The 56,508-nt window shown below is 63.5% G+C and carries 54 protein-coding genes and 1 pseudogene (1 of these 55 only partly in view); 21 read left to right on the top strand and 34 right to left on the bottom strand.

Annotation, left to right across the window (positions count from 1 at the left end; all coding sequences use genetic code 11):
• The 4 genes in view from KYK29_RS06840 to thiD are tightly spaced (each overlapping or abutting the next) and all read left to right on the top strand, a layout consistent with a single transcriptional unit that may run on beyond the window.
• Window positions 1–244, top strand: partial view of an ABC transporter substrate-binding protein gene (locus tag KYK29_RS06840; RefSeq protein WP_254690150.1) — the 3' end only. It extends 707 nt beyond the left edge of the window; only the last 244 of its 951 coding nucleotides appear in the window; its start codon lies beyond the left edge, outside the window; the stop codon is at window positions 242–244.
• Window positions 241–993, top strand: a complete 753-nt coding sequence (locus KYK29_RS06835) for a hydroxyethylthiazole kinase (protein WP_254690149.1) — start codon at window positions 241–243, stop codon at window positions 991–993. The genes KYK29_RS06840 and KYK29_RS06835 overlap by 4 nt, the downstream gene beginning before the upstream one ends.
• Entirely contained in the window at window positions 980–1,642 is a 663-nt protein-coding gene (gene thiE, locus KYK29_RS06830) for a thiamine phosphate synthase (protein WP_254690148.1), read from the top strand. The genes KYK29_RS06835 and thiE overlap by 14 nt, the downstream gene beginning before the upstream one ends.
• Complete coding sequence (gene thiD / locus KYK29_RS06825) at window positions 1,639–2,433, top strand: bifunctional hydroxymethylpyrimidine kinase/phosphomethylpyrimidine kinase (protein ID WP_254690147.1); 795 nt, start codon at window positions 1,639–1,641, stop codon at window positions 2,431–2,433. The genes thiE and thiD overlap by 4 nt, the downstream gene beginning before the upstream one ends.
• Window positions 2,434–2,447: 14 nt before the next feature.
• Here the strand turns inward: thiD and KYK29_RS06820 are convergent, their stop codons facing one another.
• Together KYK29_RS06820 and KYK29_RS06815 are read right to left on the bottom strand one after the other, a co-directional pair.
• Window positions 2,448–3,050: a dimethylsulfonioproprionate lyase family protein gene (locus KYK29_RS06820; protein ID WP_254690146.1), complete on the bottom strand. Its 603-nt coding sequence runs from the start codon at window positions 3,048–3,050 to the stop codon at window positions 2,448–2,450.
• 2 nt (window positions 3,051–3,052) lie between these two features.
• Window positions 3,053–5,089 carry an NADH:flavin oxidoreductase gene (locus KYK29_RS06815; RefSeq protein ID WP_254690145.1) on the bottom strand — a complete coding sequence of 679 codons (2,037 nt, stop codon included), beginning with the start codon at window positions 5,087–5,089 and terminating at the stop codon, window positions 3,053–3,055.
• Between the two features lie 146 nt (window positions 5,090–5,235).
• On the opposite strand from KYK29_RS06815, the gene KYK29_RS06810 reads away from it, so the two are divergent.
• From KYK29_RS06810 to KYK29_RS06800, 3 genes are all read left to right on the top strand, one after another.
• The gene (locus KYK29_RS06810; RefSeq protein ID WP_254690144.1) at window positions 5,236–5,865 is read left to right on the top strand and encodes a TetR/AcrR family transcriptional regulator; all 630 of its coding nucleotides are present in this window, start codon (window positions 5,236–5,238) and stop codon (window positions 5,863–5,865) included.
• Window positions 5,866–5,878: 13 nt separating this feature from the next.
• Window positions 5,879–6,673: a pyrroline-5-carboxylate reductase family protein gene (locus tag KYK29_RS06805; protein ID WP_254690143.1), complete on the top strand. Its 795-nt coding sequence runs from the start codon at window positions 5,879–5,881 to the stop codon at window positions 6,671–6,673.
• Between the two features lie 67 nt (window positions 6,674–6,740).
• Window positions 6,741–7,742, top strand: coding sequence for an ABC transporter substrate-binding protein (locus KYK29_RS06800; RefSeq protein ID WP_254690142.1), 1,002 nt, complete (start codon window positions 6,741–6,743; stop codon window positions 7,740–7,742).
• A 149-nt stretch (window positions 7,743–7,891) separates the two neighbouring features.
• On the opposite strand, the gene KYK29_RS06795 is transcribed toward KYK29_RS06800, so the two are convergent.
• The 4 genes from KYK29_RS06795 to KYK29_RS06780 form a co-directional block, all read right to left on the bottom strand.
• Window positions 7,892–9,109 (bottom strand): Gfo/Idh/MocA family protein, encoded by a 1,218-nt coding sequence (locus KYK29_RS06795; RefSeq protein ID WP_254690141.1) that lies wholly within the window; start codon window positions 9,107–9,109, stop codon window positions 7,892–7,894.
• A 27-nt stretch (window positions 9,110–9,136) separates the two neighbouring features.
• The gene (locus tag KYK29_RS06790; protein ID WP_254690140.1) at window positions 9,137–10,141 is read right to left on the bottom strand and encodes an ABC transporter permease; all 1,005 of its coding nucleotides are present in this window, start codon (window positions 10,139–10,141) and stop codon (window positions 9,137–9,139) included.
• Window positions 10,138–10,965: an ATP-binding cassette domain-containing protein gene (locus tag KYK29_RS06785; RefSeq protein ID WP_254690139.1), complete on the bottom strand. Its 828-nt coding sequence runs from the start codon at window positions 10,963–10,965 to the stop codon at window positions 10,138–10,140. The genes KYK29_RS06790 and KYK29_RS06785 overlap by 4 nt, the downstream gene beginning before the upstream one ends.
• Window positions 10,966–11,036: 71 nt before the next feature.
• Window positions 11,037–12,038 (bottom strand): sugar ABC transporter substrate-binding protein, encoded by a 1,002-nt coding sequence (locus KYK29_RS06780; RefSeq protein ID WP_254690138.1) that lies wholly within the window; start codon window positions 12,036–12,038, stop codon window positions 11,037–11,039.
• A 198-nt stretch (window positions 12,039–12,236) separates the two neighbouring features.
• Here KYK29_RS06780 and KYK29_RS06775 point away from each other — a divergent pair, with 198 nt between their 5' ends.
• The gene (locus KYK29_RS06775; protein ID WP_254690848.1) at window positions 12,237–13,217 is read left to right on the top strand and encodes a LacI family DNA-binding transcriptional regulator; all 981 of its coding nucleotides are present in this window, start codon (window positions 12,237–12,239) and stop codon (window positions 13,215–13,217) included.
• A 9-nt stretch (window positions 13,218–13,226) separates the two neighbouring features.
• Here KYK29_RS06775 and KYK29_RS06770 read toward each other — a convergent pair whose 3' ends face one another.
• The 5 genes from KYK29_RS06770 to KYK29_RS06750 form a co-directional block, all read right to left on the bottom strand.
• Window positions 13,227–14,360, bottom strand: coding sequence for a Gfo/Idh/MocA family protein (locus tag KYK29_RS06770; protein ID WP_254690847.1), 1,134 nt, complete (start codon window positions 14,358–14,360; stop codon window positions 13,227–13,229).
• A 52-nt stretch (window positions 14,361–14,412) separates the two neighbouring features.
• Window positions 14,413–15,465: a sugar phosphate isomerase/epimerase family protein gene (locus tag KYK29_RS06765; RefSeq protein ID WP_254690137.1), complete on the bottom strand. Its 1,053-nt coding sequence runs from the start codon at window positions 15,463–15,465 to the stop codon at window positions 14,413–14,415.
• Between the two features lie 16 nt (window positions 15,466–15,481).
• Window positions 15,482–16,291 (bottom strand): SDR family oxidoreductase, encoded by an 810-nt coding sequence (locus KYK29_RS06760; protein ID WP_254690136.1) that lies wholly within the window; start codon window positions 16,289–16,291, stop codon window positions 15,482–15,484.
• Between the two features lie 45 nt (window positions 16,292–16,336).
• The gene (iolD, locus tag KYK29_RS06755; protein WP_254690135.1) at window positions 16,337–18,178 is read right to left on the bottom strand and encodes a 3D-(3,5/4)-trihydroxycyclohexane-1,2-dione acylhydrolase (decyclizing); all 1,842 of its coding nucleotides are present in this window, start codon (window positions 18,176–18,178) and stop codon (window positions 16,337–16,339) included.
• A 94-nt stretch (window positions 18,179–18,272) separates the two neighbouring features.
• Window positions 18,273–19,463 carry a Gfo/Idh/MocA family protein gene (locus KYK29_RS06750; RefSeq protein WP_254690134.1) on the bottom strand — a complete coding sequence of 397 codons (1,191 nt, stop codon included), beginning with the start codon at window positions 19,461–19,463 and terminating at the stop codon, window positions 18,273–18,275.
• 128 nt (window positions 19,464–19,591) lie between these two features.
• On the opposite strand from KYK29_RS06750, the gene iolG reads away from it, so the two are divergent.
• A complete protein-coding gene (gene iolG / locus KYK29_RS06745; protein ID WP_254690133.1) occupies window positions 19,592–20,593 on the top strand; it encodes an inositol 2-dehydrogenase in 1,002 nt (333 codons plus the stop codon).
• Between the two features lie 149 nt (window positions 20,594–20,742).
• On the opposite strand, the gene KYK29_RS06740 is transcribed toward iolG, so the two are convergent.
• From KYK29_RS06740 to KYK29_RS06700, 9 genes are all read right to left on the bottom strand, one after another.
• Window positions 20,743–21,645, bottom strand: a complete 903-nt coding sequence (locus KYK29_RS06740) for a MurR/RpiR family transcriptional regulator (RefSeq protein WP_254690846.1) — start codon at window positions 21,643–21,645, stop codon at window positions 20,743–20,745.
• Between the two features lie 220 nt (window positions 21,646–21,865).
• Entirely contained in the window at window positions 21,866–22,813 is a 948-nt protein-coding gene (locus KYK29_RS06735) for a substrate-binding domain-containing protein (protein ID WP_254690132.1), read from the bottom strand.
• A 47-nt stretch (window positions 22,814–22,860) separates the two neighbouring features.
• Complete coding sequence (locus KYK29_RS06730; RefSeq protein WP_254690131.1) at window positions 22,861–23,877, bottom strand: ABC transporter permease; 1,017 nt, start codon at window positions 23,875–23,877, stop codon at window positions 22,861–22,863.
• Entirely contained in the window at window positions 23,877–25,367 is a 1,491-nt protein-coding gene (locus KYK29_RS06725; protein WP_254690130.1) for a sugar ABC transporter ATP-binding protein, read from the bottom strand. Before KYK29_RS06725 ends, KYK29_RS06730 begins: the two co-directional genes overlap by 1 nt.
• 4 nt (window positions 25,368–25,371) lie before the next feature.
• Entirely contained in the window at window positions 25,372–26,361 is a 990-nt protein-coding gene (locus KYK29_RS06720; RefSeq protein WP_254690129.1) for a hydroxyacid dehydrogenase, read from the bottom strand.
• Window positions 26,362–27,177: an HpcH/HpaI aldolase family protein gene (locus KYK29_RS06715; protein ID WP_254690128.1), complete on the bottom strand. Its 816-nt coding sequence runs from the start codon at window positions 27,175–27,177 to the stop codon at window positions 26,362–26,364.
• Window positions 27,178–27,187: 10 nt separating this feature from the next.
• On the bottom strand, window positions 27,188–28,624 hold the full coding sequence (locus KYK29_RS06710; protein WP_254690127.1) for an NAD-dependent succinate-semialdehyde dehydrogenase: 1,437 nt from the start codon (window positions 28,622–28,624) through the stop codon (window positions 27,188–27,190).
• 132 nt (window positions 28,625–28,756) lie between these two features.
• On the bottom strand, window positions 28,757–29,746 hold the full coding sequence (locus KYK29_RS06705; protein WP_254690126.1) for a Gfo/Idh/MocA family protein: 990 nt from the start codon (window positions 29,744–29,746) through the stop codon (window positions 28,757–28,759).
• A 48-nt stretch (window positions 29,747–29,794) separates the two neighbouring features.
• Complete coding sequence (locus KYK29_RS06700) at window positions 29,795–30,916, bottom strand: Gfo/Idh/MocA family protein (protein WP_254690125.1); 1,122 nt, start codon at window positions 30,914–30,916, stop codon at window positions 29,795–29,797.
• A 211-nt stretch (window positions 30,917–31,127) separates the two neighbouring features.
• On the opposite strand from KYK29_RS06700, the gene iolE reads away from it, so the two are divergent.
• On the top strand, window positions 31,128–32,024 hold the full coding sequence (gene iolE, locus KYK29_RS06695) for a myo-inosose-2 dehydratase (RefSeq protein WP_254690124.1): 897 nt from the start codon (window positions 31,128–31,130) through the stop codon (window positions 32,022–32,024).
• Between the two features lie 290 nt (window positions 32,025–32,314).
• Window positions 32,315–33,250 (top strand): sugar ABC transporter substrate-binding protein, encoded by a 936-nt coding sequence (locus tag KYK29_RS06690; protein ID WP_254690123.1) that lies wholly within the window; start codon window positions 32,315–32,317, stop codon window positions 33,248–33,250.
• Between the two features lie 264 nt (window positions 33,251–33,514).
• On the opposite strand, the gene KYK29_RS06685 is transcribed toward KYK29_RS06690, so the two are convergent.
• Both KYK29_RS06685 and KYK29_RS06680 read right to left on the bottom strand, forming a co-directional pair.
• Window positions 33,515–34,516, bottom strand: a complete 1,002-nt coding sequence (locus KYK29_RS06685) for a carbon-nitrogen hydrolase family protein (protein WP_254690122.1) — start codon at window positions 34,514–34,516, stop codon at window positions 33,515–33,517.
• Window positions 34,517–34,531: 15 nt separating this feature from the next.
• On the bottom strand, window positions 34,532–35,908 hold the full coding sequence (locus KYK29_RS06680) for an aminotransferase-like domain-containing protein (protein WP_254690121.1): 1,377 nt from the start codon (window positions 35,906–35,908) through the stop codon (window positions 34,532–34,534).
• Window positions 35,909–36,052: 144 nt separating this feature from the next.
• On the opposite strand from KYK29_RS06680, the gene KYK29_RS06675 reads away from it, so the two are divergent.
• Entirely contained in the window at window positions 36,053–36,937 is an 885-nt protein-coding gene (locus KYK29_RS06675; RefSeq protein WP_254690120.1) for a methylenetetrahydrofolate reductase, read from the top strand.
• Window positions 36,938–37,019: 82 nt separating this feature from the next.
• On the opposite strand, the gene KYK29_RS06670 is transcribed toward KYK29_RS06675, so the two are convergent.
• From KYK29_RS06670 to ccoN, 7 genes are all read right to left on the bottom strand, one after another.
• Entirely contained in the window at window positions 37,020–39,287 is a 2,268-nt protein-coding gene (locus KYK29_RS06670; RefSeq protein WP_254690119.1) for a cation-translocating P-type ATPase, read from the bottom strand.
• On the bottom strand, window positions 39,284–39,778 hold the full coding sequence (locus KYK29_RS06665; RefSeq protein ID WP_254690118.1) for a FixH family protein: 495 nt from the start codon (window positions 39,776–39,778) through the stop codon (window positions 39,284–39,286). Before KYK29_RS06665 ends, KYK29_RS06670 begins: the two co-directional genes overlap by 4 nt.
• Complete coding sequence (gene ccoG / locus KYK29_RS06660) at window positions 39,775–41,334, bottom strand: cytochrome c oxidase accessory protein CcoG (protein WP_254690117.1); 1,560 nt, start codon at window positions 41,332–41,334, stop codon at window positions 39,775–39,777. Before ccoG ends, KYK29_RS06665 begins: the two co-directional genes overlap by 4 nt.
• A 100-nt stretch (window positions 41,335–41,434) precedes the next feature.
• Window positions 41,435–42,304 (bottom strand): cytochrome-c oxidase, cbb3-type subunit III, encoded by an 870-nt coding sequence (gene ccoP / locus KYK29_RS06655; protein ID WP_254690116.1) that lies wholly within the window; start codon window positions 42,302–42,304, stop codon window positions 41,435–41,437.
• 1 nt (window position 42,305) lies between these two features.
• Window positions 42,306–42,458, bottom strand: coding sequence for a cbb3-type cytochrome c oxidase subunit 3 (locus KYK29_RS06650; protein WP_254690115.1), 153 nt, complete (start codon window positions 42,456–42,458; stop codon window positions 42,306–42,308).
• An 11-nt stretch (window positions 42,459–42,469) separates the two neighbouring features.
• Window positions 42,470–43,201: a cytochrome-c oxidase, cbb3-type subunit II gene (gene ccoO / locus KYK29_RS06645; protein ID WP_254690114.1), complete on the bottom strand. Its 732-nt coding sequence runs from the start codon at window positions 43,199–43,201 to the stop codon at window positions 42,470–42,472.
• An 11-nt stretch (window positions 43,202–43,212) separates the two neighbouring features.
• Window positions 43,213–44,835: a cytochrome-c oxidase, cbb3-type subunit I gene (gene ccoN / locus KYK29_RS06640; RefSeq protein ID WP_254690113.1), complete on the bottom strand. Its 1,623-nt coding sequence runs from the start codon at window positions 44,833–44,835 to the stop codon at window positions 43,213–43,215.
• 824 nt (window positions 44,836–45,659) lie between these two features.
• On the opposite strand from ccoN, the gene KYK29_RS06635 reads away from it, so the two are divergent.
• The 3 genes from KYK29_RS06635 (at window position 45,660) to KYK29_RS06625 (ending at window position 47,529) form a co-directional block, all read left to right on the top strand.
• On the top strand, window positions 45,660–46,037 hold the full coding sequence (locus tag KYK29_RS06635) for a DUF983 domain-containing protein (protein ID WP_254690112.1): 378 nt from the start codon (window positions 45,660–45,662) through the stop codon (window positions 46,035–46,037).
• A gap of 119 nt (window positions 46,038–46,156) precedes the next feature.
• The gene (locus KYK29_RS06630; protein WP_254690111.1) at window positions 46,157–46,537 is read left to right on the top strand and encodes a carboxymuconolactone decarboxylase family protein; all 381 of its coding nucleotides are present in this window, start codon (window positions 46,157–46,159) and stop codon (window positions 46,535–46,537) included.
• A 56-nt stretch (window positions 46,538–46,593) separates the two neighbouring features.
• On the top strand, window positions 46,594–47,529 hold the full coding sequence (locus KYK29_RS06625; protein ID WP_254690110.1) for a TIGR03571 family LLM class oxidoreductase: 936 nt from the start codon (window positions 46,594–46,596) through the stop codon (window positions 47,527–47,529).
• 6 nt (window positions 47,530–47,535) lie between these two features.
• Here KYK29_RS06625 and KYK29_RS06620 read toward each other — a convergent pair whose 3' ends face one another.
• From KYK29_RS06620 to KYK29_RS06610, 3 genes are all read right to left on the bottom strand, one after another.
• The gene (locus tag KYK29_RS06620) at window positions 47,536–48,504 is read right to left on the bottom strand and encodes a TIGR03571 family LLM class oxidoreductase (protein WP_254690109.1); all 969 of its coding nucleotides are present in this window, start codon (window positions 48,502–48,504) and stop codon (window positions 47,536–47,538) included.
• A gap of 140 nt (window positions 48,505–48,644) precedes the next feature.
• Window positions 48,645–49,523: an arginase family protein gene (locus KYK29_RS06615; protein WP_254690108.1), complete on the bottom strand. Its 879-nt coding sequence runs from the start codon at window positions 49,521–49,523 to the stop codon at window positions 48,645–48,647.
• Between the two features lie 23 nt (window positions 49,524–49,546).
• Window positions 49,547–50,653 carry an NADH:flavin oxidoreductase gene (locus tag KYK29_RS06610; protein WP_254690107.1) on the bottom strand — a complete coding sequence of 369 codons (1,107 nt, stop codon included), beginning with the start codon at window positions 50,651–50,653 and terminating at the stop codon, window positions 49,547–49,549.
• A 145-nt stretch (window positions 50,654–50,798) separates the two neighbouring features.
• On the opposite strand from KYK29_RS06610, the gene KYK29_RS06605 reads away from it, so the two are divergent.
• The 6 genes from KYK29_RS06605 (at window position 50,799) to KYK29_RS06580 (ending at window position 54,222) form a co-directional block, all read left to right on the top strand.
• Entirely contained in the window at window positions 50,799–51,686 is an 888-nt protein-coding gene (locus KYK29_RS06605; protein WP_254690106.1) for a LysR family transcriptional regulator, read from the top strand.
• Window positions 51,687–51,866: 180 nt separating this feature from the next.
• A complete protein-coding gene (locus KYK29_RS06600) occupies window positions 51,867–52,595 on the top strand; it encodes a L,D-transpeptidase (protein ID WP_254690105.1) in 729 nt (242 codons plus the stop codon).
• A gap of 116 nt (window positions 52,596–52,711) precedes the next feature.
• On the top strand, window positions 52,712–53,125 hold the full coding sequence (locus KYK29_RS06595) for a PBECR2 nuclease fold domain-containing protein (protein WP_254690104.1): 414 nt from the start codon (window positions 52,712–52,714) through the stop codon (window positions 53,123–53,125).
• 102 nt (window positions 53,126–53,227) lie between these two features.
• The gene (locus tag KYK29_RS06590; RefSeq protein ID WP_254690103.1) at window positions 53,228–53,515 is read left to right on the top strand and encodes a phage virion morphogenesis family protein; all 288 of its coding nucleotides are present in this window, start codon (window positions 53,228–53,230) and stop codon (window positions 53,513–53,515) included.
• Window positions 53,481–53,795: a phage virion morphogenesis family protein gene (locus KYK29_RS06585; protein ID WP_367880986.1), complete on the top strand. Its 315-nt coding sequence runs from the start codon at window positions 53,481–53,483 to the stop codon at window positions 53,793–53,795. The genes KYK29_RS06590 and KYK29_RS06585 overlap by 35 nt, the downstream gene beginning before the upstream one ends.
• Window positions 53,796–54,072: 277 nt before the next feature.
• Window positions 54,073–54,222, top strand: a complete 150-nt coding sequence (locus KYK29_RS06580; RefSeq protein ID WP_254690102.1) for a hypothetical protein — start codon at window positions 54,073–54,075, stop codon at window positions 54,220–54,222.
• Between the two features lie 493 nt (window positions 54,223–54,715).
• Here the strand turns inward: KYK29_RS06580 and KYK29_RS06575 are convergent, their stop codons facing one another.
• Complete coding sequence (locus KYK29_RS06575) at window positions 54,716–56,116, bottom strand: TniQ family protein (RefSeq protein WP_254690101.1); 1,401 nt, start codon at window positions 56,114–56,116, stop codon at window positions 54,716–54,718.
• Window positions 56,113–56,508: pseudogene (locus KYK29_RS06570) on the bottom strand (hypothetical protein); the annotation flags it as partial. The pseudogene KYK29_RS06570 and the gene KYK29_RS06575, both read right to left, overlap by 4 nt.

The raw sequence follows: 56,508 nt of genomic DNA, 5'->3' as shown, positions 1-56,508 counted from the left end.
CGAACAGGGAGCGATCCATCTGACCAATCATCCCGATGAAAGCTGGAAACTGTTCGTGGAAGCCTACCCCGATCTCGACAACGAACTGAACCGGCAGGCCTGGAGCGACACCCTGCCCCGTTTCGCAAAACGGCCGGCGGCGCTTGATCATGCCCGTTACGCCCGTTTTGCCGCCTTCATGGCCGAAAGCGGCCTGATCGAAACGGCCCCGCAGGTCGAAGATATCGCGGTGGAACTGCCATGACCGCTCTTCATGCCGATCCAGCCACGCTCCCCGCACTCGCCGCCGGCCTGCTCGACGATCTGCGCGCGCGCCGGCCGCGCGTGCATTGCCTGATGAACACCGTCGTCCAGAAGTTCGTGGCCGACGGGCTGACGGCGCTCGGCGCGGTCCCCTCCATGACAAGCGCTGCCGAAGAGGTCGCCGCCTTCGTGCACAAGGCCGATGCGCTCGTTGTCAATCTCGGCACGCTCGACGCCGGCCGCCGTCAGGCGATCGGGGTGGCGCTCGACGCCGCGGCGCGGGAGGGGCGGCGATGGTCGCTCGATCCCGCGCATTGCGACTATTCCCCCTCCCGTGCCGGCTTCGCCCGCGCACTGCTGGCGCGGGAACCGGCGGTTCTTCGCGTCAACAGGGACGAGCATGAACTGCTCGCCGCCCCCGCACGGATCGCCACCGTCACCACCGGATCGGTCGACCGGATCACCTGGAACGGAACCGCCCTGCGCGTGGAAAACGGCCATCCCCTGATGGCCCAGGTCACGGGAACGGGTTGCCTTTCGGGGGCGCTCATCGCGGCCTTTCTGGCGATCGAAGGCAATGCCTTCACCGCAGCGGCGGCGGCCGCCGCCGTGCTGGGCGTCGCCGGCGAGATCGCCGCCCGCTCCGCCACGGGACCCGGCAGCTTCCAGCCGGCCCTTCTTGACGCGCTGGCGAACCTTTCGCCCGCCGACCTTATCGCTCATGCAAGGATCAGCAATGAACAGGATTGACTACCGGTTGAACGCCATCGTCGACGGCAGCCTGCGGGATATCGGCGCGCTGCCGGCGCTGGCTTCGCTTGCCGCCCGCAATGGCGCGACCATCATACAATATCGCGACAAGAACGCGCCGACCCGCCTGATGATCGAAACGGCACAGGCGATCCGCGAGGCGCTTGCCGGCAGCGGCGTGCCATTCGTCGTCAACGACCGGGTGGACGTGGCGCTGGCGAGCGGTGCGGACGGCGTTCATCTCGGGCGGGAGGATATGGCGGCGGAAACCGCCCGCAGCCTGCTCGGCCCGCAGGCGATCATCGGACTGACCGTGAAGAATACGGCGGACGCCGAGCGCGCCATCGCCGCACCGATCGACTATGCCTGCATAGGCGGCGTCTACGAAACACTGTCCAAGAACAATCCGGACGCGCCGCTCGGCATCGACGGCTTCATCAGCCTTCGCGCGCGCATCCGCGCAGCCCGCCCCGACCTGCCGGTCGGCGCCATCGCCGGTATCGACGCGGCGCGGGCCGGGACGATCGCGCAGGCCGGCGCCGACGGCGTCGCCGTCATTGCCGGTATTTTCCGGTCGCAGGACATGGAAAGCGCCACGAGGAACCTGCGCGTTGCCGTTGACCGCGCGCTGGGCGGAGACAGGCCATGACAGCCATCGCCCTCACCATCGCCGGTTCCGACAGCGGCGGCGGAGCCGGCATCCAGGCGGACCTGAAGACCTTCTCGGCGCTCGGCGTCTTCGGAACCAGCGCAATCACCGCGCTGACCGCGCAGAACACGCAAGGGGTCTGCGCTGTGGAGGACGTTTCGCCCGCCATGGTTGCCGGCCAGATCGATGCGATCTACGCCGATATGGCGGTCGGCGGCGTCAAGATCGGCATGGTCTCGCGTATCGACACGATCCAGATCATCGCGGAGCGGCTGCGCCGCTACGGGGTGCATCCGGTCCTCGATCCGGTGATGGTGGCGACCACCGGCGCGCGGCTGCTGCAATCCGACGCGGTGGAGACCCTGAAAGCGGAGCTTCTTCCGCTCGCCGCCATCGTCACGCCGAACATGCCCGAGGCGGCCCTGCTCACCGGGACGCCGATTGCCGCCGATGAGGCGGAAATGGCGCGGCAGGGCGAGTTGCTCCTTGCTGCGGGGGCCGCGTCGGTGCTGCTCAAGGGCGGCCATGGAAGCGGCTCCGAAAGCGTCGATCTGTTCTTCGACGGACAGGGCATGGCGCGGCTTGCCGCGCCCCGTATCGCGACGCCGCATACCCATGGCACGGGCTGTACGCTTTCGGCCGCCATAGCGGCCGGGCTTGCATGCGGCCTCGAACTCGGCGACGCCGTCAGACAGGCCAAGGATTACGTTCACGCCGCCCTGCGCGCGGGCGTAACCCTCGCCATTGGAAAGGGGAGCGGCCCGGTCCACCACTTCCATCGCTGGTGGTGAACCGCTGTTTTTGCCTATTGGCTCGGCCGGTCGGGGAGCAAGGCCCAGAAGGCGAAAAGCGGCGTGTCTGCGGACCGCATGGCATGCCGGATGCCCGGCGGATTGTAGAACGATCCGCCGACGCCGGGCGAGAACCATCCGGAATCGCCATGCATGAATTGGCTGTCCGACAAAACGAGATAGGTCTCTTCCGGCGCATGATCGTGATCGGGATAGCGCACATTCGGCGCCATCAGGGTGACGCCGAGCCAAGCGTCCCTGCGATTTTCCAGACCGCCCGGCCCGACGATCATCGCATTGGCGTGGCCCGTGGAAAAGTTTTCGCTCGCCGTCCCGGTGTCATCCGGCCGCGGCTTCCATTCGAGCTGCGGCTCCAGCTGTGCGAACCGCTCGACGAGGCCGTCGAGCAGCGGCCGTCCCGTCCGTCCGGCAAAGACGCCGGCGAGATGCTCGCAGACCGGCGCGCGTCGGCCGATCTCCGGCCGCTCCGGTTGCGGCGTCTCGAGAAGAGCGAAGATCCGCTGCACGGACCGGCGTCCCTCGGGGTCCGTGACGGCATCGTCATAAGCGGCGAAGGCCGCGTCGAGGAAATCTTGCAAAGCGCCGTTGCGAACCATCGTCAGATATCCTTGGCAAGACGCAGGGCGTCGTAGATCGCGGCATGCGTGTTGCGGGCGGCGACCGCATCGCCGATCCGGTAGAGCTGATAGGCGCCTTGCGGATTTCGCTCGACGGTCTGGGTTTTACCGGCGATCAGTTCCTCGTAATCCACCGCACCGAGATTTGTCGATCCCGGCTTCAGTTCAAAATATAAGTCATCCAGCGGAATGGTTCCGTGATTGACGACAATCTGATCGACCGTGCGCTGCCTTGCAACGCCGCCGTAATCGCTGCCGACATGGGCGATGAGCTGGTTGCCGCTCCTTTCCGCCGCCTCCAGCCGCCAGGTGACGGTAAAGGTCGTATCGAGCTTCTGTAGCGACCGCATGTAGGGGACGAGGTTCATCGCCATGACCTCCGGTGCGAAGGAGCGGTCCGGCGTCATGATCTCGACCTTGCCGCCCGCCTTGGCGATGAACTCGGCGGCCTGGAGACCGGAATGGTCGCCGGCATCGTCATAGACCAGCACATTGGTTCCCGGCTTCACGTCGCCGGAGATGATGTCCCAGGCAGAGACGACCAGATCGTTACCCTTCGTCAGCACCTCGGTATGCGGCAGGCCGCCGGTCGCGACGATGATGACATCCGGCTTTTCGGCCAGAACCGTGCCGGCTTCGGCCCAGGTATTGAAACGGAAGGTCACACCGAGCTTCTCGCACTGGTTCATGCGCCAGTCGATGATGCCGATCATCTCCCGCCGGCGCTCGCTCTGGGCCGTCAGCCTGATCTGCCCGCCGGGATTGTTCGCAGCCTCGAAGACGACGACCTCATGACCGCGCTCGGCCGAAACGCGAGCCGCCTCGAGGCCCGCCGGACCGGCGCCGACGATCACCACCTTCCGGCGCACATCCGCTTTCGGAATATCGTGCGGCATCGTCTCCTCGCGGCCGGTCGCCGCGTTATGGATGCAGAAGGCGAGCCCGCCCTGGTAGATGCGGTCGAGACAGTAATTCGCACCGACGCAGGGCCGGATGTCATCTTCCCGCTTCTCGATGATCTTGCGCAGGATATGCGGGTCGGTCATATGGGCCCGCGTCATGCCGATCATATCGACCTTGCCGGAGACAATGGCATGGCGGGCGGTGGCGACGTCCTGGATCTTCGCCGCATGGAAGGTGGGAAAATCCGTCGCGGCGCGGATTTCTCCGGCGAAATCCAGATGCGGCGCGCTTGCCATGCCCTGGATGGGAATGACGTCGGTCAGGCCCGGATCCGTATCGATATGGCCGCGGATGACGTTCAGATAGTCGATAAGACCGCTTTCCTTCAGGCGACGCGAGATTTCAAGGCCCTCCGCCTTGCCCGTACCGCCGGGAAGACATTCGTCGGCGGTGTAGCGGACACCGAGGATGAACTCCTCGCCCACGCGCTCGCGGATCGCCGTGAACACATCGAGACAGAAGCGCATGCGGTTTTCGAGCGAGCCGCCATAGGGGCCATCGAGTTCGTTCGTCAGCGGCGAGGAGAACTGGTCGATAAGATGGCCGTAGGCTTCCAGTTCCACGCCGTCCATGCCGCCCGCCTTCATGCGCTCGGCGGCATCGGCGAAATCCTTGATGATCCGCTCGATATCCCAGTCTTCCATCTTCTTCGGAAAGGCGCGATGAGCGGCTTCGCGGTGATGGGACGGCGCGACGACGGGGAGCCAGTCACCCTTGTCCCAGCGCGTGCGCCGGCCGAGATGGGTGAGCTGGATCATGATCGCAGCCCCCTCTTCATGCACGGCATCCGTCATCTGGCGGATCCACGGCACGATCTCGTCCTTATAGGCGAGCAGGTTGTTGAAGACCGGCGGACTATCCTTCGAAACGGCGGCCGAGCCGGCCGTCATCGTCAGCGCCACGCCGCCCCTCGCCCGCTCCACCGTATAGGCCCGGTAGCGCTCCTTGGGCATGCCGTCCTCCGGATAGGCCGGTTCGTGCGAGGTCACGATGATACGGTTGCGCAGCGTCAGATGCTTCAGTCGGTAGGGCTGAAGAAGAGGATCGCTCGACATGCGAAAGACTCCGGTTAATTGGCTCCAGGGTAACGCTAAAAGAGAATGTACATATATGTCAACGGCCAAAAACAACGTCGTCCGGCATTTGGACATTAATGTACATTTTGCTTGCGGGAAGGCGTGGAACTTGCTAGAAGCGCACCATGGAGCACGCTATCGCTGATACTGGCTGGCGAGGATCTCACGAGGGATGGCTCGGGGCCGCCTATGAATCCCTGCTCGAATCCGGCGTGGATTCGGTAAAGATCCTGCCGCTTTCCAAACGGCTCAATCTTTCCCGAACCAGCTTCTACTGGTTCTTCAAGGACCGGGAAGAGCTTCTGGATACCCTGATAGCGCGCTGGCGCGACAAGAACACCGGCGGCATCATCCGGCAATCCGAGGCCTATGCGGAATCCGTCGCCGAGGCCATGCTCAACGTTTTCGACTGCTGGATAAGCAAGGACCTGTTCGACTCCCCGTTCGAATTCGCAGTCCGGAGCTGGGCGCTGCAATCGACGGACATCCTGGCCGAAGTGCAGCGGGCCGATCAGGCAAGGATAGACGCGCTTTGCCGCATGTTCATGCGCTTCGGCTACGACGAGGGTCCGGCCGATGTCCGTGCGCGCACGACCTACCTTGTCCAGATCGGGTATATTTCCATGCAATCCAGGGAAGACCTCGCTCTCCGCATGAAGCGGATCCCCGAATATATCGCGATCTACACCGGCCAGACGCCGCAGCAGCGGGAGCTTGACCGCTTCTTCTCGCGGCATGGCTACAGGCCCGATTGAGAGAAGCCCGGATATGAATGCTCCATTGCGAATTGGTATAATCGGTGGAGCAGGATGGCTCGGCGGCGCCATTGCCGCCGCGCTGCTCGATGCAGCGATCGTACGGCCGCAGGACCTGTCGCTTTCCTTTCGAAACAAACAGCCGGACCGGTTTCCTGCATCGTTCTGGACATCGGACAATCAGGCGCTTGCCGACCGTTCCGACGTGATCGTGCTATCCGTCCGGCCCGCCGACTGGCCCGGTCTGAAGGTCGATGCCCGGGGCAAGCTCGTCGTCTCCGTGATGGCCGGCATCCGCCTCGATGCGCTTTGCACGCAGCATGGAACGACGCGCGTGGTCCGCACCCTGCCGAACGCCGCCGCCGAGGTCCGCAAATCCTATACCCCCTGGATCGCCACCGGGGCCGTCGGCAAGCAGGACCGAGCCCTCATACGCACGATCTTCGATACCTGCGGATTTCAGGATGAAGTCCGCACGGAGGCCGAAATCGACTACCTCACCGGCCTCACCGGCTCGGGACCGGCGTTTCCCGCCCTGCTCGCCGAGGCGATGATGGCCGACGCCATGACCCATGGCCTTGATCCCGACACGGCCCGGCGCGCCGTCAACGCGCTGATCGTTGGCGCCGGCCGCCTGCTGGAAAAACGGGACGACTGCCCCGCCGAAACGGTCCGGACCTTCCTCGACTATCAGGGCACGACCGCGGCCGCGCTCACGGAGATGAAGGCTGCGGGCTTTGAGGCCGCCGTTTCACGCGGACTGGCGATGGCATTCCGGAAATCGGTGCGTATGGGAGGTGACTCCTGACCCCGTGAGGCGGGCTTCTGCGGCATCCCGCCCGAAAAACAACAGCCGCACAACAGAGGGAACGACAATGAAAAGCCTGCTTGCATCGACATGCCTCATCTTCGGCATTCTGGCCGCATCGTCTTTCGCCCACGCCGCCGACTGTGGTGACGTCACCATCGCCAGCATGAACTGGCAGAGCGCGGAAGTGATCTCCAACCTCGACAAATTCATCCTCAACGAGGGTTATGGCTGCAACGCCGAGATCACCATCGGCGATACGGTGCCGACGATCACGTCGATGGCCGAAAAAGGCCAGCCGGACATCGCACCCGAGGCCTGGATCGATCTGCTGCCCGACGTCGTCAAGAAGGGAACCGAAGAAGGCCGGATCATTCAGGTCGGCTCGCCGCTTCCCGACGGCGGCATTCAGGGCTGGTGGATTCCAAAATACTTTGCAGAGGCACATCCGGACATCAAGACCATTCCGGACCTTCTGAAACATCCCGAGCTCTTCCCCGATCAGGAGGACCCGAGCAAGGGCGCGATCTTCAACGGTCCGCAAGGTTGGGGCGGCACGGTGGTGACGACGCAGCTCTTCAAGGCGTTCGAAGGCGAAAAGGCCGGCTGGACGCTGGTCGATACCGGCTCCGCCGCCGGCCTCGACGGGTCGATCGCGAAAGCCTATGCACGAGAGGAAGCCTGGGCCGGCTATTACTGGGCGCCGACCGCACTCCTCGGCAAATACGACATGGTGCAGCTCGAAGCCGGCGTGCCCTATGACGAAGCGGAATGGAAGCGCTGCAATACCGTGGCGGATTGCCCGGATCCGAAGCCGAGCGCATGGCCGGTCGACACGATCGTGACGCTCGTCGCCAAGCCGTTCTCCGAGAAGGCGGGCCCCGAGGTGATGGATTATCTGACGAAGCGCTCCTGGAGCAACGAGACGATCAACAAGCTGATGGCCTGGATGACCGACAATCAGGCGACGGGTGAACTGGGGGCGAAGCAGTTCCTCAAGGAAAACCCCGACATCTGGAAGGCCTGGGTCTCCCCGGAAGCCGCCTCCAGGGTCGAATCGGCGCTTTAACGCCGGCCCGGTACATGCGGAAACCGGACTTTCGTCCGGATCTGCGTCGTAACAATGGGACAGGACATCTCCGGTGGCTCGATCGTCACCGGAGATGTTTTGAAAGCCCGCCGGAAGCAGCGTGATGTCGCGGCGCGGTGGAATCCGGGCTACGGTTTCGAACCGTCCACGGACGGCAGCCTTGGATCGACCCATTCTCCCCGTTGCCGGCTGGAGCGCAGCGCCGCCTCGATGAAGGCGATGCCGATCGCGCCGTCCTCCACCGTGGCGCAGGCGACGGGATGCGGTACGGCCGTTCCCGAAATCTTTCCCCAGAGCGCTGCGGCGATCTCGGAATAGATATTGGCGAAAGCCTCCAGATATCCTTCCGGATGGCCGCGCGGCACGCGGGTCATGCGCTGTGCGTCGGCGGAAAGGCCGGCTTCGCCGCGCCCGATGATCTGCACCGGCTTGCCCTGTTCGCTGAACCGCAGGTGGTCGGCGTCGTCCTGACGCCATTCGAGCCCGGCCTTGTCGCCATAGACCCGGATACGCAGGCCGCATTCGTTGCCGGGCGCCACCTGCGTCACGATCATCGTCCCCTTGGCGCCGTTTTCGAATTCGAGCAGAAGGTGTCCGTTGTCATCGAGACGACGGCCGGGCACCATGGTGTGCAGCGCGGCGGAAAGCCCCGTCACTTCCTGGCCCGAGACGAAACGGGCCAGATGATAGGCGTGCGTTCCGATGTCGGCGATGGCGCCGCCCGCCCCCGATGTCGCCGGATCGGTCCGCCAGGCGGCATGGCGGTCGCCCATCAGGTCGATCGGATCGGTGAGCCAGTCCATGACGAATTCGACATGGACCAGCCGGACGGTTCCAAGCCGACCGTCCGCCACGCGCGCTCGCGCCTCGCGGATCATCGGATAGGCCGCAAAGCCGTGAGTGACGAAGAAGCACAGGCCGGTGCGGCGCGCCTGTTCCACGAGAAGAAGGGCGTCATCGAGTGTCGTCGTCAGCGGTTTGTCGCAAATCACATGGATGCCGGCGTCGAGAAAGGCCTTCGCCGCATCGTAGTGAAGATGGTTCGGCGTGGTGATGGCGACCGCCTCGATGCCGTCGGGACGCCCGGCCTCCGCGCGCGCCATCTCGCGATAGTCGCCATAGACCCGGTCGGGGGGCAGGAACCAGGCTTTGCCTGCCTCCTTGGAAACATCGGGCCTGGAGGAAAGTGCGCCGGCGACAAGTTCGTAACGGTTGTCCATACGGGCGGCCAGTGCATGCACCGGACCGATGAAACCGCCCGCTCCGCCGACGATGCCAAGGCGAATACGACGCGGCGGGGCCGAAAGCTTCTCCGCCATTGTATAGGCCGTTGCCTGTGCAGACATGGTTTGTCGCCTTTCGTTATCGCTTGCTCAGCGGGTGGTGTGCCGCAGACGCGCTGCCCGGAGGGTATCGAGATAGACCGCGGCGATCAGGATGACGCCGACGACGATCTGCTGGATGAAGGGCGACATGCCCATGACGTTGAGGCCGAAGCGGATTGCCGACATGATCAGCGCCCCCATCACCGCGCCGAACACCGTGCCGCGACCGCCCATGAGACTGCCGCCGCCGATGACCACCGCGGCGATGGCATCCAGTTCGTAGCCGAAGCCGATACCGGGATGGGCCGAATTGATACGCGCCGCCAGCACGATGGAACCCAGACCCGCCGTTCCGCCGACGACGGCATAGAAGGCGAGCTTGTAGGCCCGGACGTTCACACCGGCCCGGCGTGTTGCCTCCTCGTTGCCGCCGATGGTGAAGGCGTAGCGGCCGAGGCGTGTCTGATAGAAGACAAAGGTCATGATCAGCGCGAAGCCCATCAGGATGAGAACCGGAACCGGGATCGACAGCACCGTGCCGCCACCGAAGAATTCGAAGGTTTCCGGGAAGCCGTAAAGCGAGCGGCCGTTGCTGATCGTCAGCGCAAGGCCCTGGGCGATCCCGAGCATGCCGAGCGTGACGATGAAGGGCGGCAGACGCGCATAGGAGATGAGGAAGCCGTTGACCGAACCGACGAGAACGCCGGCCCCGATGGCAGCGACGAATCCCAGATAGAGCGGCAGGCCCCCGTCGATGACGGCGATCCCCATGACCACCATGCACAGCGACATGACGGTTCCGACGGAAATATCGATGCCGCCGCTGATAATCACCATCATCATGCCGATGGCCAGAATGGCGCGCGTTGCTGCCTGAAGGACGATAAGGCTCAGGTTGTCGAGCGAGATGAAGCCGGAGGTGAGGACTTCCATCAGCAGGATGATCCCGAGGAAGACGAGAACCGTCGATCCCTGTTCCATCAGCTTCGACAGCCGCGCCTTCAGCGAGACCGGCCCACGCGCGCCATATGCCTTTTTGGTGAGAACGCTCATTGGCCGGCCCTTTCGGTAGCGGATTGGCGATCGGTCAGAAGCGGCTCCTCGGTGCCGCTGACGATCATGCGCACGAGTTGATCGCGATCGGTCGCCGCCTTCGGCCGGTTGGTGACGAGGCGGCCGGTCTTGAGAATGACCACACGATCGGCGACCCTCATGACATCGCTCATATTATGGCTGATGAGAACGATGGCTTCGCCGCGTTCGCGCAGGTTCTCGATGAGACGCAGCACCTGTTCCTGCTGGGTGACACCGAGGGCTGCCGTCGGTTCGTCCATGATGATAAGCTTCGCCGCGCCGTAAACCGTCTTGGCGATGGCGATGGTCTGGCGCTGGCCACCGGAAAAATCGCGGACCTTCGCCTCGATATCGGGAATGTTGATTTTCAGATCCGCAAGCAACGCGCGGGTTTCCTCACCCATGCGCCGGCGATCGAAAATCCGGACAAGGCCGCCGAGGCAGGGCTTCTTGAGTTCACGGCCGAGAAACACATTGGCGGCCACGTCGATATTGTCGCAGAGCGCCAGATCCTGATAGACGGTCTCGATGCCAAGCGCCTTGGAGCGGGCCGGCGAATTGATATGGACCGGCGCGCCGTCGACGCGGATTTCCCCGGCATCGGCGATGACCGCGCCGGCAAGGATCTTGATCAGGGTGGATTTGCCTGCACCGTTGTCGCCGAGCAGGGCGACGACCTCTCCGGCTCCGACCGAAAAATCGACATCTTCAAGCGCTGCGATGCCGCCGTAATATTTCGAGATGCCCCGCATTTCCACGATAGGCGCGGACGTATCCGCGGCGGCCGCATTCTGCTGAACCATGCTGCTACTCCGCAAGAGATTCACCTCCGGTGACGGCGGCCGGCAACGCGGCCGCCGTCACGCATCGCCCGTCAGTCGGCGAGACCGAGAACGTCCTTGCGATATTCCTTCACGTTCCAGCTGTGCAGCAGCTTCATGCCGGAATCGATTTCCTTCGGCATATCGGCCGCAGCTTTGCCGCCGCTGATGATATCGTTCAGGATCGTCACGGCCTGCTCGCCCATGCCGCGCGCGCTCTGCGAGACATCGCCGGCAGCGCGGCCCGAAAGAATGAGGTCGGTGCCTTCGGGGATACCGTCGAAGCCGATGACGATGACGTCATCGCGCTTGCGGCGGCGCAGGACTTCCGCCGCGCCGACCGCCATGAGATCGGAGGAGGCGAAGATCAGGCCGACATCCGGATTGGCGGACAGGATCGCCTCGGTAGCCTCGACGCCGCCCGGCGTCGTCCAGTGGCCGGTAATCGAGGAGACAAGCTCGATATCCGGATATTTGGCGATCCCTTCATGGAAGCCTTTCACGCGGTTGATGGCCGCTTCCGACCCCGGCTCGCCTTCAAGCTGGGCAACCTTGCCGGAATAGCTCAGGAGCGCCGCGGCATAGTCAGCGGCAAGGCCCGCCGCCCGGACGTTGTCGGTCCGCACGAGAGAGACATAATTGGCCGGATCGGTTTCCACGCCGCTATCGACGAGAACCACGGGAATGCCGGCTTCCGCAGCCCGTTTGACCACCGGCGCGAGCCCTTTGGAATCGAGTGCGGCCAGCACGATGCCGTCCACCTTGCGCGAGATCAGGGCCTCCATGGCGGACACCTGCTCCTCGATCGCCCCATGGCCGGAGACACTGTGGATTTCCATCGACAGGCCAAGCTCCTCGCCCTTGGCGACGGCGAAATTGGCGAGGTTGTTCATGAAGGTGTCGTTGATGACGGTTTTCGGCAGAACGCCGATCACCTTGCCTTCCTGGGCGAAAGCGGCAGGCATGGCGGCTGCCAGAAGCACGGCCGCGGAACCGGCCATCAGGGTACGGCGTTTGATGTCCATTTCGATCTCCTCCCGAGTGATCCTGAACATGGCGGATTTCCCAAGCGGGGCTTCCTCTTCGGATCGTGCCGCCGAAGGATCCTCCATCCTTTCGCGGCGCCGCCATTGTGCCGCTACCGGTAGCAGTTGAAAATTTGCACGTCAACATGTATTCGCAATTTTTGTTGCGAACCTTCCAAAGGCGGCCCGCGTCAGGCATAAGTCGCCGGAATCCGCGAGGAGGAAACCCTGAGCAAGACCCCCACCTCGGCCGATGTCGCCCGCCGCGCCGGCGTGTCCAAATGGACCGTGATCCGCGCCTTCACGCCGGGCGCGCAGATTGCTCCCGACACGCGCGAGCGGGTGCTCGAAGCGGCCGCCGCGCTAAGCTACCAGCCGAATCTTCTCGCGCGCAGCCTTGCGACCAAGCGCACCAACCTCATCGGCATCCTCGTCGACGACTTCGCCAATCCGTATAAGTTGCCGACGCTCGAACGGCTGACCGGCGCACTCCAGAGCAACGGCATGCTCGGCGTCCTGATCAACATCAACCGCGACTACGATCATGTGGCGGCGATCGCCAACGCCCGGCAACGGCAACTGGACGCGATCGTGCTGTTCGGCACGGCCTTCCATGACGACACGATCACCTCCGCCGACATCCCGATCTACGTTCTGGCGCGCGACAGCACCATTTCCTCCATTCCATCGGTGACCTGCAATGCGGAGCGGGCGATGGAGGAAATCTGCGCCCACCTGGAGAAGCGCGGCTACCGTCGTCCGGGCTTCATGGCCGGGCCCCGCACGGTTTCCACGGCGCTCGGCCGGCGCCGGCGTTTTGCGGACTTCTGGAAGAAACGGGGACTGCCCCTGGCGGCAGAACTCGACGCGGCCCGCTATGACCGTCACACCGCCGCCGCGGCGTTGCGCGCCTATCTTGAGGATACGCCGCCAACGGAGCGGGCCGACGTTCTGATGTGCGAAAACGACATTCTCGCCCTCGGCGCGCTCGACGTGGCGCGCAACGAATTCGGCTTGGCCGTACCGGACGATCTCGCGATCATCGGCTATGACGATATCGATTTTTCCGGCATGGCCGGTTTCAATCTGACGACCTACCGCCAGCCCTACGAGCAGATGGTCGACACGCTCGTCGACATGCTGATGGGCCGGCGGCCATCGCAGACCGTCCGGCTTCCCGGCAGGCTCGTCGCGCGCGCCACCGGCTGAGTTCACCATTCAGGCAAAACGTGGCGCGCACCAGCCTCCCCCGTGTTTTTCATGGCTATCCACGACGGCTTCGACAAATGCCACGCCCTTCAGCCCGTCATAGGACATCGGCACGTCCCGGCCCTTCGGCTCCGCCTCGCGGCCTTCCGCGCGCGCCCGGATGGCCTCGGCAAAACCCTGATAGAGATTGGAAAAGGCCTCGATATAGCCTTCGGGATGACCGGGAGGGGTCCGTGTGCGGGCGCGGGTCTCCGCCGCAAGATCGTCACGCCCCCGCTTGATGACGCGCGGCGAACCGAACAGTTCCGTGTGAAACAGCTCGTTCGGCTGCTCCTGATGCCAGACGAGACTGCCCGTCTCCCCGAAGACCCGCAGACGCAGGCCATTCGACTGGCCGATCGCCACCTGCGAGGACCAGAGAAGCCCGCGCGCGCCGCCCTCGTAGCGGATCATCACATGGGCGTTGTCGTCAAGCGCGCGGCCATCGACGAAAGTGGCAAGGTCGGCGCTGACGGCGTCCGCCTTGAGGCCCGTGACGAAGCCTGCAAGATGATAGGCATGGGTGCCGATATCGCCGATCGAGCCGCCGCGGCCGTTCTTTTTCGGATCGGTCCGCCACGCCGCCTGCTGGTTGCCCTGAAGCTCGATTCCCGTCGCCATCCATTCGAGCGGATATTCGACCTGGACGACACGGATCTTGCCGATATCGCCGCGCGCCACCATGGCGCGCGCCTCATGCACCATCGGATAACCGCTATAGGTATAGGTGACGCCGAGAAAACGGCCGCTGCTCCTTGCCAGCTCGTGCAGCGCGACGGCATCCTCGAGCGTCGTCGTCATCGGCTTTTCGCAGATCACGTCGATCCCCGCCTCGATGAACGCCCTGGCGATGGGATAATGCGTATGGTTCGGCGTGCAGATCGCCACCACGTCGATGCGGTCCTCACGTCCGCGCTCGCCTTCGACCATGGCCGCATAGTCGTCGTAGGAACGCTCCGGCGCGATGAAGTTTTCGGCCGCGAAGGCATGACCACGCGCGGCGTCGACGTCGAAAGCGCCGGCGACGAGATCGAACTGGTTGTCGAGACGGGCCGCAAAGCGGTGGATGCCGCCGATATAGGCACCGGCGCCGCCGCCGACCATGCCGAGCCGCAGACGCCTGCCGGCGAGCGAAACAGTGCTCAATGGAGCCTCCTCAAATGCCGAGAATTTGCTTGTTGACCGCCCGGTCGGCGCCCGACTTGACGAAATCGTCGAAGGCGCGCTCCGATACCCGGATGATATGATCGCGAATGAAACGCGCCCCTTCGGCCGCACCGTCCTCCGGGTTCTTCAGGCAGCACTCCCATTCCAGAACCGCCCAGCCGTCGAAATCGTAGCCGGTGAGCTTCGCGAAAATCGCGCCGAAATCGACCTGGCCGTCGCCCGGCGAGCGGAAGCGGCCGGCACGGCTGACCCAGGGCTGATAGCCGCCGTAAGCGCCGGTCTTTCCTGTCGGCCGGAATTCGGCGTCCTTGACATGGAAGGTTTTGATCCGCTCGTGATAGTGATCGATATACGTCAGGTAATCGATCGATTGCAGCACGAGATGGCTCGGATCGTACATGATGTTGCAACGCGGATGGTGGTCCACCCGCTCCAGGAACATCTCGAAGGTCAGGCCGTCGTGGAGATCCTCGGTCGGATGGATCTCGTAGCAGACGTCCACCCCTTCCGCGTCGAAAGCGTCGAGGATCGGCCGCCAGCGGCGGGCGAGTTCGTCGAAACCATCGGAAATCAGACCGTCCGGCCATTGCGGATAGGGATAGAGATACGGCCAGAGCAGCGTGCCGCTGAAGGTCGTATGGCGATCGAGACCGAAACGGCGCGAGGCTTTCGCAGCCGCGAGAAGCTGGTTGACCGCCCATTCCTGCCGCGCGGCGGGATTGCGATGGACAACCGCCGGCGCAAAGGAATCGGCCGGCAGGTCGAAGGACGGATGCAAGGCGACAAGCTGACCCTGCAAGTGGCTGGCGAGATCCGTCACTACCAGTCCGTGCCGGGCGAGAATCCCCTTGAACTCATCGACGTAATCCTGGCTTTCGGCTGCCTTTTCGATATCGATGACGCGCCTGTCCCAGGTCGGGATCTGCACGCCTTCGAACCCCTTGCCGGCGGCCCAGCCGGCCAGCCCCTCAAGCGTGTTGAACGGCGCTTCGTCGCCCGCGAACTGGGCGAGGAAGACCGCCGGCCCCTTGATCGTGCGCATGGTTTCCTCCGGACGTTCAGAGCGGGTTGCGCGGGTGCGGCACGCTGTCGTAAGCGCCCCAGATGCCCTGGTCGAAATTGATGATCGCCCCGGTCATCAGCCCGGATTCGGAAGACGCGAGGAAGGCGATGGCGCGCGCCACCTCATCGGGATCGATCAGCCGGCCCTGAGGCTGCTTGGCGGCCGCCTTTTCCAGCCAGTCGTCCGGCTGTCCGTCCTGCGTACGCTGCGTGCGATCCTCGCCTTCCGATGCCATCCAGCCGATATTGAGGCTGTTGACGCGAATGCGATTGCGCAGGACCGCATAGGCCGTGTTGCGCGTGAGCGTATCGAGCGCACCCTTGGAGGCGCAATAGGCCGACAGGAACGGCTGCCCGCCCATCGACGACATCGAGGACACATTGACGATCGCGCCCTCGACGTCGTCGCGCCGGAAGAGCCGGATCGCCTCCTGCATGAGGAAGAAGGGCGCGCGCGTATTGACCGCAAACAGCATGTCGAACAGTTCCGGCGACGTGTCGAGGATATTGCCCCGGTTTGTCGCGCCGGCGACATTGGCGAGAATATCGAGCCGGCCGAACGCCTTGTCGGCCGCGGCGATGACCGCGCGGCAATCCTCCACCTTGCCGAGATCGGCGGCGACGAACACCGCTTTCGTCCCGAGCTTTTCCAGGGCGGCGGCCTGCGCCGCCCCCTTCTCCGCCGACCGGCCGCAGATGACGAGCCCGCCGGCGCCGCGCTCGGCGAAAAGTCGCGCGGTCGCCGCGCCCAGTCCCTGGGTGCCGCCCGTGATGACCGCGATCTTGCCTTCGAATTGTCTGGACATGATTTTCCGCCCGTTTGCCTGATTGGTTCGTGGAGAATGGCCGGCTTAAACGCCGACCCGCTGTTTCGTCCGGCCGCTCTGCTGGTCGGCGGCAGCCGTGTTCACCTCGGCGCGCGCGCTGACCTGCGGGACGCCGACATCCCACCAGGCGTCGCCCGGCGTCCAGGTGAAGGCGTCCGAAACGATGGTGATGACGGTGGTGCGGTCCGTCGTCTGCGCCCATTCGACGGCGTCGCCCAGATCGGCGAGGCTTTCCACATGGCGCGTCAGCGCGCCCATGGCCTCGGCGTGCTTGGCGAAATCGACCGCGAAGGGTTCCTTGACCCGGCAATCCTTGATCAGATTGTTGAAGGATGCGCCGCCCTTGGCGTTCTGAAGCCGGTTGATCACCGCATAGCCGCCATTGTCGCAGACGATGAGGATCATCTTGTGGCCGGAAAGCACGGTCGAGTAGATATCCGAGTTCATCATCATATAGGTGCCGTCGCCGATCATGACGATCGGCGTGCGGGTGGGATCGGCCATGGCCGCGCCCCAGCCGGCCGCGATCTCGTAGCCCATGCAGGAAAAGCCGAATTCGCAGTCGAAGGTGTTCGGCGCCTTGACGCGCCAGTTCTTCATCACCTCGCCCGGCAGGCCGCCGGCGGCGGTGATCAGCAGGTCGCGTTCCCCGGCCCGGGAATTGACGACGCCGACAACCTGGGCATAGGTCGGCACAGGGGCGTTGGTCGGCTTCTGGAAACCGTCGAGCGCCGCATTCCATTTGGCGAATTCCTGCCGGCCCTTCTCGGTCCAGCCGGCATCCGCCTTGTAGTCGCCAAGAGCGGCTTCCAGTTCTTCCACCGTCTCCAGCGCATCGCCGACGACGGCGACGGCGCGGTGCTTGTTGGCGTCCCAGCGCGCCGCATTGATGGCCACGAAGCGGGCGTCAGGCGAAAACGCCGTCCAGGAACCGGTGGTGAAGTCCATCAGCCGCGTGCCGACGGCAAGCACGACATCGGCTTCGGCCGCCAGCGCATTGGCGGACGTCGAACCGACGATGCCGATCGGCCCGACATGGGCGGGATGATCATGCGTGACCGTGCCCTTGCCGGCGATGGTCTCGCAAAGCGGGATGCCATGCTTCTCGGCGAAATCGGCAAGCACGCTTTCCGCGCCGGAATAGCGCACGCCGCCGCCGGAAATGATCAGCGGCCGCTTCGCGCTCTTGAGGACGCTTGCCGCCTCGGCGAGCCGATCCCGGTCGGCGCGCGGACGCGGGACCTTGTGCACGGTCGGCGCAAAGAAGCTCTCGGGATAATCCCAGGCGATTTCCTGCACATCCTGCGGCAGGGCGAGGAAGGCCGGCCCGCAATCGGCCGGATCCAGCATGACGGCGACCGCCTGGGGCAGCGAGCCGATGATCTGCTCGGGATGGGTGATACGGTCCCAGTAGCGCGTGACGGCCTTGAAGGCGTCATTGACGGTCACCGTCGGATTGCCGAAATGCTCGACCTGCTGCATCACCGGATCCGGCCGGCGATTGACGAAACTGTCGCCGGCAAGGAGCAGCACCGGCAAACGGTTGCTATGCGCAACGCCCGCCGCGGTGACCATGTTGAGCGCGCCCGGGCCGATCGAGGAGGTCGCGACCATGATCTGGCGGCGGCGCGTCGCTTTCGCAAACCCGATCGCCGCCAGCGCCATCGACTGTTCGTTCTGCCCGCGCCAGGTCGGCAGCGTGTCCTTCACCGCCTCCAGGGCTTCGGCAAGGCAGGTGACGTTGCCATGGCCGAAAATGGCGAAGACACCGGGAAACAGCGGCTCGCGGCAGCCGTCGATTTCGGTGAACTGGTTGCAGAGATAACGCACCAGGGCCTGAGCCATGGTCAGACGGACAGTGGACATCGATAACCTCCCGTGAGCCGCGCTCCTGTGCCGGCCGATGATAGAAACGATTATTGCGCAATATAGAATACTGCAAGACTTCTTGTAAATACGCTCAGTCCAGCGAGCAGCCCATCCACGCCCCGCCCGCATCGTTGGAGGCGGCGGCCGCTTCGATGAAGCTCACGCCGAGCGCACCATCGAGAACGGTCGGATATTCAAGCAGCCCTTCGGGCAACGTGCGGCCGGCACGGCGCGCCTCGATGGCGATGGCGAATTCCTCATAGAGGTTGCCCCAGGCGTCGCTCAACGCCTCGGGATGGCCGCGCGGCATGTGGACGAAGCGCGCCGCATGCGCGCCTATCCCCGCTCCCTCGCCGCGCGTGAGGATACGCGCGGGCTCGCCGAAGGGACGGAAGTGCAATATCTCCGGTTCCTCCTGATACCACTCCAGCCCCGCTTTTTCCCCAAAGACGCGAAGCCGGATGCCGCAATGGGTGCCGGCTGCGGCTTGCGAGATCATGATCGTTCCCGGAATATCGCCCTCATAACGGACATGCATGAAGGCGGTGTCCTCCAGCGGCTTCGGGGGACCGAGCGTATGGAATTCCGCGCGAACCTGCGTCAGGGGCCGGCCGCAGACGAAGGCGCCCAGATGATGGCAATGCGTGCCGATGTCCCCCGTCGTGAAGGTCGGCCCGACGATGGCGGGATCCACCCGCCATTGCGCCCCCGCGCCGGCCGCCGCCGGCGGCGTCAGCGCCCACTCCTGGAAATATTCGACATGGATCTGCCGGAGTTTGCCGAGCAGGCCCTTGCGGACCATCTCCCGCGCCTGGCGCACCATGGCATAGGCGGCATAGGCATAGGTCACGCCGAAAACAAGACCGGTCTCCTTTTGCCGGCGTACGAGATCGAGCGCATCGGCAAGCGTGGTGGTCAGCGGCTTGTCGCTGATCACGTCGATACCCTTGTCCATGAAGGCGCAGGCGATCGCATGATGGGAATTGTTGGGTGTCGTGATGGCGACCGCGTCGATCCCGTCCGGGCGCGCGGCTTCCCGCTCGGCCATCTCGCGGTAATCGGTATAGGTGCGGTCCTCGGCCAGAAGCCATTCCCGCCCGGAAGCCCGCGCCACGTCGGGGCGGGACGACAGCGCCCCGGCGACCACGTCCCAGCGGTTGGAAAGCCGCGCCCCGCGGGCATGGACCTTGCCGATGAAACTGCCGCGCCCGCCGCCCACGATACCGAGCCGCAAACGGCGCTCCGGCAACGGAAAGACCGCCTTGTCGTCCGATGTCGTCATGTTTTCCCTCCCGATGGCCCGTCAGGAAATTCGGGCTTGCAGAAATCCCATTTCCAGAATTAATATTGAGGAAAAATAAAATTAGCAACTTTTTTTGCATACACGCGATCATATCCCGGAGGACAAGGATGATCAGGATTGCCTTGCTCGGTTGCGGGCGCATTGGAAAAATGCACGCCGCGACCATCGTTCGAGCCGAAAACGCCGAACTTGCCGCCGTCTACGATCCCGTCGGCGCCGCCGCCGACGAGATCGGCCGCCTCTACGACTGCAAGGTCGCGGCCAGCGCCGAGGAGGCCATCGCGCTTGCCGACGCGGTGCTCATCGCCACTTCGACGCCCACCCATGCGGACCTGATCGAAGCGTCGGCCAGCGCCGGAAAGGCGATCTTCTGCGAAAAGCCCATCGATCTTTCGCTGGCCAGAGTGGCAGCCTGCCGCGAGGCGATCAAGGGGTTCGACCGTCCGATCCAGATCGGCTTCAACCGGCGCTTCGATCCCGGTCATCGCGCCGCCCGTGACGCGGCCCGCGCCGGCGAAATCGGCGACTTGCAGCAGGTGGTCATCACCTCCCGCGATCCCGGACTTGCCTCCCGCGATTACCTCAAGGTCTCCGGCGGCATCTTCAAGGACATGACCATTCACGATTTCGATCTCGCCCGCTTCATGCTGGGAGAAGAGCCGATCGAGGTCTTCGCCACCGGAGCCGCGCTTGTCGATCCGACGCTCGCCGAACTCGGCGATATCGATTCCGCGATGGTCGTCCTGCGCACCGAAAGCGGCAAACTCTGCCACATCAACAATTCCCGCGCCGCCGCCTACGGCTATGACCAGCGCGTCGAGCTCTTCGGCTCGAAGGGCATGGTGATCTCCGGCAACCGGCGAGCCCATCACCTCGAGCGCTTCGACGCGACCACGACCGGAGCCGGCGAACCCTATCTCAACTTCTTCGTCGAGCGTTACGCCGAGGCTTTCACCCTCGGGCTCCAATCCTTCCTGCGTTGCGTCGCGGAAAACCGCACGCCGGACGCCACCTTTGAAGACGGCGAGAAATCGCTGGCGCTTGCCGAAGCGGCCAATCGCTCGCTTGCCGAGGGCCGTTTCGTGAAGGTCGCCGAAATCCTCGGTTGAAACGACCGATACCCGCCGCATGGAGAAGTCCGGCGGGTATTTTTCCAGAGCGGTTCCGTTTTTCACAGAATCGGCAGAACCGCTCAATTTCTTTGTTTCAGCCGCATTTCCGGACGCAAAGCCGCTGCACACTTTTGCTGGAAATGCTCTTAGGGTTTTCGCCGTTGCTTGCCGGTTACGGTCGGAATCTGCGGGGCCCCCTTCTTGTCGTCCTGCAACAGGGCGGCAAGCGCCACCGCGATCGCCTGGGTCAGGCACATCGGCGCGGCAAGCGAGCGCGAGAACGAATATTCGTCTTCCGGGATCGTGAAGAGAACGCTGGCGTTCTTGGCAAGCGGCGACAACTGGCTGTCGGTGATCGCCACCAGCGGCGTACCGTTCTGGGCGGCCACGTCGGCGATCGTCACCACTTCCTTGGCATAATGGCGGAAGGCGATGGCGACCAGAACGTCCTTCTTGTTCATCACCTGCGCCATTTCCGAGGCCAGCCCGCCGGCCGGATCGAGGAGAATGACGCGGCATTGCAGCATCGAAAGCACGTAGCGCAGGAATTTCGCGATCGGCTCTGAACGCAACTGGCCGGTGATGAAGATCGTATTGGCGTTCTTGAGCGCGCGTGCGGCCTGCGCGAGGCTTTCCTCGGTCGTCGAATTCAGCAGTTCCTGCAAGGTGGCGATATCGCGCACCACCAGATCATGAAGAAAGCCGAGGTTGCCCTTGCGTTTGGTCTTTTCCAGATCGACATCGAGCGCGCTGATGCGCTCGCGATAACCGGGCGCTGCGGTCGACAGCCGGCTCTGGAAGACGGACTGGAGCTGCTTGAAGCCGGAATAGCCGAAATGCTGCGCGAAGCGCACGAGGATCGAGGGATGCGCGCCGCATTGCTCGGCAATCGCATTGATCGACTGCATCGCCACCACGTTCGGATTCTGCGTGATGAAACGTGCGACCTGCTGGAAGCGATCACTGAGGTTCGGATAGGCTTCCGTGACGAGATTGACGAAAGTCTCGTAATTGGCCGTCCGCGGCGGCGGCTGCTCGGATTGTTTCACCCTGGGCAATATGGTCTCCACTTCCGGATTTCGTTCCCCTTGAAGCCGCTTCGACAGCTCTTACCATCGGCGGCCCAGCATCGGTTCCCCAGTGCAGTATTGCAGAAAGGCAAAAGCTGCAACGGTGAAGCCGAGGAAGCGGAGGAGCCGCGCAGGCGACTGGCGGGGAACTTCCACGAAAGGGTGCGCCCCCAAGGAGGGCGCACCGGTCCGGCACCCCTTAGTAGGGAGCGTCGGGGAAGTAGTATTCAGCGGCGTTGTCCTTGGTGATCAGCGGGCTGCCGAGCACGTAACGGCCGTTGATCGGCGCCTGGGTGGCGTATTTCATCGTCACCAGTTCGATCGCCGGGATGATCAGGGTCGGCGGATAGAAGATATCGGCATCGACCATGTCATGGCCGTCCATCACCAGCTTGATGACCTTGTTCATGCCGGAACCGCCGAGCACCGCCACGTTCTTGCGGTCCGCCTGCTTGATCGCCTCGATCGCGCCGAGCGCCGCATCGTCATCGCCGGCCCATACGCCGTCGATCTCGGGAAAGCGTTGCAGATAGTCCTGCATCACCTCGAAACCCTTGTCCGGGTTCCAGTTGGCATATTGCATGTCGAGCACTTCGATCTTCGTATCCTTCAGCGCCTCGTTGAAGGCCTCGATGCGGATATTGTCGATGGCTGTCGGAATGCCACGCATCACGACGATCTTGCCGCCGTCGGGGAATTTCCCCTTGAAGTATTCGGCGGCGGCCGTGCCATATTGCGGATTGTCGCCGCCGACATAGAGATCCTCGATCCCTTCCTCGGCAAGCCCGCGGTCGACGGTGGCGATAAAGACGCCCTTGGCCTTGGCGGCCTTGACCGGCTCCGTCAGCGGATCCGATTCGAAGGGCAGGACGACGAGCGCGTTGATGTTGCGGGCGAGCAGGTCCTCGATGTCATTGACCTGCTGCGTGGCGCTCGACGACGTCGCCAGGACGAAATCGACATTCGGGAAAGCTTCCTTCATGCGGTCGATCGTCCGCTTGGTGTGATAGTTGAGGCCGCCCGTCCATCCGTGCGTGGCCGCAGGGATCGAAACGCCGATAAGGGCGTCGGCTGCAAGAGAGGGCGTCGCCCAGCCGCCGATGGCGAGCGCCCCCGCGGCTACGATTGCTTTCATTTTGTCAAACACTGCACTTCCTCCGGTTGAACATGCAAAAAGGGAAATCGGCATCCCGCTCAATCCTGCAAACGGTCCCGTTGCAGAAGAACGGCGATGATGATGATCGCGCCCTGGAACGCGCCGTTGAGATAGGGGCTGACGAAGCCCGTCAGGTTGAGAATGTTGCCGATGAAGCCGAGGATCAGAACCCCGACGATGGTGCCCCAGATCCGGCCGAAGCCGCCGCTCAGCGCCGTTCCGCCGATGATGACGGCCGCGATGGCCTCCAGTTCCCACATCAGCCCGGTGGAAGGCGTGGCCGCGCCGAGGCGAGGCACATAGATGACCGTGGCGATGGCGACGCAGACACCCTGGATCACATAGGTCAGGATGCGGACGCGGTTGACGGGAATGGCCGAATAGCGCGCGACGTGGCGACTGGAGCCGATGGCGGCGACATGGCGGCCGAAACGCATGCGGCGCAACGCCAGTTCGCCGATGACGGCGATCGCCAGAAGCACCAGGATCGGCACGGCGATACCGAAGACCTGTCCGTAATAGATCGGCCGCGCGGCATCGCGCAACGAGAAGTCGAGCGAGATGGAACCGCCATCGGCAAGCCAGGTGAGGAGAGAGCGGAAAATACCCATCGCGCCCAGGGTGACGATGAAGGCCTCGACCCGCCCTTTCACGATCATCACCCCGTTCAGCAGACCGGCGGCCGCGCCGAGGAGCAGGGAAAAGGCGATGCCGACCGCAATCAGCATCCAGTTGGCGCCGAGCGCCTGTGCTGCGGCATTGAGGAAGAGGATCGTCACGCCGGCGACGAGCGCCGAAAGCGACCCGACCGACAGGTCCAGTCCGCCCGCCGTGATGACGAAGGTGGCGCCAACCGCGATGATCCCGATAATTGCGCTGCGGGTGAAAACGTTCGAGAGATTTTCCGCGCCGAGAAAACTATCGCTCATCAGCGAACCGATGACCATCAGCAGGATAAGCGCAATCAGCGGGCCGGTCGATTCCAGAAACCCGACGAGATTGCGGGCCGGGGCGGCGGCTCCGCCTTCGGCGGGCCTTGCGGTGACGTCGGACATTAGCTTGCCTCCTCGTGCAGGCCCATCGCAAAGCGGATGATTTCATTTTCGCTGATGGCGTTTCCGGTCAGTTCGCCCGTTATGCGCCCGCGGCGCATGACGAGAACGCGATCCGAAAGGCCGACGATTTCCTGCATTTCCGACGAGATCACCACCACCGCCTTGCCGGCGGCGGCCAGCGAGGCGACGATCTCGTAAATCTGCTGTTTTGCGCCGATGTCGACGCCGCGCGTCGGCTCGTCGAAGACGACGAGATCCGGCTCGATGGCCAGCGTCTTGGCGATCAGCACCTTCTGCTGGTTGCCGCCGCTCAGCGCGCCGACGGATGTGTCGAGACGGCCGGCGCGAATATCGTAGCGCTCCACCGCAGCCTCGAGATCGCGGCGTTCCCCCGGAAAATCGATCCAGGCCGCGCCGGAAATCGCACCGCGCGTCAGCGCCACATTCTCGGCCAGGGACTTGCCGAGCAGCAGCCCCTTGCCCTTGCGATCCTCGGTCAGATAGGCGAGCCGCAGGCCCCATGCCTCGCGGGCCGACGGCAGGCGCCTTGCCTGTCCGCGAAGGGCGAAGCTGCGGCAGCGGGCCGGCCGCAGGCCGAGCAGCGCCTCGAAGAGTTCCGTTCGCCCCGAGCCGACGAGGCCGGAAATCCCGAGCACCTCACCGCCGCGGATCGTCAGGGTCGCATCGGTGACCGTCCCGGGCGAGGTCAGCCCCTCGACGACGACGATCGGCACACCCTCCCCCGCGCCCCGGCGGGGCGGATAGATTTCCGACAGCGGCCGGCCGACCATCGATTCCGCCATCTCGTGCTCGGAAATATCCGCCGCCTTCTCCACACGCACGATCTGCCCGTCCCGCAGCACGGCGATCCGGTCGGCGATCGCCTTCACCTCATCGAGACGATGGGAGGTGAAGATGACCGCCCCGCCCGCCTGCCGGAAGGCGCGAACCCGCGCAAAAAGCTGATCGGCCTCCCGGGCCGACAGGACCGCGGTGGGCTCATCCATGAGAATGAGCTTCGGCCGGCGGGCAAAAGCCTTGGCCAGTTCGATCATCTGCCAGTCCGAGACCGGAAGGTCGCGCAGTCGCGCGCGCACCGGCGCGGACGAGCCGAGTTCGCCGAGGAGCCGGCGTGCATCCGCTTCCATCGCCTTGCGGTCGATGAAAAGACCGCGCACCGGCTCCCGCCCGAGAAACACGTTCTCCGCGACGGTCAGATGCGGGGCGAGGCAGAACTCCTGATGCACCATGACGATGCCCGCCTCTTCCGCCGCCTCCAGCGTGACGGGCGCGGGCTTGCCTTCGAGGAGGACGTGGCCGGCGGTCGGCGCGGCAAGGCCTGCGGCGATCCGCATCAGGGTGGATTTCCCGGCGCCGTTTTCACCGACCAGCGCCAGGACCTCGCCGGGCTCGACGACAAGGTCTATCCCTTTCAGAACGGGCACCTTGCCGTAGGATTTGGCGATCGCGTGGAAGGCCAGCAGGCTCATGGCGTCAGCCCTCTCCCACCGGCAGCGGGCGCGGCGCGATCTCCGCGCGGTTGACGATCAGCGCCGGATCCAGCGTTCCCTTGAAATGATCGAGGATATTGCTGGCGGCGGCGATCGCCATGCGTCGCGCGCAGGCTTCCGTCAGGCCGGCATTGTGCGGCGAAAGCACAACCCTTTCGCAACCGAGCAGCGGATCGTCAGGGCGTGGCGGCTCATCCGCCAGCACATCGAGACCGGCAGCCGCAAGACGCCCGCCGTCGAGCGCGGCGACAAGCGCCGTCTCGTCGATCAGCCCGCCCCGTGCGGTATTCACCAGAATGGCCGAGGGCTTCATGACGGCAAGTTCCGCCGCACCGATCAGAGGCCCCGCCCCGAGTTTCGGCGCGTGCAGCGAAACCACATCGGCCTGGCGCAGGCCATCGAGCAGATTTTCGACCGGGAAGACGCCCGCCGCACGGATGACCTGCGGATCGAGGAACTTGTCGTAGGCGATGACCGTCATGCCGAGGGCGGTCGCGATTTCCGCCAGCCGGCGGCCGATCCGGCCGAAACCCACCACCAGCAGCGTGCTTCCGTCGATCTCGTCGGCATCGAGGCTGTTGCGATAATTCCAGTCGCCGGCGCGCATCTTCCTGTCGAAGAGCAGCGTCCGCCGCGCGGCCGCCAGCATCAGCATCACCGCATGTTCCGCGACGGCGCGCGAATTGACGTCACCAACCACGGCAAGCGGGATCTTGCGTTCGTTCAATGCGGCGATATCGACCGAATCGTACCCCACCCCATGGCGCGAGACGATCCGGAGGCGGGGCGCTCCCGCGATATGCGAGGACGTCAGCGGCTGGGTGCGGATGAGCAGCGCATCGGCGTTGGCCAGATAGGGACGATAGCTTTCGGAGGAAACCTCCTCGACATAATCAAGCTCGACGCCTGGCGCATTCCTGAGGACGGCGAGGCCATCGGCGTGGATCTTTCCCGCGACAAGGATCCTCGGCATTCAGTATCCTCCCGAATCCATCCTGTCGGCGGGCTCCACGTCCTCGACGAGCCGGCGGAACTCCCGCACGCTCGCATCGGCCGCCCCCGCAAGCAGGCGAACGTCGTTCGAAACCGTGACGAGATCGAAGCCCCAGCCGACCGCTTCCGCGGCATAGGCGGCCGTTCCGTTATGAAGCGCCGCGCGCTTGCCGGCCTTGTGGGCCTCCGTGAGGATCCGCTTGATGGCGTCGAGCAGTTCCGGCTCCTTGCGATCGAAACCGGGCGCATAACGCCTGCCCTGAAGACCGAGCGTCAGGTCGGCCGGCCCGATATAGACGCCGTCCAGTCCCGGCGTGGCGAGAATGTCCTCGAGGTTCTCGAACGCCTGCGCCGTCTCGATCATCGCCAGGCAGATGATTTCGTCGTCGGCTTCGGCGGCATATCCCGCTCCGGCGGAAAACAGCGCCCGGCTCGGGCCGAAGCTGCGAACGCCGGTCGGCGGATAACGGACATAGGAGACAAGCCGCTCCGCCTCGGCGCGGGTGTTGATCATCGGGCAGATCACGCCATAGGCGCCGGCGTCGAGCGCCTTCATGATATCGGCCGGATCGAGCCATGGCACGCGCACCAGCGGCGTCACGCCGCTTACCCGCATCGCCTGAAGCATCGGAACTGCGCCGTCATAGCCGACGATGCCGTGCTGCATGTCGATGGTGACGGAATCATAGCCCTGGGCGGCCATGATCTCGGCGCTGAAGGAATTGGCGATGGACAGCCAGCCGTTGAGCACCGGCTTGCCCTCGGCCCAGCGGAGCTTGACACCGTTCTTGATCATGAAAGCCTCCTCAGACGGTCATTTGCGCAAGTTTGACGTTGGAATAGTCGAGGATGCCTTCCGTACCGCCCTCACGGCCCATTCCGCTCGCCTTGATACCGCCGAAGGGCGCTTCCGCAGCGGCAAGCGCAAAACTGTTGACGCCGACCATTCCCGCTTCCAGCCGTTCCGCCGCCTCGCGGGCGCGACCGGCATCCCGGGTGAAGACATAGGCGGAAAGGCCCATTTCGGAGGCATTGGCGCGCTCGAAGACATCATCGGCGTGCGAGAACCGCGTGATGGCCGCGATGGGACCGAAATTCTCCTCGGCAAGCGCCTTTGCATCGTCCGGCAGGCCGGAAATAACCGTCGGCTCGAAGAAGAAGCCGGCGTTCATTTCCGCCGGCCGCCGGCCGCCGGCAAGAATCCGGCCGCCCCGATCGTCCGCATCGGCGATGATGTCCTCGATGGCGGCAATGCGTCGCTCGTTGATCAACGGCCCCATCTGCGTCGCCGCGTCGAGGCCGTGGCCGAGTTTCAGGGCGCGGGCGCGGGCGGCAAAGCCCTCGGCGAAGCGGTCGTGCAGCGCTTCATGCACATAGAAGCGATCCGGCGTGACGCAGACCTGCCCGGCATTGGCGTATTTGGTGGGAACGGCAAGATCGAGCGCCCGATCGAGATCGGCGTCCTCGAACACGATCATCGGCGCGTTGCCGCCAAGCTCCATGCTGACGCGCTTCACCGTTTCGGCGCTGTCGCGGATCATCTGCTGGCCGACGCGGGTGGAGCCCGTCAGCGAGACCTTGCGCACCACCGGCGAAGCCATGATCGGCTGGTAGGTATTGGCAGTGGGGCCGATGAGAAGATTGGCGACGCCCGCCGGCACGCCGGCCTCCCGCAGGCAGTCGAACAGGATCATTGCGACGCCGGGAACCTCGACGGAGGGCCGGACGATCACCGCGCAGCCGGCGGCAAGTGCCGGCGCGACCTTCCGCGCGATGAGCGCGGCCGGAAAATTCCACGCGGTGAAGGCGGCCACGACGCCCACCGGCTCATGGGAAACCTCAAGCCGGCCGCCGGGAGCCCGGCTTTCGACGATGCGCCCGTAGATGCGGCGCGCCTCCTCGCCATACCAGCGGAACTGGTCGACGGCGAGGCTCCATTCGCGGCCGGACTGGGCGAGGGGCTTGCCGGTCTCCAGCGTGATCCGCCGGGCGGCTTCGTCGCTGCGGGCGGTCATCACGTCGGCGATCCTGTGCAGCGTGTCGGCGCGCGTCCAGGCGGCAGTCTTCCTCCAGTCGCCAAACGCCCGTTCGGCCGCGGCGATGGCGCGCTGCGTATCCGCGACGGTGGCAACCGGGACGGTTCCCAGAACCTCGCCGCTGGCCGGATCGACGACGTCCGTCGACGTGGCTCCGGCCGGCCCCGACCACGCACCCTCGATGAACAAACCGTATGAGCCGTACATATCGTCTCCTCCGCGCAGGCACGGATCGCCGCGTCCCGCAAGAATATTTTCCGAAGTAAATTGAAAGCAATTTTTATTGCAAGTCAAGGGTATTCCGCAACGCTTTCACGGGATATCCGCTCCCCGCCTGCCTCAGACCGGCCGCGCCGGCAGTTCGAGCCGGGTCCGTTGCCGGGTCGCCAGCGCCTCGACGATCTGTTCGGCAAGGCAGGTCGCCACCAGCCCGTCCCAGGCTGTGGACCGGTCGGCAGGAAGGACCCCCGAGCGGATGCCATCGATCCAGGCCTGGTTCTGGATGCGATAGGCGTCGCGGAAGCGCGGAATCCAGTTGAGCGGAAAATATCCCGCCTCCGCGCCATTAAGGCGGGTGCGGGTCAATCCCTGATGCGCCATCGATACGGTTCCATTCGCACAGGCCGCCTCGGCATGGACGTGATAGCCGTAGGCCGCGTTCATGAAGACCTCGACGGAGACGAGGCTGCCGGTCTCCGTTTCGAAAACGAACAAGGCCGGATCGCTCATCCCGCCCTCTTCCGAGGGGCAGGGGATGACGGTCACGGCGCTATATTCCGTCGACAGCAGCCAACGGCAGATATCGATCTCGTGGACCAGCGAATTGGTGACGGCCATCGCCCCGGTGAACCACGCCGGCGCCGCCGCATTGCGATGCTGGCAATGCAGGATGCGAACGCGGCCGAGTTCACCACCATCCAGCGCGGCCTTCATCTCGCGATAGGCCGGATCGAAGCGACGCATGAACCCCGTCTGGACGAGTTCACGACCGGCCCGGGCCTCGGCGGCGACAATCTCCAGGCATTCGGCGGTATTGGATGCGAGGGGCTTTTCGCAGAGCACCGGTTTTCCGGCGGCAATGGCCGCCAGCACCAGCCGGTGGTGGGTGGCATCCGGCGAGGCGATCAGCACCGCCTCGACATCGGCGGCGGCAATCAGCGCCTCGGCATCCGTTGTCGCCATCGCGCCGCCGGCCGCCGCCCGCGCCCGCGACAGGTCCGCATCCGCAACCGCGACCAGCCGTGCCCCGGAAACCTCCGAAGCCAGAAGGCGCGCATGTTCCGCCCCCATCACACCGGCGCCGATGACGCCCACTCCAACCGTTGTCATGCCCTGCTCCTTCCTGACCCTTGCATCTGCCTGCGTCACCTGCGCCCGTCAGGCGTCTGCCACATCCAGCCATGCGCCTTGCCGCGACGACGCCTGGATTGTTTCCACCAGCGTCTGGATACGCAAGCCCGCGCGGAAGTTGAACGGCTCCGGCCGGAGACCGGCGATCGCCTCCAGATAGCCGGCAACCTCGATCGCCTTGAGATCATTGAAACCGAGCTGGTGACCGGGTGCGACGCAGAACCGGCCATAAGGCGCATGATCCGGACCGGCCTCGATACGGCGGAAGCCCTGCCGGCCTTTCGCGTCGGCGGCCGAATAGAAATGCAGTTCGTTGAAGCGCTCCTGCGAGAAAGCCAGCGCTCCCTTAGTCCCATAGACCTCGAAGTCGTGCTGCATTTTGCGGCCTGTGGCGATCCAGTTGCCCTCGATCGATCCTGTCGCACCATTCGCAAAGCGCAGAAAGGCGCGGCCGACATCGTCCGTCATCACCGGCCGCGCCCCGCCTTTTCCGTCCGGCCGGCTGGCGATCATCGTGACGCAATCACCCATGACCCGGGTGATCGGCCCCAACAGGAATTCCGCAGTCGCAAGCGCATGACTGCCGATATCGGCAAGCGCCCCGCCGCCGGCCGGGTCGTGCCGGAACGTGAAGGGCGCATCCGCGTCGGCCATGTAATCCTCCGCATGGAGACCGCGATAGCCGCGGATCTCGCCAAGCTCGCCGCCGGCGATCATCTCTTTTGCAAGGGTCAGCATCGGGTTGCAGAGATAGTTGAAGCCGACCTGGGTCCTGATCCCTGCCCTTTCCGCGGCCTCGGCCATCTCGCGCGCGTCCACGGCAAGCGGCGCAAGCGGCTTTTCGCAATAGACATGCTTTCCGGCGGCGATGGCGGCAAGCGCCATTTCCTTGTGCAGCGCGTTGGGCGCGGTGATATCGACGACGTCGATGGATGGATCCGCCACCATCTGCCGCCAGTCATCGGTGGCGCGCGCGAAGCCGAAAGCAGCGCGGGCCGCCTCCGCATGGGCCATCGTCACATCGGCGATACAGGCCAGTTCAACCTCGTAAGGCAGATCGAAGACACGCTGCGCGGCCGCGAAGCCGAAGATATGCGTCTTGCCCATGAAGCCGGAGCCGATGAGGCCAAGGCGGAGCGTCTTTTTCATGTGTTGTCCCCGGATAGGATGCGGATGTTCGGATCGGTATTGTGGCCCCTTGCGAGGAGTCGCAACACCCTCTTCCGCAATTATCTTTGCGGATAGATTGAAATGTCAATATTTGTTTTGTATGAGGCGATATGCGGGGAGGACGCATTGTCGGGCCGTCGCCAACGATCCGCACTCCGCGCGAGCGACAACACCCTAGCGGAGCCCGAGGATGAAAGCCAAACTTGGCATTGCCCCCATTGCATGGTGGAACGACGATCTGCCTGAAATCAGCAGCGACATCTCCCTCGAAGGATGCCTGGCCGAAGCCCGCGACGCCGGCTTCACCGGAATGGAGACCGGTCGCCGCTTCCCGATGGAGGCGGACGTCCTGCGACCGGTGCTGGATGCGCACGGCATGCAGGTTTGCGGCGGCTGGTTCTCGGGCCTGCTGCTGGACGGCGAGATCGAAGCGGAGAAGGATCGCATCGCGCAGCAGATGGCGCTGTTCAAGGCCGTCGGCGCCCCCTGCATCGTCTATGGCGAAACGGCGGGGACCATCCAGGGCGACCGCAACGCACCGCTGGCGACGAAACGGAGGCTGAGCGAGGAGGAGATCAGGGTCTACGGCCGCAAGATGACGGCCTTCGGCGAATGGTGCGCCGATGAGGGCATGCCGATCGCCTATCATCACCATATGGCCGCGCCGATCGAGACGGAGGAAGAGCTCGACCTGCTGATGAAGCATTCCGGCGAAGGCCTCCCCCTGCTTTTCGACGCCGGCCATATGGCCTTTGCCGGCGGCGACGTCCTGCGCGTCATCGACAAACATCACAAGCGCATCACCCACGTCCACACCAAGGACGTCCGCATGCCGGTCATCGAGGCGCTGGACCGCACGCGCGAAAGCTTCCTCGACGCCGTCATCAAGGGCGCCTTCACGGTTCCCGGCGACGGCAGCCTCGATTTCGAGGCCATCGTAAAGCGCCTCGCCGCCTATGGATACGAGGGCTGGTTCGTCATCGAGGCGGAACAGGATCCGGTGAAGAACCCGCCGCTGCAAATGGCCCGGATCGGCCACAAGGAACTGATGCGCGTCATGGCTGCCGCCGGCTACGTCGTCGTTTGATCGCCGCAAAATTGGAATGATGGGCTTGCAACAATCGTTGCAAGCCCCTCTCTTCCATGAAAGGCAGATGGTCGTTTTCGCTGCAGAGGAATATTTATCCACTTGTAAACAAATGATTTTCTGAATTGAAAGCCTGCCTTTCGCTTTCTCTTCGGACATGAAATAAATATTGTTATTTTAATTTTATCGCACTAAACTTTGCATTGCGCCGTTGATCGCCACCTGTCGGCAGCGAGTCGCCCACCCGGCCATATCGGCCGGCGTCTCATTCATTCCCGGAGGAGAACAATATGAAAAAACACGCAGCGGCAATCGCCCTGTCCCTGACGATGCTTTCATCGGCTCATGCCGAGACGATCGGCGTTTCGATGGCCCTTTTCGACGACAACTTCCTGACGGTCATCCGTAACGGGATGCAGAAACACGTTGCCGGGCTGGAAGGAATGACCCTTCAGATCGAAGACGCCCAGAACGACGTGTCGAAACAGCAAAGCCAGGTTCAGAATTTCGTCGCCTCCGGGGTCGACGCGATCATCGTCAATCCCGTCGACACCGATGCGACGATCGCCATCTCGAAGATTGCGGAAGAAGCCGGCATTCCGCTGGTCTACGTCAACCGCCAGCCGATCAACGTCGACGAGTTGCCGGCCAATCAGGCTTTTGTCGCCTCGAACGAAGTCGAATCCGGCACGCTCCAGACACAGGAAGTCTGCCGGCTGCTCGGCGGAAAGGGCGACGTCGTGGTCATCATGGGTGAGCTTTCCAACCAGGCGGCACGGCAGCGCACCCAGGATATCAAGGACGTGATCGCAACCGAAGAATGCAAGGGTCTGAACATCGTGGAGGAGCAGACCGCCAACTGGCAGCGCACCCAGGCGCAGGACCTGATGTCGAACTGGATAACCGCCGGCATTGAGTTCGATGCCGTCATCGCCAACGCCGACGAAATGGCGATGGGCGCGCTCCAGGCGCTTAAAGCCGCCGGCCGCGATCTCGATACGGTGGTCATTGCCGGGATCGACGGCTCCCAGGACGTTCTGGCGGCAATGAAGGCCGGCGAGATCGAGGTCACGGTTTTCCAGGATGCGTTCGGACAGGGTGCCGGCGCTGTCGACACCGCCTTGAAGATCATCCAGAATCAGCCCTTCGAGCAGAAAACCTATATCCCCTTCCAACTCATCACGCCGGCGAACATGCAGGATTTCATGAGCCGCAACGCCGACTAAGCGCAATTCCCGCAAAAACCGGAGCCGGTTTTTCGACCGGGTCGAACAAAAAAGATAGGGTATTTCCGCCGATCCCGTTGTCGCCGGAAATGCTCTATCGTGCGTTTCGCGTCGTCAGATCCCCCCGGCGCCTTCGTTTCTCCATGGAACAGCCAGAAGATTGGATACGATGATTTCGCTTGCCGCCGATGGCATGACGACGGTGTGTGTCACGCACGAGATAGCCGTCCGGCTGCATCATGGGCCGCCGCCGTGCGAAAGCTTTCAATCCAGGCCCTGTCCGACCACCTGCGAAACGGCCCCGTCAGGCATCTCGGACGCGGAACCCGTCTGTCTTGCCGCCTCGAATTCCACCGCCATTTTCGGCCGCGTGTCGACCGAAAGACGGAACACATCCGGCCGGGCATAGTGGCCTGCGACATCGAGATCGTATTTGCCGCGCACGATCATGCGGCGATCGATCTCGGCCAGCCTGATGGTCTCGCCGGTGAAGTCCGGCTCGACAAGGACATTGCCGAGCGGATCGACGATGCAGGAGCCGCCGCGGATCAGAACCGTCGAGGGATCGTCGCCCTGGACAGGAGCGTAGTCGGCGGGTCCGTCCGCGCGCGTCAGATACTGGCAGGCGGAGATGACGAAGCAGCGGCCTTCGAGCGCGATCGTACGCATCGTCGGCAACCATGTATCGCGATCATCGACCGTCGGCGCGCAATAGAGTTCGACCCCTTGCGCATACATGGCGGCCCGCAAGAGCGGCATGTAGTTTTCCCAACAGATGACGCTGCCGATCCTGCCGATCGGCGTATCGACAACACCGATGGTCGAGCCATCGCCGAACCCCCAGACCAGACGCTCCAGCGCCGTGGGCATCAGCTTGCGGTGCTTGTAGAGAAGCTTGCCGGAAGGCGCATAGGTCAGGGTCGAGCAATAGAGCGTGCCGCCGTCCCGCTCGATGGCACCCACCACGAGGTGGACACCCGCATCCCGCGCGATTTCACCGATGCGCGCGGCTTCGGGGCCCGGCAGATCGATGGCGCTCTCGAAATACCGACGGAACTCCTCGCGGCCCTCGGGCGTGCGGCTGCCCAGCCGCGCCCCGAAGTCGAGACCCTTCGGATAACCGCCGACGAAGGCTTCGGGAAACACGACCAGATCTGCTCCCTGGGCGGCGGCGTCGCGGGTAAGAACCGACAGTTTTTCAACCGTTCCGGGCGTATCGAAGAGAACGGGGGCGGCCTGAACGACAGCGGCTTTGATGGGGGTCATCGGATGCTCCTGAAATCAAACAACGGCCCGGATGCCGATCGAGGGCTGGGCGATGAGGTTGGCGAGTTGGGTGAGACCGTCCTCCAGCTCGCCACGATCCGGGGCGACGCCGAGGGAAATCCTGACTGCCTCGATCGGATGGGCGACGGTCGCGAAAGCTGAAGACGGCACGATCGAAACCCCGGCACGGTCGGCATATTCGGCAAAATCGTTGGCGCGCCAATGGGACGGAAGGGGCAGCCATAAATGATGGCCATGCGGATCGGCGGCATAGAAGATGTCACCGAGGATCGCGGCGGCCAGTTTCTGCCGCTCTGCGTTCTCGGCGCGGATCGCCTGCGTGATCGCATGGAGCGTTCCGTCGGAAACCCATCGGCTGGCCAATGAGGACAACAAGGGCGGCGCCATCAGCACGGTCGCGCGCAACGCTCCGGCGAGCCTCAGGGCGCCCGTTGCGCTCGGGGCGACGACATAGGCGACGCGCAGCGCCGGCGTGGCGCATTTGGACAGCGTTGCGATATGCCAGGTGATGTCGGGCGCGAGTTCCGCAATGGAGGGTGTCTGCTCCGGCCTCAGCGGCGCGTATGGGTCATCCTCGACAATCGGGATCCCATGCTTGCGCGCGATCCCGGCCAGAGCGCGCCGACGCTCTTGCGGCAGGGTCGCCGTCGTCGGATTGTCGATGCTGGGAATGACGTAGACAGCCTTTGGGGGCCGCTCCCGGCAAAGCCGTTCCAGAGCATCCGGCAGGATGCCCTGCGCATCCATTTCAAGCGGCGCAAGCGCGAGTCCCTTTTGAAAGGCAACGGCCTTCAGGCCGGGATAGGTCATCGCTCCGGTCGCGACGGTGTCGCCATGACCGAGAAGCGTGTCGCAGATCGCGAAGAGCGCGCTTTGCGCGCCGCTCGTGACAACGATCCGGTCGGACGTCACCCCCTTTATCCTGTCGGCGAGCCACCCTGCCGCCGCCTGCCGGTCCGGCTCCGCACCGGTGCTTTCCTGATAATGCAGACAGAGCAGCCCGCGCGGAGTACCGAGCACGGCGCTGATGCCCTGCGGAAAGAGCTTGCGAAAGTCGATCCCCGCCGGTTGCGGGGGAATATTCATGCTGAGATCGATCAGGAGCGGCGCATGCTGGCTCGTTTCACCTTCCGGTGCTTCGCTGATGAAGGTTCCGCGTCCGGCCTGTGCCTGCACGAGACCGCGGCGTCGCGCCTCGTTGAAGGCGCGGGTGACGGTGGTCAGGTCGACGCCGAGCGCTTCGGCGATAGCGCGCTGGGGCGGCAGCCTTTCACCCGGCATGACCATGCCGGATCGGATATCGGCCTCAAGCGCTTCGACGATACCAAGGTACTTCATCCGCGCGCTTTCGAGCAGCCTTGGCTTCCACATGCGCCTCTCCCGTTACGTATGGTATAATTGCATACGGTATTCTTACCATGTATGGCTTTCGATGCAAAGAGAGCCAAGCTGCATGGTGTCGATCCAGTCCTTCGAGGGGCCGGACCAAACGGGGACCTCAAGGGACGGAAACGAATGCGATCACCTGCTTCAACGCAGCCCGGACAGGCAGCATATACGCTGGAAGTGACGGGCAAGGCCATTTCGGACATCGAGACGGCACGAGCGACCATACCGCCGGGAACTCCGGTCAATATCGCGTTTCTCGGCAACGAAGATCATGGCCAGCGCATCAATGCGGCACGCGTGATCCGCGCCTGCGGCTTCGAGCCCGTTCCGATCATTTCCTCCCGGCGATTGCGATCGCGGCAGGACCGTGACGATCTTGTCGGGGAACTCGTAAAGAGCGCCGATCCGCAACGTTTCATTCTTGTCGGAGGCGATCCCGCTTCTCCGGCCGGCCCTTACAAGGACTCATTGGCGCTTCTGGAGAGCGGGATCCTCGAACGCCATGCGATCCGACATGTCGGTATCGTCGGATATCCCGAAGGGCATCACAGGATCGCGCCGCAGGAACTGGACAGGGCCTTGCGATGGAAGGTCGCCTTCCTTCAGGAGGCCGGCTGCACGGTGGAGATCACCACCCAGTTCGGATTCGATGCCGACGCGGTCGTGCATTGGATCGAGCGGCTGCGGACAGCAGGGATCGATGCGCCCGTTCGTGTCGGGGTGCCGGGTCCTGCGGACGTCGGCAAGCTCCTGCGCTACGCGCGTCAGTTCGGCGTGGTCTCTTCAGCCGCGATCGCGCGCCGCTACGGGCTTTCGCTTGCCAATCTCCTCCGTCGCGTCGCGCCTGACCGATTTGTCGATCGGCTATACGCGGGGATGCAGGACAAAGATCTCGGCGTCGTTCTCTTCCACCTCTATCCTTTCGGCGGAATGATCGACGGTGTTCGCTGGATGAACGATCATTTGCTGGAGAGGCGGCCAGACGCTTCCACCAACGAACGGAACCCGTGAGATGCGGGTTCTGTCCGTCTGCCATACAATCAGCCTCGGCAGCGGAAGAACAACGCCAGGGAGATGAGGTGGAGAGGCACGCTCATGCCGGACGACTTTTCGGATAAAGTCCGGTCGTGGGCGCACTGCCGGATATGACGGGGGGTTTCTCCCTTCCAATCCTGAGCAGGCGCAACGCATTGGCGATGACGAGCAGGGACGAGCCCGACATGGCGATAGCCGCGATCAGCGGCGTGACATGGCCCAGGATGGCGATGGGAACGGCGATGACATTATAGGCGATGGCCAGACCTATGTTCTGGCGGATCAACCGTCCGGCCTGCACGGAGACATCCAGGGCAAGCGGCACGGCCGCGAGACTGTCGCGCAGGAACACCAGATCGGCGACATTGCGACCGATATCGGCTGCACTGGCGGGAGCCATCGACACATGTGCCGCGCCAAGCGCCGGCGCGTCGTTCAGCCCGTCGCCAACCATGAGTGCCTTGTGGCCGACGTCGGCCATTGCGGCGATGCGCGCGACTTTCCCGGCGGGCATCAAGCCAGCCGCATATTGCCGGATGCCGAGGCTTTCCGCGACGCTCCTGCAAACCGCTTCGGTATCCCCGGAAAGCATTTCAACAGACTTTCCTGCCTCTCGAAGCCGCTGAACGGCCTGTGCGGCGTCCGGCCTGGGAGCGTCCTCGAACACGAAACGGGCGCGTTCGATGCCGTCCCGAGAAAGGATCGTTCCGGGCTGCGAGGAAATCGCGTCACTCCCCTGCCCGAGCGCCCATTCCGCCCTGCCCAGCCGCCAGATCGATTGGCCCGCCCTGCCCTCCATGCCGGAGCCGGGGATTTCGGTCACTTCGTCGAAATCGACCATCGCGGGCTCTTCACCGGCGCTGCGAGCGATGGCCTGCGATAGCGGATGGCGCGATTGCCCGCCGAGAAGGCCCGCAACGGCAAGTGTGTCCGGCGGGACCTCCCCGACATTGACCAGTCGCGGTTGCCCCATGGTCAGCGTGCCTGTCTTGTCGAAGATCACCGCGTCGATTTCGGTCAACCGTTCCATCGCGGAACCATCGCGCACCATCACGCCCTGTTCGAACAGGCGGCGGGCGGCGACCACCTGAACGATAGGCACGGCAAGGCCGAGGGCGCAGGGACAGGTGATGATGAGCACGGCAATGGCGATCGTTATGGCCTTGTGCCAGTCGCCATCGATCGCCATCCAGCCGAGAAAGGTGACGAAGGCCGTCAGATGGACGACCGGCGCATAGAGCGCCGAGACGCGGTCGGCGATGCGCCGGTAACGTGTACGGCCACCTTCGGCCGCCTCCATCATGCGCATCATTTCGGCAAGGAAGGAATCGTCCGCGCGCGCGGTCGCCTCCAGCGTCAGGGGACCGGTCAGGTTGAGCGTTCCCGCCCGCACGGCCGAGCCCGGTTCGACAGGCTGGGGGCGACTCTCGCCATTGACCAGCGAGCAGTCAAGATCGGAGGCGCCGCTGGCGACCCGGGCATCGACCGGGATGCGCTCGCCCGCGGCGATTAGCAACCGGTTGCCCGGTTCGATCTCGCTTATCGGCCTGTATTCCCGATTGCCGTCCCCGGTGATCATGATCGCGCCGCGCGGGGCAAGGCGCGCAAGACCGAGTACGGCCGACCGCGCCCTGTCGCGCATCATATGATCCAGCGTACGGCCGATGAGGAGGAAGAAAAGCAGCGAGACGGACGCATCGAAATAGGCATGATCTCCGTGGTTGAGCGTCTCGTAAAGGCTCAGCACATAGGCAAGGGTGACGCCGATGGCGATGGGCACGTCCATATTCATGCGCCCATGCCGCAACGCCTGCCAGGCGGAGCGGTAGAAGAACCTTCCGCCGAAGGCCAGGGCCGGCAACGCGATCAGTGCCGAAACCCAGTGAAACAGGTCCCGCGTAGGCCCGCCGGCGCCGGACCAGACCGATACGGACAGCAGCATGATGTTGCTGGCGGCAAAGCCGGAGACGGCAACGCCGAGCAACAGGCCGGACAATGTCTTGTCCTTCTGCTCGCCGGCCTCGTCGAACACATGCGGCGGATAGCCGAGCCGGGTCAGGGTCTCCGCCAGGGGCGGCGGGCTGGCCTCCCGAAAGCGCACCCAGACGCGCTTGGTCGACAGATTCACGCGGGCGCTGACAACGCCCTCGAGGCGCAGCAGACCTTGCTCCACGGCGTGGATGCAGCCGCCGCAATGGACGGCAGGCACCGACAGTTCGATCTGCGCGGTTCCGTCACCCAGATTGCGGGCGGCATGGCGCAGTTCGTCGGAAGAGACGGAGCCGCCGTCGACGACGAACTCGGCGCCGGGTGCGCAACAGCTCATTGGATCGTTCCGTTGCGAAAGGTCAGCCGTCGCGTATCCCGATAGGGATGGGCAAGGCCGGCCTCGCTATCCACCTCGACGATCCACAGGCCGTCGCGCAGCTCCACCGATCCGGAAAAGGAAGCATCCGGCTGGCGTGTCAATACCACCTCCTGATCCTCGGAGGCGTGCGTGGGCCGGCGGAAGCTCGCCGTCACGCGCGTTGCCGCCATCACGTTGCCGATGCTGTCGACCAGCCGGTAATGGACCTTGCCGTCCACTATCGTGAGTTCCGGCTTCCAGCCAAGCGCCATCTGGGCTCGGCCCTCTGCCGCCTTTTCGTTGAACTGCCGGCTTGCGATATGGGTATTGCCGACGACCATTCCGGTCCAACTCGAGCGGGCGAAGAAAGCCATCGTCAGGTTCACGACGATGATGACCGAGAAAAATGCGACCATGATCGCCAGCATATGCCAGCCGGTAAACTGGCCCTTTTTAGCCTGGCTTTTCATCGGCGCGTCTCCGGTGCATCGAAGGTGGCATCGTAGCGATCGCTTTCGGTGCCCGCCTTGTCTTCCACGATAAAGGTGAAATGCTGCGTCTGGCCGGCCACATCCGCACGCGGCTGGCGTACGAAGACCTTTAGCGTTGTGAGCTGATCGGGATCGGCCTCGACCTCAAAGGAGCGCGCCGTCGTCTGGTCCATGCCCACGACGCTTAACTCGGCGCCGGGAAGGCCGTCCAGACTGACGGTGATGGTCCGCGGCTCGGGGATCATATTGAGCAGCTTGACCGTGTAACCGTTACGGATCGATCCGTCCGACAGGACGACGAATTGCGGGTTGCGATCCGCCAGGACATTCACCTGGAGGCGGTCGCGCGTCATCAGCGCATAGACCAGAGCCAGCCCTACGAGCGACCATGCCGCGAAATAGATCACCGCCCGCGGCCTCAGAAGCTTCTTCCAGTGGAAGGTGACGACCTTGTCCGACAGCTTGCCGTTATCGTCGCGAACCTTTTTCGGATCGATGGCCGATGTGCCGCCGGCCGTCGCCAGCGCCATGTTGGACTCGTATTCAGCCAGTGTCGCATAGGCGATGAGGCCGCGATCCTTGCCGATCTTGTCCATGACGCTGTCACAGGCGTCGATGCACAGCGCGCAGGTGATGCATTCCAGCTGCTGTCCATCGCGGATGTCGATGCCCATCGGACAGACCGCCACGCATGCATTGCAATCGACACAATCGCCAACCGACTGCCCCGCGGCCGCTGCTTTCTTGGCGCCGCGGTTGCGCGGTTCGCCCCGCCAGTCGTTATAGGTGACGGTGAGCGAATTCTCGTCGAGCATCGCCGCCTGAATGCGCGGCCAGGGACACATATAGGTGCACACCTGCTCGCGCATCAGTCCGCCGAACACATAGGTGGTGCCGGTCAGCACCGCGACCGTCATATAGGCGACCGATGCGGCGTGCCCGGTGAAGAGATCGCGCAGCAATGACGGCGCGTCGGCGAAATAGAAGATCCACGCCCCGCCGGTCGCCACTGCTATGGCGAGCCAGATTGCGTGCTTGGATACCCTCTTGGTCAATTTGTCGAACGACCATGGCGCGGCATCCAGCTTGATGCGGGCATTGCGGTCGCCTTCGATGGCGCGCTCGACCACGAGGAACAGATCGACCCAAACGGTTTGGGGACAGGTATAGCCGCACCAGGCGCGTCCGACGGTCGATGTCACCAGGAAGAGCCCGAAGCCCGCCATGATGAGCAGGCCGGCCACGAAATAGAACTCCTGCGGCCAGATCTCGATGAAGAAGAAATAGAACCGGCGGTTGGCGAGATCGACGAGCACCGCCTGGTCAGGGGCGTAAGGGCCTCGGTCCCAGCGCACCCAGGGCGTGATGTAGTAGATGCCGAGCGTGACCAGCATCACCAGCCACTTGAAACGCCGGAACTGGCCCGAGGCCCTTTTGGGGAAGATCTTCTTGCGGGCTGCGTAAAGCGACTGGCGCGTCCGGGCCGAATTCACCGCCGTTGCGTCAAATGTCTCGATTTCCGACGTGTCGAGCATTTCCACTTCTCCTGTCGTTTTCCCAGGCGGCGTCGAAACCGAACGCCAGGCCGTGCCCCTCCCAGCACGCCGTTGTGTCAGAACCCACGCGGCTCCCTGTCTATTCGCCGCCTCCAAGCGAGTGGACGTAGACCGTCAGTTCCTTGACGGTGGTGTCGCCGAGGCGAGCCCCCCAGGCGGGCATGACGCCGTGTCTCGGCGCGCGGACCTGTGCGGCGATCTCCGATGGCGTCGATCCATAGAACCAGATGGCGTCTGTCAGGTCGGGTGCGCCAAACTCGCGGTCGCCCTTGGCGTCCTCACCGTGGCAGGAGGCGCAATTCTGCGCGAAAACCTCGCGGCCGGCAGCGATGTCCTCACTGCTCGCATTGCCGGCCGTATCCGCAAACGTCGCTACGAACGAGGCTACCTGCGCGATCTCGTTGCGCTGGAGGATGTCGGCGAAGGCCGGCATTTCCGAGTATCTCGTATCCGGATCTTCGGCAAAGCGAATGCCGTGAGCAATGCTTGCGCGGATGTCCTCGGGACTGCCGCCCCACAGCCAGTCGTCATCGTTCAGATTGGGATAGCCGGGCGACCCTTGAGCGCCGGAGCCATGACACTGCACGCAATTGACCCGGAATGCCGCGGCGCCCGCTGACGCGGCGAATGTACGCAACCGGTCGTCGGCAAGGATTTCCTCGACGCTCCGGGCAGCGACGGCCGCCACATAGTCGGCTCTGGCGAGTTCCGCGGCATCCAGTTCCGCGCGTATTTCGGCGCGGCTGGAATACCCGAGCAGGCCCGACGTCGCCGTGGTGATCAAGGGCCACGCCGGATAGGCGATCATATAGGCCACGGACCATGCGATCGTCACATACCAGGTGATGAGCCACCAGCGTGGCATCGGATTGTCGAGTTCCCTGATTCCGTCCCATTCATGGCCGGTGGTGGAAACGCCGGTTACCTCGTCGATCTGCTTGTCGCTCATGTCAGTCGTCCTTGAAAGGAATGTGAGCGGCGTCCTCCGCCTTGGCGCGGCTGCCGGGACGGAAGGCGAATATCACGGCTCCGATGAAGAACAGGGTCATGCCCAGCAAGCCCCAGCTGTCCGCAAAGAGCCGCAAGAAGGTGTAGGTTTCCATTCCGTTTCTCCTCAGCGATAACCGGCGGCTTCGTCATAGGTCGAGAAATCGACCAGCGTTCCAAGCACCTGGAGATAGGCAATCAGCGCGTCCATTTCCGTCAACGCCTGCCGGTTGCCGTCGAAATCCGCAACCTTGGCCTTCGGATAGCGTTCCTCCAGCCCGCTGGTATCGGCGTCCGGATCGGCCTGCGCCCTCAAATCCGCTTCCGCGTTGGCGATCATGTCGTCCGTATAGGGAACGCCCACCCGGCGGTTGGCGACAAGATGGGTCGAGAATCCTTTCACGCTGACCGGTTTGTCCATGAGGAAGGCATAGCTCGGCATCACCGATTCCGGCACGACGGAGCGCGGCTCGATCATGTGCTGCACATGCCATTCGTTCGAATAGCGGTCGCCGACGCGCGCGAGGTCGGGACCGGTGCGCTTCGATCCCCACTGGAAGGAATGATCGTACATCGATTCCGCCGCAAGGCTGTAATGGCCGTAACGCTCGACCTCGTCGCGGAACGGGCGGATCATCTGGCTGTGACAGGCGTAGCAACCCTCACGGATGTAGATATCGCGCCCGGCAAGCTCGAGCGGCGTGTAGGGCCGCATCCCTTCGACCTTCTCGATCGTGTTCTGCAAATAGAAAAGCGGCACGATCTCGACGATGCCGCCCACCGTGACGACGGCGAGAGAGGCAAGCAACAACAACGTCGCATTCTTTTCGAGCGTGGAGTGTTTCTTGAGCAATGACATGGATCGCACTCCTATTCGGCAGGCTGGGCCGTGGCGGCATTCGCCGGCAACGCACCGCCCATGGGCACTTCATCGCGCATTCGGCCACGGATGGTCTGATAGACGTTCCATGCCATCAGGAGGCCGCCGACGAGATAGAACACTCCGCCGCTCACACGCATCACGTAATAGGGGAACATGGCCGCCACGGTTTCAGCGAAGGAGTAGACCAGGAAGCCCTGCTCGTCGTATTCGCGCCACATCAGACCCTGCATGATGCCGGACACCCACATGGACGATGCGTAGAGCACGATGCCGACCGTCGCCAGCCAGAAGTGCCAGTTGACCATGCGAATGGAATAGAGCCGCTCGCGGCCCCACAATCTCGGCGCCAGGTAGTAGACGGCGGCAAACGAGATCATGCCGTTCCAGCCCAGAGCGCCGGCGTGGACATGCGCGATGGTCCAGTCGGTATAGTGGGAGAGCGAGTTGACCGCCTTGATCGACAGCATCGGGCCTTCGAAGGTGGCCATGCCGTAGAAGGCGATGGCGGTCACCATCAGGCGCACGATCGGGTCGGTACGGATCTTGTCCCAGGCGCCGGAAAGCGTCATCAGGCCGTTGATCATGCCGCCCCAGGACGGCATCCACAGCATGATGGAAAACACCATGCCGAGCGTCTGCGCCCAATCGGGCACGGCCGTGTAGTGCAGGTGATGCGGGCCAGCCCAGATGTAGAGGAAGATGATCGACCAGAAGTGGACGATGGAGAGGCGATAGGAGTAAACCGGCCGGTTCACCTGCTTCGGCACGAAATAATACATCATGGCGAGGAAGGGGATCGTCAGGAAGAACGCCACCGCATTGTGCCCGTACCACCACTGCGTAACGGCATCCTGCACGCCGGCAAAGGCGGAGTAGCTCTTCGAGCCGACGATCGACACCGGGATGGCCAGGTTGTTGATCACATGCAGCATCGCGATGGTGATGATGAAGGACATGTAGAACCAGTTGGCGACGTAGATATGCGGCTCCTTGCGCCGCAGCACGGTCCCCATGAAGACGGCCAGATAGGCGACCCAGACGATCGTCAGCCAGATGTCGACATACCATTCCGGCTCCGCATATTCGCGGCTCTGGGTGATGCCGAGCAGATAGCCGGTCGCGGCCATGACGATGAAGAGCTGATAGCCCCAGAACACGAACCAGGCGAGATTTCCGCCGAACAGGCGGGCGCGACAGGTGCGCTGCACGACATAGAAGGAACTGGCGATCAGGATATTGCCGCCGAAAGCGAACACCACGCCCGACGTATGCAGGGGGCGCAGGCGGCCGAAATTGAGCCACGGCTCAAGATTGAGATCGGGAAAGGCAAGCTGCGCGGCAATGGCCACGCCAGCGAGGAAGCCGACAACGCCCCAGAACACCGTGGCGATGACGCCGTAGCGGATCGGGCCATCGAGATAGCTCGAAGGATCCACCGGTTTTGCAGGCTCGAAGCTGGTCTTCTTCAGCAAAAGGACAGTGAAAGCCGCAAGCACGAAGAACGTGATCCACATATGCTGCCGGAACGGTTCGTCAACCGCGAATCCCGCCCCCAGGAGAGCCATGAAACTCAGCAGCGCTGAGAGGCCGATCTCTCTTCCGTACGTCATGAACTGGTTTCCCTCGTCATAATAAACGGCCCCCAACCTGAGCCGATGCGCATTCCATTTGCAGCGAACCCGCGAGTTCCTGTCAAGCGACGATTGCGAAAATCGGACCCGCCACGACACGAGCGACGCGCCTGCTGTCACAGCCGACGTCGCGAACTTCGCAGCCGCAGAACGGCCCGTTTATCACCCACCAAACACACGTACAATGCGACATAATGTATGGCTGCAATAATGTCTGAAACAGGCGTTCGCCGGCATCAGGCACAAGCATGCGATGGGGAGCGCCCGAACGGAAAGCGGGACGGGACGGGCGACAGCGGGGCAATCCGCGTAACAGCTTGCCGGGATACGATTCACCGCCGTCTGTCAAGATGGAACGCACCGCGCCCCCCCCGGCTCCTTTCCAGCCTGCGGCGGAAGAGTTGCGTCAGCCGTCGCCTCAAGACAACGCCTCAGGACCGGCGGATCGATCGTGGCCTCAGCATTTTTGTAGACCATGCCGGCCACTGCAATTCCTGTGGCGCATGGAATTTCACCATGCATATTCCCTGAATGTATGGATATCATCACACTCCCCCGCGTCGCGGAACCTATGAGGCGGCACCCTGCAGGAGGTCCATGCCGCTGGCCTCTGCGGTGCGCGCGGCGGGGGCGTTGTCGAGCGCGCGGCGGGCGGTCGACCGCGTGAGGCCCATAGCCGCTTCAGGCTCGAATTTTCATCTTGTGTGAGAGCCATACACTTCTTATATTACGATCAATTGCATGTGCATCTGTATGCGTATAGAGCATTTTTGTATGGCGATTCTCCGCGAGAGGAACCGGAAATGGCAAATCACGAACCTTCAAAGATCGGCCTCGGCATCCGTCGGGGCCTGAGGCTGCGTTGCCCGGAGTGCAGACAGGGGCGACTGTTCGGACGTTTCCTGAAGATCGCCGAACCCTGTGAATCCTGCGGGGCCGACAACACCCGCTATCCGTCCGACGACGCTCCGCCCTATCTGACCATCGTCATCGTCGGACATGTGATCGTGCCGCTCGGGGTCCTGTCCTATGAGACATGGGTTCCGTCGATGTGGTTGAATTTGGGGATATGGACGTTACTCGCCAGCCTGATGACATTGGCGATGATGCCCTACGTCAAGGGAGCCGTCGTGGGGTTTGCCTGGGCGACGGGGGTGACGCGCGAAACTGCGCGACAATGAACGATCGTCGCGCTGCGCCATGATACAAGGGAACCGGGCGGGATCGTCGGAATCTCGATGATCCCGCTGCGCCGATCATGACCTCGGCCGGTATTTTCCAAATCGCAGAGGGACACCAAATGGATAAGGAACTGTTCGATAAGGGACTTGCCAAACGCAAGGCTACCCTTGGCGCCGACTACGTGGAACAAAACCTTGCAGCGGCGGATGATTTCACGCGCCCCTTCCAGGAAGCGATGACGGCATGGTGCTGGGGTTTCGGATGGGGAGATGAAACGCTATCGCCCAAAACACGATCGATGCTGAATCTCGCCATGCTGGGCGCACTCGGAAGAATGCACGAATGGGAGACCCATTGCCGGGGCGCATTGAACAATGGCGTAACGAAGGACGAGATCCGTGCCATCATCCACGCCGTGGGTATTTACGGCGGCGTGCCGCTGGCGCTCGAATGTTTCCGGAGCGCCCGCAAGATTCTTGACGAGCGGGCCGCGAGCTAGCGCGGACGGGCCTGCCTTGAGGCGCGCGCCGTTCCAGATCAGGAAAGAGATCGCCCATGCCCCACCGGTCGGAAAGTCGCGCCAATCTGTTTCGTGAAGGCCGGATGTCGGTCGGCCTTGTGCTTCCGATCCGCACGACCGATGCCGAGGATATCGACTTTCGCCAGCAGGTCGAACTGGCAGCGCTTGCCGAGCAACTCGGCTTTGCCGCTGTCTGGGTGCGCGATGTTCCGCTGAACGGGCCGTGGTATCCGGAAGCGTTCGGTCACCCGGACCCCTTCGTCATGCTCGGAACCATTGCCGCGGCGACCTCGCACATCACGATCGGCACCGCCGCAACCGTGCTGACGCTCCGGCATCCGCTCCATATCGCCAAGGCTGCAATCTCGCTCGACCGGCTGGCGCCGGGCCGGTTCGTGCTTGGTCTCGGATCCGGCGACCGGCGGGAGGAATTTGCGGCTTTCGGAGAAAATTCCGACAATCGCAAGGACCTCCATCGCGCGCATTGGGCCGAACTCGCCGCAGCGCTGGAACGGCCGTCACGCATCGTGCGGGCATCGCCCGATCCGGTGATCGCCTTCGAGCTTCGGCCCTCCGCGCAAAGCCTGATCCCCATGCTCGCCGTCGGCTCCGGCGGCCAGAGCCTCGACTGGATCGCGCGCAACGCGCCCGGATGGGTCACCTATCACCGCCCACCCCGGATACAACAGGGCCGCCATGGGCTCTGGCGAACGGCAGTCGAGCGTTCCGCCGGCGGCCGGTTTCGCAGCTTCAGCGTGGCGCTGCGCATCGAGCTTGTCGACGACCCGGCGGCTCCGGCCGAAGGCATCGACATCGGCTATCGCCTCGGCGCGCGGGAACTGATCGATGTGCTGGGCTCCATGCGGGATGCCGGCACCCACCACGCACTTCTCAATATCGTGCCGAATGGCATGCCGGCTCGTGAAAACCTCGAAATCATCGCCCGCGACGTTCTGCCGGCTCTGGGCTGAAGCCGCTTATCCATGTTTGACAAGCAGCGGCATGATTTCGGCCGCCAGTTCGTCCATCACTTCGGCAACCGGACGGCCCGATTGACGCAGGTTGACGGCGACATGGTCCACGCTCGCTGCGGCAAGCGCCTGAAAGTGGGCGATGATCGCATTGCGTCCGCCCCGCGCACCCAGCCGGATGGGCTCCATCGGAGCGTTGACGTCGGCGAGCAGATCGAGAAAGAAGGCGCTGAGAATGGCGCCCCGCCCCGCGGTGGCCTCCGCCCATGTCTCAGCCACCTGCGCGGTTCGCGCGGCCCCCATCGGATAGGTGAAGCGCCCGTCCATCCGGCTGGCCAGCCATTCGTTGCTCTGCTGGGCCTGTCCGGCCACCACCATCGGGATCTCGTGCTGAAGCGGACGGGGCAGCAGATCCAGCGTCGGGACCCGCTGGCCGTCGACCGGTAATCCGCCGGGCTCCCAGGCCGCACGCAGATAATCGACGGCGGTGCGGAAGTCCTGCCCGCGCGCCTCGAAATCCAGCCCCAGCAAGGGATATTCCACCGGCCGGTCGCCCGAAGCGACGCCGAGGATCAGCCGGCCGCCCGAAAGCACATCGGCCGAGGCCGCTGCCTTTGCGACCATCAACGGGTGGCGCAGCGGCAGCACCACGGCGGCAGTCCCGAGCGCGATACGGCGCGTGATCGCGGCGAGATAGCCGAGCAGCGTGAAGACATCGTGAACCGAGCCCGCATCGCCGAAATTGACCGTGTCGAACACCGGCACGTCGCGCGCCCAGACGGCGGCGAAGCCGAGCGCGTCCGCCTTGCGCACCAGATCACCCATCGCGCCGAGATCGGGCACACCGAAACGACGGCCGTCCGCCGCCCGCCGGGCCTCACCCGCAGGCGACCAGTCATTGTCCAGCGGCAGTTCGAAGCCGATGGTCATGCGATCCGGTTGCCGGATCAGGGTCATTGCATTCTTCTGTTCCATATCTTGTTCCATGAGCAGCGGGAGGCCGGCCCGGAGCCATGCGGACGGTTCCGGGCATTCCTTCCCTTGAAAATCACTCCGGCACCTGGAACCGCTGACAAGACCTCACGAGGTCGGCCGGCGGGTTCCGTTGGGTGCCCTTACTGAAGGATGGGCACATCATTGAGCAGATTGCGCAGATTGATCGCATCCCACGGCAGATGCTCGGTGATGCCGAGCCCGACGATCGTGGTGTTTGCGTCCAGGTCCTTCAGCAATCGGGCCAGAACCGCAAAGCTCATCGTTCCGGCCGGAAAAGCCTCCACCGGATCGGCCTCGGGCTGCGGTTCGCCGAAGAAGGTCGAGCGGAACGCCCCGGGGTCCAGCACATCCAGATCGAGGTGGATGGCGAGATGGCGGATGTCGTTGGCCCGGATCCAGTCGAGGACAGGGGCGCTGTCCGGATCGAGTTCCCCGGTGTGGACGACCGCGATGTTATGCCGGGTGACGACATCCCGCTCCTGATCAGTCAGGCGAACCGAGTTCAGACCGGCCAGCAGAAGCCGCGCCGGATCGAGCGGAACCTTCACCTGCGCCGCCATTTCCGGGTCGCCTTCCCCGAGCAGATTTCCAAGCACCATCGTATGTGCGTTGGGATAGTCCTTCGGCGTCTTCACGTCCGGATGCGCATCCAGCCAGAGCACGCCCAGCTTGCCGTCATAGCGCTGATTGAGATAGGCGAAGGGCGCCTGGTCGACCAGGCAATCGCCGCCGAACACCACCACCTTGTCCGGGCGGTGCGTTTCAAGCAGTGCGGCGGCCGCCTGCAACTGTTTCATCAGCGCGCCGCGATGGCGGACGCCGTTCTCCGTTCGGGCCGGCGCGCCATCGGGCGCGGGAACCGGAACCTCCACCGTCGGCCAATCGCTTTCCGGCGCAAGCCAGGCCAGAAGCCGAGAACCCAGATACGTGTTCGGATTATCGCCGCCCTGCCATTGCGGCATGACGAGTCTGAGCGTTTTTGATTGTTTGCTGGTCATCGTTTCAACCTCTCTCCTTCAGGTCAGGCCATTTCGAGTTCGCGCGGCTTGATATTGGCGACGGGGGTCAGGAGGCCGCTGTCGAATTCCGCAAGCTCCCGGGCCGCTTCGGCGCGGCGGGGAAAATCGGGATTGGCCAGCGCACCCCGGCCAAGCGCGATCACGTCGGCATCGCGGCCGAGCATCTCGCCGGCGCGGCCGAGATCATGCAGGCCGCCGTTGGCGATGATCGCGGCCTTCGGCGCGAACCGGCGCGCCAATGCGGCGAGACTGTCCCGCCCGCCCTCGAAAGCGGGCTGCCAGGCCTCGAATTCGGTGACATGGATGAAATCGGCACCGGCGTCGGCCAGCGAACCGAAGACGATCTCGGCATCCGCCTCACGGCCCTGCCACTTGTGGTAAAAATCGTTCACCTTGCCCTGCGAGATGCGCGCACCCAGCGGGACGGCGTCGCCGATTTGTGCGCGCACGGCCTTGAACACCGCCCGGAGGAATTCAGTCCGTTTCTGCGGGCTTCCTCCCCAGCGGTCGGTGCGGATATTGGCATAATCGGTGAGAAACTGGTCGATGAGATAGCCATTGGCGCCGTGGAGTTCGACCCCGTCGAACCCCGCGACACTGACCGCGCGCCGCGCCGCCCCGGCGAAGCCCTCGACCGCATCGGCGATTTCTTCATCGCTCATGACGCGGGGGACCCGAAACTCGCCCTCACCGTAATACAGTTCGCTCGGCTTGCCTTTCGGCTGGATCGCCGAGGGGCCGACGGTGCCTTCACGGAAACGGTTTGCGTAACCAAGCGCACCGGAATGCATGATCTGCGCGAAGACCCGCGCACCATGATGGCGGGCGGCAACGACGACCGGCTTCCAGGCCAGCGCCTGCGCCGCGTCGCTGATTCCGGGCTGGTGATGATAGCCTTGCGAGAATGCCTGGTCGGTATAGAGGCCCTCGGTGATCAGCAGGCCGAAGCCACCCTTCGCAAACCGCTCATAGTAGCGCCTCATCGTTTCGGTGGCCCTGCCATCCTTGTCGGCGCTCACCCGCGTCATCGGCGCGACCGCGAAGCGGTTGCGCAGGGAAAGAGAATTTATATCGGTTTTCGTGAAAAGCATCTCGACATTCGCCGCCATTGTCTGTTCCCTCGGATCCGGTGCACATCACTCTACCGCAAGAATTCTTGCGATATATCAGTCTGTCGTCGAACAGATGGGTAGACCGAAGGGCGTGCGCTAGTCGCGCTGGACGATAGGCTATATATCTATTATCGTTAAAGTTATGGATGTATCCGATGTCGCCCTCTTCTGTTCGATCGTCTCGACCGGCAGCCTCTCCGCAGCCGGACGGCTGGTCGACGCGTCCCCCATGGCCGTCAGCCGGCGGCTTGCCAAATTGGAAGGAGAACTCGGCGTCCGTCTGGTTCACCGGACCACGCGCTCCCTTGCGCTGACTTCGGAAGGCGAAACGTTCCTGCCGCTTGCCAGGGCAATGCTCGACGCACGGGATACGGCCCTGTCGGCCTTTGCCGAACGGCCGGAAGGGCTGGGAGGGACACTCCGGGTGACGGCTCCCAATATCATCGGCAGGACGCTGGTCGTTCCGGCGGTCGCAAGACTGATGGCGGCCCATCCGCTGTTGCAGGCCGATGTCACCCTGTCCGACGGGATCGTCGATATCGTCGCTTCGGGTATCGATGTCGCCATTCGCGTTGCGCCGCTCCAGGTCTCGGAGCTGATCGCCGTGAAACTTGCGGACAATCCGAGGACGCTCTGCGCCTCCCCGGCCTATCTTGAGGCCCATGGCCATCCGCAGATGCTTTCGGACCTCGACACCCATGCCTGCCTGACGCTGCACGGAATCGGTTCCTGGCTGTTCCAGCGTGATGGGCAACAGATCGCCCGGCCGATCAACGGCCGCCTGTCCGCCAGCAGCGCCGATGCCCTGCGCGCCGCCTGCTTGGCCGGAACCGGTCTCGCGCTGCTGACCTATTGGGACGTCGTGGGCGATCTTGCCGGTGGTGAACTGGTGGAAGTTCCCTTGCAGGACGCAGATCCGGTCAGCCTTGCCGTCTGGGCCGTGCTGCCCTCGCGCCGCCACATGCCATCCCGCGTAGGATGCTTTATCGAGGAACTTAGATCGAGCCTGATATCTCGTCCGGGCGCGTGACAGTCGACAAGCGCTTCATGGGCATGGCCGCAGGCGCAGTGGCGCGCATGAATTGCCGTAGATCGGGGAGCCTCGACCGCCCGTTAAATCGGGAAAGGTCTCCTGCCGTGCCCCTTAAGACTACCTTAAGGTACCTCTCATTTGTCCTCCCCTCATCACACATGTCGTAAGGACACGGCTTTGAGCAAGCATAACCGATATCCCGTTGCACTCGGACGACGCGCATTCCTTGCAGGCGTCGGTGCGCTGGCCTTGACCGGCTGCGCCTCCACACGTCCATCCACACCGGCCATTCAGCAGGCTGCGCCGCCCCGTCCGCCGCCGCGCGAGACACCTCCCATGTATTCCGCGCTGCCCAATGAACGTTTTCCGATCCCCAAGGTCGACGTCTCCAGGCTCGACCCCAAATGGTGGCGGACGGAGGTCGACTATCCGACCGACGAGACGGTCGGCACGGTAATCGTCGATACGCCGAACCGCTACCTTTATCATGTCCGGTCCGGCGGGCGGGCGGTCCGATATGGCGTCGGCGTCGGCAGGGACGGCTTTTCGTGGGCAGGGCGCGGCCGGCATATCGCCTACAAGCGCGAATGGCCGCGCTGGAATCCCCCCGACGAGATGGTCGCGCGCCAGCCGGATCTTGAACCGGTCAGCATCGCCAATGGCGGCATGGGCCCGGGGCTCCGCAATCCGCTCGGATCACGCGCTCTTTATATCCACGAAGGCAATCAGGACACGATCTATCGCATCCACGGTAGCCCGGAGGTATGGACGATCGGCAGGGCCGTATCCTCCGGCTGCATACGAATGATCAATCAGGACGTCATCCATCTGGCCGACAATGTTCGTGACGGAAGTCCTCTGGTGGTGATAGCGGACCCGGCCATGAGACATCTTCTGACCGCGTAAGGCACGTCACGATTTCCCCCGGTGGTTCCCATGGGGGAAGGGTCTGCCCTTTGGCCGGATCCGCGAAAAGCTTTCGGGCGGGCGATGCTGAAAGGCTTTGCCGCCTCGGAAATCGTGTGGGCGCGCAAGAGCAACAGGATCATCAGTCACCATCCGCGGCGCTTCGCCTTCGGGGAGGACTGGAAGATCAGCTCTTCCGCGACCGTCGTGAAGCATTGAAGGTCGGCAAGCATGACCGGGCCACCGCCACGCCCCTGTTGGCGGAGGCGCTCATGGACCCGGATGAAATCCGGATCGGCGTTGTCCGAAAGAAGGACCCGACCGACCCGGCCGTGCAGGAACTCATCGTGGATCGCCGCTATATCCGTGCCGACAAGGAAACGGGGCTGCTGATTGTCTTTGAAATCGGCGAACGCGGGTGGGAGGCCGTCACCGCCTACAACACGACATCTCGGGCCGGTCGGGTCGACCTGCGCACATTGGACCGGCGGCGCGGCGGCAAGCTCATTTATCAACGACCGAAAAAGTAAAAGGCCGGGGTGATCCGGCCTCAACGTCGGGGAGCTACCTGGACAACCACCTGTCTAGCGTGCCCGACATCATCATCCTAACGCAATGCGAGTCAAAATCCAATGACCGGCATTACCTACACCGTCACGCTCGAGGACGCCGAGGCCCGCGGCCGGCTCGATACCTTGCTTGACCGGATGGACCCGCGCGGGTTCTACAAGAACGTCGGCGAGCGCATCTTGAATCCGGCCAGCGATAATTTTGATCTGGAACGCGATCCGGACGGCATTCCCTGGGCGCGCTTAAGGCCGAAGACCATCCAGCGCCGGGAGGACAAGCGCCTGACGCCGATCCGCATCCTTCTCGCGCGGGCGGCTGGCCGAATCGCTGAACCTGATCGCCAGCGATGAGGATGTCCGGATCGAATCGCCGATGCCCCAAGCCGCGATCCACCAGCTGGGCGGCGAGATCAAGATGCCGGAGCGCACCGGCATGGTGCACCAGCACTATGATGCAAAGACCGATACCCTCGACCAGAAGTTCCGGAAGAAAGCCCGCGCCATTTTTTCCCGCGAGGTGACAATCAGGGCGCATACCATCAACATGCCGAAACGCTCCTACCTCGGCGTTTCGAAGGAGGACGAGGTCACCATCATCCGTATCGCCCGGGAGTGGCTTGGTGACGAATGACGGGACTTGCAGAATTCGGGCACCAGCGCGCGCGGCGACCCGAGAGGCCCGGATATACCGGATTTGGGGGGCGAGGCCCGTTAGACTCCCGTTAGAAACGGAACGCGGGCCTTTCCAATCGCGCATCCGGCCCGCAGATTTGCCGGCGGCTTGATTAGCGCCCCTGACGAGCGCATGTTGGTTGTCAGCGACACGGTTGAAAGCGCCCGGAACGACTTCCGGGCGCTTTGTCGTTTCGGGCCATGCATGGTCGCCCCGGTTGATTTCTGGAGCCTACATGTCCGCCGCCACCGCGACCGTTCGCCTCGAAGTTTTCCGCACCGGCACGTTCACGCCCATGGAGGGCGAGCCGATCACCTATTCGGCCGCCGACCGTTTGGAATTTCAGCAGCGCGGTTGCCCGCACGTTCGGGTCCAGTCGCGGTAGCGGCGGTACAGGCGGCGGCAGTTCCAGTTCGACGCACTCTCTGAGCGAAACGGACACGACCTCGGCAACGCAACGTCGGCTGGTCTATGCGGATGAGTTGGCGCGGACGCAAGAGCATGAACAGCGCCTGCTGGTCGCCAAACTGCCGCCGGCCCTCGGTCATCGCTATCCTTGCTTCAAGGACGACGTTCCGAAAGACCTCTGCCACAACCTGCGCGCATCCGTCTAAACGCATGGCCGGACTTGTCCGGCCATGCGTTTCCCCTTTTGAGTGACAGGAATGTTTCCCATGAAAGAGTGCGAAATAAAGAAGCATTTCCGGCTGGCGGTGACGCCTGCCAAGGATGAGCTAAAAATCCGCGACAAGGAGAATGCGCAGCGACGCCCGACACCGCCGTCCTAGGTGACGAGAGGGGTGCCTTCAGCATAGGCGGTTGTGGCGGCAGCCACGAACACCACCGCCGCAATCATCCGTTTCATGTCACGATCTCTCCTAGCCGCGAATTCCTGTCCCGAGACCGCCCGGACCTTGCTGTGATTCACGGCGTTTCTGGTCTGCCAGAGCTTTGTAAGCCTGGGCCTGCGCGCGGGTCGGCGTAGCCATGGGCGCGTTCAAGCGCTTTTTGAAGGCGTCGAAATCAGAACGACGCACGCGCGAATAGATTCGGGTTCCGTCCTGGGCAGCTTCGACACGGGGCAAAAGATTTGCGTCTAGCATTTGCCGTACGCGCTCAATGTGGATGCCAAGCTCTGATGCGATTTCGGGTGTCGTTACTGTAGCCAGGGCGACAGAGAGAATGTCGTGTGTCCGTTGCGCATCAAGGTAGATGCGCCCGCTCGACAAGTCTGTCGGTTCCGTCAGACCTGCGTCTATAGCGAGCTGATAAACCCGATCTTCAAACATTCTATATTCGATGCTTGCGGATCGGACGGAATGAAGATGACGTTGGCGTGTGGGAAGAACAAACGTTTCATCGCTGCCGATAGGAAGGTTTCGCTCGGCGATGCCCTGGAACAGCTCGATGACTCCCGCGAACTCGTCTTTGTCTTCGTTGCGCAATAACCAGCGGCGGAGCTTCCCAAAAAAACCCTGCATCTCAATCGCGAAGGGACGTTCCCGTGCAATAACTTCAGCGATCATTGCTTCAATGCGTTCCGGCCCGTGGCAGGCAATTTCGAAACCGTAATCGACCAGGCTTAATTCCCCACCCGGTGCCGCCGCACTTTCGACGAGTCCGTGCTGGATCGCGAAATGGCCGATGTTTCGGCAGAGATCGATTGCAACGTAGGCTTCGAACTGATCCAGGAAGTCATTGCTTGATTTCCCGTGGATGCGATTTTCCACATAGCGCGCGACTTCGACTGAAGCGGCTGAAGGCACTGTCACAGCCTCTTCTCGGAGACGCTCCAGGTTGTCTGCAACATAGCGAGCGAAGTCACCTTGAGCCTTTTTGTCAGCCGCAGCTTCTACAATGACGCAGCCATGCTCGACGCATGCCTCGACCGCTCGCGTCATCCATGCTGCGCGGACGTAAGGGCGTGTTTGTTCCCGTCCACGGCCGTGCTGGAGGTCAGCAGCAACGCATTTCGGGCAGTAACGGTGATAGGGCCCGACCCGCATGTCCCTGCTCATCAATGCAGGGCCAAGACTCCAATGCGAACCGACTCCGCTGCTTTTGATGTTGTAACAGGATAACTGTTCGGCGGGCACTCCTGACCACTCCGACAGCCGTTTGATTGCTTGTGGTTCTCCGCGCTCGAATGGCAGGGCACTTGTGCCGTTGAGCGAGAGAAACGCCTCCAGTGAGCGATAGCTGTTCGCCATTGCCAGGCGAGAAAGCAAGCTCTTGCGGGTCTCTTTATGATGATATTCCAGGGTGACGCGAAGGGTCATTTCGATGCCTTTTTCCTGGAGCGCTTCGGTTCTACCGGCTTGGGGACGAGGTCGATGAGAGCGTTGCTGCGATCAAGATCGACCCAAGCCTTCGCCGTAATGATGTTTTCAGAAGGCAGGCTGCCGGACGTGCGGCCGTAAACGAATTCGAAGTCCTTAGCAGTCACAGCGGAGTGATCTTTGGCCAGAGCCTTGTAGCAGGCTGCCCGGACCATCTCGATCATCGTACCAATTCCGCCGCCTGTCGCCTTCACCAGTCGCCCGAGGAAGTCGTGGGTCGTCAGTGCCTTGTCGACCTGCAGGCCGCAGTTGGCAGCGATGTGAACCGCCCCGGCTTTACCGGAGACCGTTTGGCTTAAGTTATGCGGCCATGGCTGGTGCGTCCAGCATGG

This window comes from Shinella daejeonensis (genome assembly GCF_024281235.1).
Classification (GTDB): Bacteria; Pseudomonadota; Alphaproteobacteria; order Rhizobiales; family Rhizobiaceae; genus Shinella; species Shinella daejeonensis.
This window is presented reverse-complemented; position numbering and strand designations above follow the sequence as displayed.

Bases quoted from the DNA above. Each gene is read 5' to 3' on its own strand.
- KYK29_RS06615 (WP_254690108.1), bottom strand. From the start codon at position 49,523: ATGACCAGCAAACAATCAAAAACGCTCAGACTCGTCATGCCGCAATGG.
- iolE (WP_254690124.1), top strand. From the start codon at position 31,128: ATGAAAGCCAAACTTGGCATTGCCCCCATTGCATGGTGGAACGACGAT.
- KYK29_RS06715 (WP_254690128.1), bottom strand. From the start codon at position 27,177: ATGATCAAGAACGGTGTCAAGCTCCGCTGGGCCGAGGGCAAGCCGGTG.
- KYK29_RS06815 (WP_254690145.1), bottom strand. From the start codon at position 5,089: ATGTCGAGCGATCCTCTTCTTCAGCCCTACCGACTGAAGCATCTGACG.
- KYK29_RS06700 (WP_254690125.1), bottom strand. From the start codon at position 30,916: ATGAAAAAGACGCTCCGCCTTGGCCTCATCGGCTCCGGCTTCATGGGC.
- KYK29_RS06605 (WP_254690106.1), top strand. From the start codon at position 50,799: ATGGATGTATCCGATGTCGCCCTCTTCTGTTCGATCGTCTCGACCGGC.
- KYK29_RS06620 (WP_254690109.1), bottom strand. From the start codon at position 48,504: ATGGAACAGAAGAATGCAATGACCCTGATCCGGCAACCGGATCGCATG.
- KYK29_RS06725 (WP_254690130.1), bottom strand. From the start codon at position 25,367: ATGAGCCTGCTGGCCTTCCACGCGATCGCCAAATCCTACGGCAAGGTG.
- KYK29_RS06760 (WP_254690136.1), bottom strand. From the start codon at position 16,291: ATGTCCAGACAATTCGAAGGCAAGATCGCGGTCATCACGGGCGGCACC.
- KYK29_RS06680 (WP_254690121.1), bottom strand. From the start codon at position 35,908: ATGTGGAAGCCAAGGCTGCTCGAAAGCGCGCGGATGAAGTACCTTGGT.
- ccoP (WP_254690116.1), bottom strand. From the start codon at position 42,304: ATGAGCGACAAGCAGATCGACGAGGTAACCGGCGTTTCCACCACCGGC.
- KYK29_RS06575 (WP_254690101.1), bottom strand. From the start codon at position 56,116: ATGACCCTTCGCGTCACCCTGGAATATCATCATAAAGAGACCCGCAAG.
- KYK29_RS06690 (WP_254690123.1), top strand. From the start codon at position 32,315: ATGAAAAAACACGCAGCGGCAATCGCCCTGTCCCTGACGATGCTTTCA.
- thiD (WP_254690147.1), top strand. From the start codon at position 1,639: ATGACAGCCATCGCCCTCACCATCGCCGGTTCCGACAGCGGCGGCGGA.
- KYK29_RS06835 (WP_254690149.1), top strand. From the start codon at position 241: ATGACCGCTCTTCATGCCGATCCAGCCACGCTCCCCGCACTCGCCGCC.
- KYK29_RS06710 (WP_254690127.1), bottom strand. From the start codon at position 28,624: ATGTACGGCTCATACGGTTTGTTCATCGAGGGTGCGTGGTCGGGGCCG.
- KYK29_RS06790 (WP_254690140.1), bottom strand. From the start codon at position 10,141: ATGAGCGTTCTCACCAAAAAGGCATATGGCGCGCGTGGGCCGGTCTCG.
- KYK29_RS06765 (WP_254690137.1), bottom strand. From the start codon at position 15,465: ATGCGCACGATCAAGGGGCCGGCGGTCTTCCTCGCCCAGTTCGCGGGC.
- KYK29_RS06665 (WP_254690118.1), bottom strand. From the start codon at position 39,778: ATGAAAAGCCAGGCTAAAAAGGGCCAGTTTACCGGCTGGCATATGCTG.
- KYK29_RS06635 (WP_254690112.1), top strand. From the start codon at position 45,660: ATGGCAAATCACGAACCTTCAAAGATCGGCCTCGGCATCCGTCGGGGC.
- KYK29_RS06785 (WP_254690139.1), bottom strand. From the start codon at position 10,965: ATGGTTCAGCAGAATGCGGCCGCCGCGGATACGTCCGCGCCTATCGTG.
- KYK29_RS06590 (WP_254690103.1), top strand. From the start codon at position 53,228: ATGACCGGCATTACCTACACCGTCACGCTCGAGGACGCCGAGGCCCGC.
- KYK29_RS06820 (WP_254690146.1), bottom strand. From the start codon at position 3,050: ATGGTTCGCAACGGCGCTTTGCAAGATTTCCTCGACGCGGCCTTCGCC.
- KYK29_RS06730 (WP_254690131.1), bottom strand. From the start codon at position 23,877: ATGTCCGACGTCACCGCAAGGCCCGCCGAAGGCGGAGCCGCCGCCCCG.
- KYK29_RS06685 (WP_254690122.1), bottom strand. From the start codon at position 34,516: ATGACCCCCATCAAAGCCGCTGTCGTTCAGGCCGCCCCCGTTCTCTTC.
- KYK29_RS06675 (WP_254690120.1), top strand. From the start codon at position 36,053: ATGCGATCACCTGCTTCAACGCAGCCCGGACAGGCAGCATATACGCTG.
- KYK29_RS06670 (WP_254690119.1), bottom strand. From the start codon at position 39,287: ATGAGCTGTTGCGCACCCGGCGCCGAGTTCGTCGTCGACGGCGGCTCC.
- ccoN (WP_254690113.1), bottom strand. From the start codon at position 44,835: ATGACGTACGGAAGAGAGATCGGCCTCTCAGCGCTGCTGAGTTTCATG.
- iolD (WP_254690135.1), bottom strand. From the start codon at position 18,178: ATGTCCACTGTCCGTCTGACCATGGCTCAGGCCCTGGTGCGTTATCTC.
- KYK29_RS06705 (WP_254690126.1), bottom strand. From the start codon at position 29,746: ATGACAACGGTTGGAGTGGGCGTCATCGGCGCCGGTGTGATGGGGGCG.
- KYK29_RS06805 (WP_254690143.1), top strand. From the start codon at position 5,879: ATGAATGCTCCATTGCGAATTGGTATAATCGGTGGAGCAGGATGGCTC.
- KYK29_RS06650 (WP_254690115.1), bottom strand. From the start codon at position 42,458: ATGGAAACCTACACCTTCTTGCGGCTCTTTGCGGACAGCTGGGGCTTG.
- KYK29_RS06720 (WP_254690129.1), bottom strand. From the start codon at position 26,361: ATGCCGAGGATCCTTGTCGCGGGAAAGATCCACGCCGATGGCCTCGCC.
- KYK29_RS06750 (WP_254690134.1), bottom strand. From the start codon at position 19,463: ATGACGACATCGGACGACAAGGCGGTCTTTCCGTTGCCGGAGCGCCGT.
- KYK29_RS06625 (WP_254690110.1), top strand. From the start codon at position 46,594: ATGCCCCACCGGTCGGAAAGTCGCGCCAATCTGTTTCGTGAAGGCCGG.
- KYK29_RS06780 (WP_254690138.1), bottom strand. From the start codon at position 12,038: ATGTTCAGGATCACTCGGGAGGAGATCGAAATGGACATCAAACGCCGT.
- KYK29_RS06795 (WP_254690141.1), bottom strand. From the start codon at position 9,109: ATGTCTGCACAGGCAACGGCCTATACAATGGCGGAGAAGCTTTCGGCC.
- KYK29_RS06770 (WP_254690847.1), bottom strand. From the start codon at position 14,360: ATGGTCGGCGGCGGCGCCGGTGCCTATATCGGCGGCATCCACCGCTTT.
- KYK29_RS06580 (WP_254690102.1), top strand. From the start codon at position 54,073: ATGTCCGCCGCCACCGCGACCGTTCGCCTCGAAGTTTTCCGCACCGGC.
- ccoG (WP_254690117.1), bottom strand. From the start codon at position 41,334: ATGCTCGACACGTCGGAAATCGAGACATTTGACGCAACGGCGGTGAAT.
- thiE (WP_254690148.1), top strand. From the start codon at position 980: ATGAACAGGATTGACTACCGGTTGAACGCCATCGTCGACGGCAGCCTG.
- KYK29_RS06810 (WP_254690144.1), top strand. From the start codon at position 5,236: ATGGAGCACGCTATCGCTGATACTGGCTGGCGAGGATCTCACGAGGGA.
- KYK29_RS06610 (WP_254690107.1), bottom strand. From the start codon at position 50,653: ATGGCGGCGAATGTCGAGATGCTTTTCACGAAAACCGATATAAATTCT.
- KYK29_RS06630 (WP_254690111.1), top strand. From the start codon at position 46,157: ATGGATAAGGAACTGTTCGATAAGGGACTTGCCAAACGCAAGGCTACC.
- KYK29_RS06800 (WP_254690142.1), top strand. From the start codon at position 6,741: ATGAAAAGCCTGCTTGCATCGACATGCCTCATCTTCGGCATTCTGGCC.
- iolG (WP_254690133.1), top strand. From the start codon at position 19,592: ATGATCAGGATTGCCTTGCTCGGTTGCGGGCGCATTGGAAAAATGCAC.
- ccoO (WP_254690114.1), bottom strand. From the start codon at position 43,201: ATGTCATTGCTCAAGAAACACTCCACGCTCGAAAAGAATGCGACGTTG.